The sequence below is a fragment of the Nonomuraea sp. NPDC049714 genome (genome assembly GCF_044465295.1).
In the GTDB taxonomy this organism is placed as follows: Bacteria; Actinomycetota; Actinomycetes; order Streptosporangiales; family Streptosporangiaceae; genus Nonomuraea.
In genome coordinates this window covers 1-55,280 of record NZ_JBITLM010000016.1, presented here as the reverse complement: position 1 = coordinate 55,280, position 55,280 = coordinate 1, and the positions used below count along the sequence as shown (strand labels likewise).

Annotated in this window: 54 protein-coding genes and 3 pseudogenes (1 of these 57 running past the window's edge); 34 read left to right on the top strand and 23 right to left on the bottom strand. The window is 70.2% G+C overall.

Annotated elements, in window-relative coordinates:
- From ACIBQX_RS43210 to ACIBQX_RS43200, 3 genes are all read left to right on the top strand, one after another.
- Nucleotides 1-366, top strand: the 3' portion of a protein-coding gene (locus tag ACIBQX_RS43210; protein WP_397015256.1) for a FadR/GntR family transcriptional regulator. Its footprint begins 405 nt before the window's first position; the window shows 366 of its 771 coding nt (coding positions 406-771); its start codon lies off the left edge, out of view; its stop codon occupies nt 364-366.
- A 160-nt stretch (nt 367-526) separates the two neighbouring features.
- Nucleotides 527-706 carry a hypothetical protein gene (locus ACIBQX_RS43205; RefSeq protein WP_397015254.1) on the top strand — a complete coding sequence of 60 codons (180 nt, stop codon included), beginning with the start codon at nt 527-529 and terminating at the stop codon, nt 704-706.
- A complete protein-coding gene (locus ACIBQX_RS43200) occupies nt 703-1,302 on the top strand; it encodes a DUF1772 domain-containing protein (protein WP_397015252.1) in 600 nt (199 codons plus the stop codon). Before ACIBQX_RS43205 ends, ACIBQX_RS43200 begins: the two co-directional genes overlap by 4 nt.
- A 152-nt stretch (nt 1,303-1,454) precedes the next feature.
- On the opposite strand, the gene ACIBQX_RS43195 is transcribed toward ACIBQX_RS43200, so the two are convergent.
- On the bottom strand, nt 1,455-3,524 hold the full coding sequence (locus tag ACIBQX_RS43195; RefSeq protein ID WP_397015250.1) for an alpha-N-acetylglucosaminidase TIM-barrel domain-containing protein: 2,070 nt from the start codon (nt 3,522-3,524) through the stop codon (nt 1,455-1,457).
- A 106-nt stretch (nt 3,525-3,630) separates the two neighbouring features.
- On the opposite strand from ACIBQX_RS43195, the gene ACIBQX_RS43190 reads away from it, so the two are divergent.
- Nucleotides 3,631-4,260 carry a TetR family transcriptional regulator gene (locus ACIBQX_RS43190; RefSeq protein ID WP_397015248.1) on the top strand — a complete coding sequence of 210 codons (630 nt, stop codon included), beginning with the start codon at nt 3,631-3,633 and terminating at the stop codon, nt 4,258-4,260.
- A 2-nt stretch (nt 4,261-4,262) separates the two neighbouring features.
- Entirely contained in the window at nt 4,263-5,513 is a 1,251-nt protein-coding gene (locus tag ACIBQX_RS43185) for an MFS transporter (protein WP_397015246.1), read from the top strand.
- 31 nt (nt 5,514-5,544) lie between these two features.
- Here ACIBQX_RS43185 and ACIBQX_RS43180 read toward each other — a convergent pair whose 3' ends face one another.
- The gene (locus ACIBQX_RS43180) at nt 5,545-6,543 is read right to left on the bottom strand and encodes a helix-turn-helix transcriptional regulator (protein ID WP_397015244.1); all 999 of its coding nucleotides are present in this window, start codon (nt 6,541-6,543) and stop codon (nt 5,545-5,547) included.
- Nucleotides 6,544-6,634: 91 nt separating this feature from the next.
- Between ACIBQX_RS43180 and ACIBQX_RS43175 the strand changes: the two genes are divergently transcribed.
- Entirely contained in the window at nt 6,635-7,033 is a 399-nt protein-coding gene (locus tag ACIBQX_RS43175) for a VOC family protein (RefSeq protein WP_397015242.1), read from the top strand.
- Nucleotides 7,034-7,423: 390 nt separating this feature from the next.
- Nucleotides 7,424-7,843, top strand: a complete 420-nt coding sequence (locus ACIBQX_RS43170) for a hypothetical protein (protein ID WP_397015240.1) — start codon at nt 7,424-7,426, stop codon at nt 7,841-7,843.
- A gap of 85 nt (nt 7,844-7,928) precedes the next feature.
- Here the strand turns inward: ACIBQX_RS43170 and ACIBQX_RS43165 are convergent, their stop codons facing one another.
- Entirely contained in the window at nt 7,929-8,708 is a 780-nt protein-coding gene (locus tag ACIBQX_RS43165; protein ID WP_397015238.1) for an NAD(P)H-dependent oxidoreductase, read from the bottom strand.
- A gap of 137 nt (nt 8,709-8,845) precedes the next feature.
- On the opposite strand from ACIBQX_RS43165, the gene ACIBQX_RS43160 reads away from it, so the two are divergent.
- From ACIBQX_RS43160 to ACIBQX_RS43130, 7 genes are all read left to right on the top strand, one after another.
- On the top strand, nt 8,846-9,694 hold the full coding sequence (locus tag ACIBQX_RS43160) for a helix-turn-helix transcriptional regulator (RefSeq protein ID WP_397015236.1): 849 nt from the start codon (nt 8,846-8,848) through the stop codon (nt 9,692-9,694).
- A gap of 421 nt (nt 9,695-10,115) precedes the next feature.
- A complete protein-coding gene (locus tag ACIBQX_RS43155; RefSeq protein ID WP_397015234.1) occupies nt 10,116-10,445 on the top strand; it encodes a PadR family transcriptional regulator in 330 nt (109 codons plus the stop codon).
- A 2-nt stretch (nt 10,446-10,447) separates the two neighbouring features.
- Nucleotides 10,448-10,885 carry a DUF1048 domain-containing protein gene (locus ACIBQX_RS43150; RefSeq protein WP_397015232.1) on the top strand — a complete coding sequence of 146 codons (438 nt, stop codon included), beginning with the start codon at nt 10,448-10,450 and terminating at the stop codon, nt 10,883-10,885.
- Between the two features lie 11 nt (nt 10,886-10,896).
- Entirely contained in the window at nt 10,897-11,697 is an 801-nt protein-coding gene (locus ACIBQX_RS43145) for an ABC transporter ATP-binding protein (protein ID WP_397015230.1), read from the top strand.
- Between the two features lie 9 nt (nt 11,698-11,706).
- The gene (locus tag ACIBQX_RS43140) at nt 11,707-12,468 is read left to right on the top strand and encodes an ABC transporter permease (protein WP_397015228.1); all 762 of its coding nucleotides are present in this window, start codon (nt 11,707-11,709) and stop codon (nt 12,466-12,468) included.
- Between the two features lie 97 nt (nt 12,469-12,565).
- Complete coding sequence (locus tag ACIBQX_RS43135) at nt 12,566-13,774, top strand: cytochrome P450 (RefSeq protein ID WP_397015226.1); 1,209 nt, start codon at nt 12,566-12,568, stop codon at nt 13,772-13,774.
- A 218-nt stretch (nt 13,775-13,992) separates the two neighbouring features.
- The gene (locus ACIBQX_RS43130; RefSeq protein WP_397015224.1) at nt 13,993-14,313 is read left to right on the top strand and encodes a GNAT family N-acetyltransferase; all 321 of its coding nucleotides are present in this window, start codon (nt 13,993-13,995) and stop codon (nt 14,311-14,313) included.
- 154 nt (nt 14,314-14,467) lie between these two features.
- On the opposite strand, the gene ACIBQX_RS43125 is transcribed toward ACIBQX_RS43130, so the two are convergent.
- The 3 genes from ACIBQX_RS43125 to ACIBQX_RS43115 all read right to left on the bottom strand — a co-directional run bounded on the left by ACIBQX_RS43125 (nt 14,468) and on the right by ACIBQX_RS43115 (nt 17,138).
- Complete coding sequence (locus ACIBQX_RS43125; protein WP_397015222.1) at nt 14,468-14,989, bottom strand: GNAT family N-acetyltransferase; 522 nt, start codon at nt 14,987-14,989, stop codon at nt 14,468-14,470.
- A gap of 105 nt (nt 14,990-15,094) precedes the next feature.
- Nucleotides 15,095-15,679: a VanZ family protein gene (locus ACIBQX_RS43120; protein ID WP_397015220.1), complete on the bottom strand. Its 585-nt coding sequence runs from the start codon at nt 15,677-15,679 to the stop codon at nt 15,095-15,097.
- Between the two features lie 151 nt (nt 15,680-15,830).
- Nucleotides 15,831-17,138: an aspartyl protease family protein gene (locus ACIBQX_RS43115; protein ID WP_397015218.1), complete on the bottom strand. Its 1,308-nt coding sequence runs from the start codon at nt 17,136-17,138 to the stop codon at nt 15,831-15,833.
- A 378-nt stretch (nt 17,139-17,516) separates the two neighbouring features.
- On the opposite strand from ACIBQX_RS43115, the gene ACIBQX_RS43110 reads away from it, so the two are divergent.
- The 4 genes from ACIBQX_RS43110 (at nt 17,517) to ACIBQX_RS43095 (ending at nt 20,052) form a co-directional block, all read left to right on the top strand.
- The gene (locus tag ACIBQX_RS43110) at nt 17,517-17,735 is read left to right on the top strand and encodes a MerR family transcriptional regulator (RefSeq protein WP_397015216.1); all 219 of its coding nucleotides are present in this window, start codon (nt 17,517-17,519) and stop codon (nt 17,733-17,735) included.
- A complete protein-coding gene (locus ACIBQX_RS43105; RefSeq protein WP_397015214.1) occupies nt 17,732-18,307 on the top strand; it encodes a hypothetical protein in 576 nt (191 codons plus the stop codon). Before ACIBQX_RS43110 ends, ACIBQX_RS43105 begins: the two co-directional genes overlap by 4 nt.
- A gap of 91 nt (nt 18,308-18,398) precedes the next feature.
- A complete protein-coding gene (locus ACIBQX_RS43100) occupies nt 18,399-19,283 on the top strand; it encodes a DUF2268 domain-containing protein (RefSeq protein WP_397015212.1) in 885 nt (294 codons plus the stop codon).
- A 10-nt stretch (nt 19,284-19,293) separates the two neighbouring features.
- The gene (locus ACIBQX_RS43095) at nt 19,294-20,052 is read left to right on the top strand and encodes a MerR family transcriptional regulator (protein ID WP_397015210.1); all 759 of its coding nucleotides are present in this window, start codon (nt 19,294-19,296) and stop codon (nt 20,050-20,052) included.
- A gap of 45 nt (nt 20,053-20,097) precedes the next feature.
- On the opposite strand, the gene ACIBQX_RS43090 is transcribed toward ACIBQX_RS43095, so the two are convergent.
- Both ACIBQX_RS43090 and ACIBQX_RS43085 read right to left on the bottom strand, forming a co-directional pair.
- Nucleotides 20,098-21,348, bottom strand: a complete 1,251-nt coding sequence (locus ACIBQX_RS43090) for a serine hydrolase domain-containing protein (RefSeq protein ID WP_397015208.1) — start codon at nt 21,346-21,348, stop codon at nt 20,098-20,100.
- Nucleotides 21,349-22,118: 770 nt separating this feature from the next.
- A complete protein-coding gene (locus ACIBQX_RS43085; protein WP_397015206.1) occupies nt 22,119-22,592 on the bottom strand; it encodes a MarR family winged helix-turn-helix transcriptional regulator in 474 nt (157 codons plus the stop codon).
- Between the two features lie 108 nt (nt 22,593-22,700).
- Here ACIBQX_RS43085 and ACIBQX_RS43080 point away from each other — a divergent pair, with 108 nt between their 5' ends.
- Nucleotides 22,701-23,807: an epoxide hydrolase family protein gene (locus ACIBQX_RS43080; RefSeq protein WP_397015204.1), complete on the top strand. Its 1,107-nt coding sequence runs from the start codon at nt 22,701-22,703 to the stop codon at nt 23,805-23,807.
- A 30-nt stretch (nt 23,808-23,837) separates the two neighbouring features.
- Here ACIBQX_RS43080 and ACIBQX_RS43075 read toward each other — a convergent pair whose 3' ends face one another.
- Nucleotides 23,838-24,302, bottom strand: a complete 465-nt coding sequence (locus ACIBQX_RS43075) for a hypothetical protein (RefSeq protein WP_397015202.1) — start codon at nt 24,300-24,302, stop codon at nt 23,838-23,840.
- Between the two features lie 190 nt (nt 24,303-24,492).
- The gene (locus tag ACIBQX_RS43070; protein WP_397015200.1) at nt 24,493-25,710 is read right to left on the bottom strand and encodes a M20 family metallopeptidase; all 1,218 of its coding nucleotides are present in this window, start codon (nt 25,708-25,710) and stop codon (nt 24,493-24,495) included.
- A 381-nt stretch (nt 25,711-26,091) separates the two neighbouring features.
- Between ACIBQX_RS43070 and ACIBQX_RS43065 the strand changes: the two are divergent.
- A pseudogene (locus ACIBQX_RS43065) lies at nt 26,092-26,247 on the top strand (IS5/IS1182 family transposase); the annotation flags it as partial.
- 24 nt (nt 26,248-26,271) lie between these two features.
- Here the strand turns inward: ACIBQX_RS43065 and ACIBQX_RS43060 are convergent.
- The 7 genes and pseudogenes from ACIBQX_RS43060 to ACIBQX_RS43030 form a co-directional block, all read right to left on the bottom strand.
- Complete coding sequence (locus tag ACIBQX_RS43060) at nt 26,272-26,844, bottom strand: hypothetical protein (RefSeq protein WP_397015537.1); 573 nt, start codon at nt 26,842-26,844, stop codon at nt 26,272-26,274.
- 122 nt (nt 26,845-26,966) lie between these two features.
- Nucleotides 26,967-27,410 (bottom strand): annotated as a pseudogene (locus ACIBQX_RS43055) (transposase); the annotation flags it as partial.
- Nucleotides 27,411-27,487: 77 nt separating this feature from the next.
- Nucleotides 27,488-29,704 carry a cellulose binding domain-containing protein gene (locus ACIBQX_RS43050; RefSeq protein ID WP_397015198.1) on the bottom strand — a complete coding sequence of 739 codons (2,217 nt, stop codon included), beginning with the start codon at nt 29,702-29,704 and terminating at the stop codon, nt 27,488-27,490.
- A 183-nt stretch (nt 29,705-29,887) separates the two neighbouring features.
- Entirely contained in the window at nt 29,888-30,931 is a 1,044-nt protein-coding gene (locus tag ACIBQX_RS43045; protein ID WP_397015196.1) for a LacI family DNA-binding transcriptional regulator, read from the bottom strand.
- Nucleotides 30,932-31,009: 78 nt separating this feature from the next.
- Nucleotides 31,010-31,507, bottom strand: coding sequence for a hypothetical protein (locus tag ACIBQX_RS43040; RefSeq protein ID WP_397015194.1), 498 nt, complete (start codon nt 31,505-31,507; stop codon nt 31,010-31,012).
- Nucleotides 31,504-33,027, bottom strand: coding sequence for an ATP-binding protein (locus ACIBQX_RS43035; protein WP_397015192.1), 1,524 nt, complete (start codon nt 33,025-33,027; stop codon nt 31,504-31,506). Before ACIBQX_RS43035 ends, ACIBQX_RS43040 begins: the two co-directional genes overlap by 4 nt.
- Before the next feature lie 7 nt (nt 33,028-33,034).
- The gene (locus ACIBQX_RS43030; protein ID WP_397015190.1) at nt 33,035-33,709 is read right to left on the bottom strand and encodes a response regulator; all 675 of its coding nucleotides are present in this window, start codon (nt 33,707-33,709) and stop codon (nt 33,035-33,037) included.
- A 203-nt stretch (nt 33,710-33,912) separates the two neighbouring features.
- Between ACIBQX_RS43030 and vanY-N the strand changes: the two genes are divergently transcribed.
- On the top strand, nt 33,913-34,485 hold the full coding sequence (gene vanY-N / locus ACIBQX_RS43025; protein ID WP_397015188.1) for a D,D-peptidase/D,D-carboxypeptidase VanY-N: 573 nt from the start codon (nt 33,913-33,915) through the stop codon (nt 34,483-34,485).
- A gap of 88 nt (nt 34,486-34,573) precedes the next feature.
- On the top strand, nt 34,574-36,610 hold the full coding sequence (locus ACIBQX_RS43020) for an AAA family ATPase (protein ID WP_397015186.1): 2,037 nt from the start codon (nt 34,574-34,576) through the stop codon (nt 36,608-36,610).
- A gap of 33 nt (nt 36,611-36,643) precedes the next feature.
- Here the strand turns inward: ACIBQX_RS43020 and ACIBQX_RS43015 are convergent, their stop codons facing one another.
- From ACIBQX_RS43015 to ACIBQX_RS43005, 3 genes are all read right to left on the bottom strand, one after another.
- Nucleotides 36,644-37,336: an aspartate/glutamate racemase family protein gene (locus ACIBQX_RS43015; protein WP_397015184.1), complete on the bottom strand. Its 693-nt coding sequence runs from the start codon at nt 37,334-37,336 to the stop codon at nt 36,644-36,646.
- Nucleotides 37,337-37,399: 63 nt separating this feature from the next.
- Nucleotides 37,400-38,779, bottom strand: coding sequence for a UDP-N-acetylmuramoyl-tripeptide--D-alanyl-D-alanine ligase (murF, locus tag ACIBQX_RS43010; RefSeq protein ID WP_397015182.1), 1,380 nt, complete (start codon nt 38,777-38,779; stop codon nt 37,400-37,402).
- A 5-nt stretch (nt 38,780-38,784) separates the two neighbouring features.
- Nucleotides 38,785-39,765, bottom strand: coding sequence for a D-alanine--D-alanine ligase family protein (locus ACIBQX_RS43005; RefSeq protein WP_397015180.1), 981 nt, complete (start codon nt 39,763-39,765; stop codon nt 38,785-38,787).
- A gap of 334 nt (nt 39,766-40,099) precedes the next feature.
- On the opposite strand from ACIBQX_RS43005, the gene ACIBQX_RS43000 reads away from it, so the two are divergent.
- The 3 genes from ACIBQX_RS43000 to ACIBQX_RS42990 all read left to right on the top strand — a co-directional run bounded on the left by ACIBQX_RS43000 (nt 40,100) and on the right by ACIBQX_RS42990 (nt 42,775).
- Nucleotides 40,100-40,873, top strand: a complete 774-nt coding sequence (locus tag ACIBQX_RS43000; RefSeq protein WP_397015178.1) for an oxidoreductase — start codon at nt 40,100-40,102, stop codon at nt 40,871-40,873.
- Nucleotides 40,874-40,948: 75 nt separating this feature from the next.
- A complete protein-coding gene (locus ACIBQX_RS42995; RefSeq protein WP_397015176.1) occupies nt 40,949-41,692 on the top strand; it encodes an SDR family oxidoreductase in 744 nt (247 codons plus the stop codon).
- A gap of 63 nt (nt 41,693-41,755) precedes the next feature.
- Nucleotides 41,756-42,775 carry a zinc-binding dehydrogenase gene (locus ACIBQX_RS42990; protein ID WP_397015174.1) on the top strand — a complete coding sequence of 340 codons (1,020 nt, stop codon included), beginning with the start codon at nt 41,756-41,758 and terminating at the stop codon, nt 42,773-42,775.
- 36 nt (nt 42,776-42,811) lie between these two features.
- Here the strand turns inward: ACIBQX_RS42990 and ACIBQX_RS42985 are convergent, their stop codons facing one another.
- On the bottom strand, nt 42,812-43,705 hold the full coding sequence (locus ACIBQX_RS42985) for a LysR family transcriptional regulator (protein ID WP_397015172.1): 894 nt from the start codon (nt 43,703-43,705) through the stop codon (nt 42,812-42,814).
- A 220-nt stretch (nt 43,706-43,925) separates the two neighbouring features.
- Here ACIBQX_RS42985 and ACIBQX_RS42980 point away from each other — a divergent pair, with 220 nt between their 5' ends.
- Genes ACIBQX_RS42980 through ACIBQX_RS42940 form a run of 9 tightly spaced genes read left to right on the top strand, consistent with a single transcriptional unit; the run spans nt 43,926 to nt 54,149 of the window.
- The gene (locus ACIBQX_RS42980) at nt 43,926-44,912 is read left to right on the top strand and encodes a substrate-binding domain-containing protein (protein WP_397015170.1); all 987 of its coding nucleotides are present in this window, start codon (nt 43,926-43,928) and stop codon (nt 44,910-44,912) included.
- A 27-nt stretch (nt 44,913-44,939) separates the two neighbouring features.
- Nucleotides 44,940-45,992, top strand: a complete 1,053-nt coding sequence (locus tag ACIBQX_RS42975; protein ID WP_397015168.1) for a galactitol-1-phosphate 5-dehydrogenase — start codon at nt 44,940-44,942, stop codon at nt 45,990-45,992.
- Between the two features lie 2 nt (nt 45,993-45,994).
- Complete coding sequence (locus ACIBQX_RS42970) at nt 45,995-47,509, top strand: ribulokinase (protein WP_397015166.1); 1,515 nt, start codon at nt 45,995-45,997, stop codon at nt 47,507-47,509.
- The gene (locus ACIBQX_RS42965; protein ID WP_397015164.1) at nt 47,506-48,441 is read left to right on the top strand and encodes a sugar-binding transcriptional regulator; all 936 of its coding nucleotides are present in this window, start codon (nt 47,506-47,508) and stop codon (nt 48,439-48,441) included. The genes ACIBQX_RS42970 and ACIBQX_RS42965 overlap by 4 nt, the downstream gene beginning before the upstream one ends.
- Entirely contained in the window at nt 48,438-49,934 is a 1,497-nt protein-coding gene (locus ACIBQX_RS42960; protein ID WP_397015162.1) for a sugar ABC transporter ATP-binding protein, read from the top strand. The genes ACIBQX_RS42965 and ACIBQX_RS42960 overlap by 4 nt, the downstream gene beginning before the upstream one ends.
- Nucleotides 49,931-50,938, top strand: coding sequence for an ABC transporter permease (locus tag ACIBQX_RS42955; RefSeq protein ID WP_397015160.1), 1,008 nt, complete (start codon nt 49,931-49,933; stop codon nt 50,936-50,938). Before ACIBQX_RS42960 ends, ACIBQX_RS42955 begins: the two co-directional genes overlap by 4 nt.
- Nucleotides 50,931-51,851, top strand: coding sequence for a deoxyribose-phosphate aldolase (gene deoC / locus ACIBQX_RS42950; protein WP_397015158.1), 921 nt, complete (start codon nt 50,931-50,933; stop codon nt 51,849-51,851). Before ACIBQX_RS42955 ends, deoC begins: the two co-directional genes overlap by 8 nt.
- Nucleotides 51,852-51,865: 14 nt before the next feature.
- The gene (locus ACIBQX_RS42945; RefSeq protein WP_397015523.1) at nt 51,866-53,287 is read left to right on the top strand and encodes an aldehyde dehydrogenase family protein; all 1,422 of its coding nucleotides are present in this window, start codon (nt 51,866-51,868) and stop codon (nt 53,285-53,287) included.
- Nucleotides 53,280-54,149 (top strand): aldehyde dehydrogenase family protein, encoded by an 870-nt coding sequence (locus ACIBQX_RS42940; protein WP_397015156.1) that lies wholly within the window; start codon nt 53,280-53,282, stop codon nt 54,147-54,149. The genes ACIBQX_RS42945 and ACIBQX_RS42940 overlap by 8 nt, the downstream gene beginning before the upstream one ends.
- A gap of 52 nt (nt 54,150-54,201) precedes the next feature.
- Here the strand turns inward: ACIBQX_RS42940 and ACIBQX_RS42935 are convergent, their stop codons facing one another.
- Both ACIBQX_RS42935 and ACIBQX_RS42930 read right to left on the bottom strand, forming a co-directional pair.
- Complete coding sequence (locus ACIBQX_RS42935; protein WP_397015153.1) at nt 54,202-54,987, bottom strand: MerR family transcriptional regulator; 786 nt, start codon at nt 54,985-54,987, stop codon at nt 54,202-54,204.
- 14 nt (nt 54,988-55,001) lie between these two features.
- Nucleotides 55,002-55,280, bottom strand: a pseudogene (locus ACIBQX_RS42930) (hypothetical protein); the annotation flags it as partial.

The window sequence follows — 55,280 nt, the reverse complement described above, 5'->3', positions numbered from 1 at the left end:
GCCGGGACGGACACCATGGATCAGCTACGCGCACTGGTGGATCAGATGGACGAGCTCGTGGACGACCCGGTCACGTACGCCGAGAGCGACCGCGCCTTCCACGACACCATCATGCGGGCGTCGGGCAACCGCATCGCTCGTGGCGTCGTACGGTCACTGGAAGGCCAGGTCGTCAACACCGCCCGGTATCTGGGCCGGACCGAGCGGGCCCTGTGCGTGGCGTCGAACCTCGGCCACCGCCGCATCTACGAACGCATCGCCGCGCGCGATCCCGACGGCGCCGCCGAGGCGATGTTCCAGCACATCACCGAGGCCTGGATCGTCCGCCGCAGCGGAACGGCCGATCCCGTACGGCTGCAGCGCTAACACGGAGACCGCGCTGCTGGACGAGAAGCACACGGGCGAGACGTACTCGCTCTCCGGTCCGCAAACCCTCACCCTGGCCGAGGTCGCGGCCGAGCTCTCCGCCGCGACCGGCCGGCAGATCCGGTATGTCGCTCTCGAACCCGAGGAGCATGTCGCCGAGATGGTCGGGTACGGCGCATCCCAAGCCGAGGCCGGGGCCCTCCGCGACCTGTTCGCGGTGACCCGCAACCATCGCTCCGAGTACGTCTCCGACGGCGTGCGGGAGGTGCTCGGCCGGAAACCGCGCGACTTCACCGGCTGGGCGCGAAGCACCGTGCGAACCGGGGTGTGGTCGGCATGACCCTCACCAGGATCCTCACCCTTGCGGCGCTCACCGGCTCCGCACTGATGGGCGGTGTGTTCTTCGCCTACGGAAATTCGGTGATGGGCTCGTTGGAGCGCATGCCGGCCGGTCAGGGCGCCGCCACGATGAACGTGGTCAACGTCGAGATCTACAACCCGCCCTTCATGCTGATCTTCATGGGCACCGGCCTGGTCTGCCTGGCGCTCGCGGTGCTCGGCCTGGTCCGGGACGGCCCGGGCAGGTGGTGGTCGCTGAACGGTTCCGTGCTCTACCTCGTGGGCGCGATGATCACCATCGCCGTCAACGTCCCGCAGAACGACCGGCTCGCGGCGGTCGATCCCACCACGCCCGAGGGCGCGGCCGAGTGGTCGATGTTCGTGGCCTCCTGGACTCCGGCGAACAATCTTCGAGCGATCGCCTGCACGCTGGGCGTTGTCGCCTTCGGCATCGCGCTGACCAGCACCGACAGGCCGGAATCGGCGAACCAGGTCCAGCAGAACGCAGGCCCGCGGCACGACGGACCGCCGCACCCCGGACCACCGCACGGCGGACCCCAGCACCAGGGACCCGCACCCAGAAGAGACCAGAGGTAGAGGTGACAGCAGCACCCGATCGGGCGGGCGAACTGGCGACGCAGCACCGCGACAGCCAAACCTGGAAGACCAGGTCAGACCCTCTGCAACAATTCTGGCACCGGACAGGCGCCCGCCGGCTGGCGGGACCGGCGCCATTCGCGACCAGGGCGCTACAGGTCGGCGTTGAAGATCTCCAGAGCGATCTCGATCGGATCGCCGCACGGTTCGGCCGGGTAGTCGGCGTGCTGGTCAGCCCACTGCTGACCGTAGGCGTTCCAGTCCATCGCGCCTTCCTCGAAGAAGGTCTTCCAGCGTGCCCGGTAGTAGCCGTTCATCAGGCCCGCCCAGTTGCGGTTGGCGTACTCGGCGAGAATGGCCGAGTCCGGCCCGCCCCATACGGTGACGAGCCGCTTGGCCGCGCGTTCCAGCTGACGGCTCTGCGCCTCGTCGGCGCCCCAGCGGCGGGCGTCGCGCAGCCAGCGGCCGAGGAGGTACTCCGGGCGGGTGGCGAGCAGCCGGTCCTGGATGTCGATCAGGCGGAGGAACCGCCGCTGGGCGTCTGCCCCGGCGAGGTGGGGCGCCAGGGCGCGGCCGCGGTCGTCGAGGATCTGGCGGGTGACGTCGACCAGGTCGTGCAGGTAGGTGTCGGAGTCGCGCAGGCGCGGCGCCGCTTCGAGCAGCAGCCGCCAGGCGGCCTCCACCTGGGCCGGGTCGTAGTGGAGCCGGTGCGGGCCGACGGCGGAGGCCTGGTCGGCGGTGAGCGAGGGGGTGGCGGCGAACACGCTGTCGGTGCAGGCGTAGACCTTGAAGTCGCTCAGCTTCTCGATGAACTCCTCCTCCCCCTCCTGCATGGACGCCGTCTCACCCCAGGTCGCGTAGGCCGACGAACGCAGCAGTCGCCACGCGTCCAGCGCGTCGGGGTCGGCGGAGCCGTACCGGGCGTGCACCCAGTCCTCCAGCCAGGCGTCGAGGTCGACGGGCTCGCGGGTCCACGCGAGGTCGGCGAACAGATCCCAGACCACCGGGTTGGTGTGCACGCCCTCGGCCATATTGGTCAGCGCGACGAGCTCTCCCGAGGCGAGCGGACCGGCCAGTTCGCCGGGCGCCGCGGCGATGTCGGGCAGCGAGCCGTACAAACCGTGGCGGCCGCCGTAGTTGGGCAGGATCCCGAATCCCCACGGCGCGCCCCAGAACCCGCCCTCGCGCCGCCAGGCGTCACCGGTCAAGTCGAGCACCAGCATCCGGTCCTGGTCGCAGGCCTCGAACAGATCCTTGCGGGGGTTGCCCGCCCATGCCTGCACTACCCACAGGTAGTCGGGGTCGGCCACGCGCATCGCCCGTTCGACGCCTGAGGCCGCGTCCGCGAGTGGGGTGTCTCCGATTCTGCCGCCCTCGTGGAGCAGGTCGACCGCCCAGGTGCCGCTCCGGCCGAAGCGCTCGTGCTGGTGGCGGTAGAAGGCCTCGGCGACATGCGCGTAATGCGGCGTGGAGGTGTCGAGCCAGTCGGGGCGGGGCGGGCCGGCCACGTCCATGAACCACAGGCCCTGCCGGATGACGGTGGCACCGGGGTTTCGGTCGGCGAACCTACCGGGGACGGTGCCGGAAAAGCCGGGCAGGATCGGCCTGATGCCGAGCTCGCGCATGCGCGCCAGCACGCGCAGGGCCAGCTCGGCGCGGCGTTCGACCAACTCGCGTGTGGTACCGCCGCCGAAGCTGTGCATGTTGTTCAGCCACTGCCACGGCTGGTGCGACGGTGGCACGATCCAGGCCAGCAGCTCACTTTCGGTGTAGCCGAATTCGCCGAACGCCTCCAGCCACACCGCCTCCTGCCCGAGCGTGAGGTGGGCGGCGTTGACCCCGGAGGCGGCGAGCAGGTCCAGCTCTCGCTGCCACTGGTCCCAGTCATAGAACGGCGTCGTGTACCCGGCGACGGTGATGTTGTAGGCGACCCGATACCGGTACGGCGAGGTCGCCGAGAGCGGTTCGCCGGGCGGCGGCGCGCTCGCCGGGAGGTGATCCCCCCAGCGGGATACCTCCCCGCGAGCCACATGCCGCAGGTAATGGGCGAACCCACTGGCCACGGCCACCGGCCCGGTACCCGCGAGCACCGTCCGGCCCTCCTGCGCGTAGATCTCGAAGCGGTCGTCCTCTCCGGGAAGGGCGCGGACGTCGAAGGCGTCGGCAAGCGGTCCGGCGAGCCTGCGCAGCGACTCCTGGGCCGCGGGAATCCATTCGGGCATGAACATCTCCATGATCTAAGTGGCTCAATGAGACAATTTATAGCGCCTAAAAAATTTCTCGCCAAGCCTACTGTCGCAGTGAGACACTTTGCTCTACGGTATGCGCATGAGCAGCGGTGAGGCACCAACGGGACTACGAGAGCGCAAGAAGGCCGGCACGCGCCGTGCCCTCATCGAGGCCGCCCTGACTCTGTTCGAGCGGCATGGCTTCGAGGGCACGACGGTCCAGCAGATCGCCGACGAGGTAGAGGTGGCGCGGCGGACCTTCAACCGCTATTTCACCTCAAAGGAGGACGTCGTCCTCGCCCACGAGGACCAGGTCATGGAGGACTTGCTGGCCGCGATCGATGGCCGCCCGCGGAGCGAGTCACCGGTCACCGCACTGCGCGCGGTGTTCCACGCCTTCCTCACCGATCCGGCCTGGTGCCAGAACGAGCTGCCCCGGATGCAGCGCGTTCAGCTCCTGCTGGACGACAATCCCGCGCTCATGGGCGAGAACATGAGGCGCTTCGCCCTGCGCGAGGAGCTGCTCGCCCGGCATCTGGCCGAGCGCGCCGGCGCAGGTCACGGTTTCCACGCCCGCCTGCTGGCCTCGACCGCGTTCGCAGCCCTGCGCATCGCGTTCGTGGAGTGGGCCAGGCGACCCGACGCCGACCCCGGCTCCTGCGCCCGCCTGGTCGACGAAGCCCTGCAGCGGCTGGACCTCGGGCTGGACCTTCCCCCTCTCATGGAGTAGGCATGACCATCACCTCGAGCCGGGGCGCCGGCTTTCACACCGGCCGCCGCCTCGGCGCGCTCTTGGGCGCGATGTTCCTGTTCAACCTCGCCGGCTACGCCGCCATCGGCGCGGCACTGCAGATCCTGCTTCCCGCCCAGGTGGCGGCGGCCGATTCGGCGGGCAAGCTCTCGGCGTTCGGACTGGTGACCGGGGTCAGCGCGATCGCGTCGGTATGCGTGCCGCCGATCGTGGGCGCCCTTTCCGATCGCACGCGCGGGCGGTGGGGACGGCGCTCTCCGTGGATCCTGTACGGCGGGCTCGCGACGCTCGCCGCGCTCGTCCTCCTCGGTTGGATGTCGACGGTCGCCGGGCTGCTGATCGGCTGGTTCCTCGTGCAGGGCACGGTCAACATCGGGCTGAACATCATGATCGCCGTGGTGGCCGACCAGGTCCCTGAGCATCGGCGCGGACTGGCCTCCACGGTCGGCGGCCTCGGGGTGCCGGTGGGCTCCCTGGCAGGCACGGCAGTCGGCGCCCTCCTCATCGACTCGGCGCTGCTCGCCTATACCCTGCTCGGGCTGGTGTTCCTCGCGACGTCCGCGCTGCTCGCGCTGGTCAGCCGCGAGCACCTTCCTGGCGGCGAGTCGCCGGAGCGCGCATCGCTGCGCACCCAGTTCATGTCCGCGCTGGCCGGCCTTCGCTCGCGGGACTACGCGTGGGCGTTCAGCTCGCGGGCGGTGATGTTCCTCGGCTACTTCGCCGTCTCCTCCTTCGGCCTCTACATCCTCACCGACTACATCCGGCTGCCCGCCGGGCTGACCGCGCCCAACGCGTTGACCCTGCAGGCCACGATCCAGACGGTCTGCCTCGTCCTCGGCACACTCGTCGCGGGCCCGCTGGCGGACCGGCTGAACCGGCACAAGCTGTTCGTGCTCATCTCATCGCTGATGGTCAGCGTGTCGGTCGCGCTGCCGCTGCTTTCACCGACCTGGACCGTCCAGCTGGCCGGCGCCGCCATCGGCGGGGTGGGCTTCGGCGCCTATCTTTCAGTCGACCAGGCGCTGGTCACCCTGGTCCTGCCCGCGGCCGAGCACAGTGGGCGCGACCTCGGGGTATTCCATATCGCGTTGAACGCGCCCCAGGTCGTGGCCCCGTTCGCGGGCTCGCTGATCGTCGCCAACCTCGGCGGCTATCCCGCCCTGTTCGTCGCCGGCGGCCTGCTCTCGCTCATCGGAGCCCTCATGATCCTGCAGGTGAAAAGCGTCCGGTAGAAGGGTCCGCCCTGGCTCGTCCGATTGCCGCCTACGCGGGCGAACTTCGCCGGGCCGAATGCGTGAGCCGGCCGGCGAGTGCCACGACGAGGTCACGGAGCTCGTCCGGTCGTTCGATGACGAACGGCAGGTCCAGCGAGGCGAGCACGGCGGGCAACCAGTCGAGCCGTTCCGCCCGCAGTTCGACGCGGGACCAGTGCATGGGGTCCGACTCTGCGCTGCTCACCGACGGTGACTCCGCCACGGTCGCGATGCCGGCGGGAAGCCGGGTGCGGATCTGCTCGGCCGTCCCCTGGACCCGCAGAGTCACCTCGTACCGGTACGGAGTGGTGGCGAGCCCCGTCAGGACCCGCTCCGCCGCGTCGAATCCGTCGGGCGGCTCGAACGAGCCGGGCAGGGTCCTCGCACTGGCGATGCGATCCAGCCGGAACGTCCGGTCTTCGCCGATCGCGGGATCGGCACCCGTCACGTACCACCTGCCCGAGTGGGCGACGAGCCCGTACGGGTGCAACGTGCGTTCGCTGTGCCGGCCGTCGGCGGCGGTGTACCGGATCGAGACCGGCCGGTGGTGGCTCACCGCGTCGGCGATCGAGAGCAGGACTGCGGTCTCCGGGGCGGTCGGCTCACCGGCTGGAGCTGTGAAGGCGATGGAGCCGAGCACGGCGTCGAGTCTGCGGCCGAGCCGCTCGGGCAGCACCCGCCGGATCTTCGCCGCTGCCGTCTCACTCGCCGTGCCCGCGGCCGTCATCAAGCCGGCTCGGCGCCCTGCGACCAGGCCGAGCAGCACGGCAAGCGCTTCGTCGTCGCTCAGCATGAGCGGAGGCATGCGGTAACCGGAGGCGAGCCGGTAGCCGCCGTAGCGGCCGCGCACCGACTCGACGGGCACGTCGAGGTCGATGAGGTGGTCGACGTACCGCCGCACCGTGCGCTCGTCCACGCCGAGCCGGTCGGCGAGCTCGGCCACGGTCCGAATGCCTCCCGACTGCAGGAGCTCCAGCAGGGTGAGCACGCGAGCAATGGGGCGCGACATACCCAGAAGTCTCCCGCAGATACCGGGCGGATTCTGCCCGGTATACGGCGTAGCGTGCGGTCACAAGCACCGACCGACCAGGAGAGAACCCATGGAATTCGTCTCGATCCGCATCATCACCAGCGACGTCGCCCGCCTCGTCGACTTCTACGAGCGCGCCACCGCAGTGCGGGCGAGCTGGGCCAACGAGGACTTCGCCGAGATCAGGACCGCCTCGGCCACCCTCGCGATCGCCGGCACCCGCACCGTCCCTCTGTTCGCGCCCGGCTCCGCTCACCCGGCCGACAACCGCAGCGTCATCATCGAGTTCCTGGTCGACGACGTGGACAGCGTGCACCAGAACCTGACCGGCTTCGTGGAGGACTTCGTCAACGAACCCACCACGATGCCCTGGGGCAACCGCGCGCTCCTGTTCCGCGACCCCGACGGCAACCTCGTCAACTTCTTCACCCCCGTCACCCCAGCCGCCATCGAGAAGTTCGCCCGCTGACAAGCCCTCGGCAGGGGGCCGTGAGCAGCTCGCCGAACGTGAGGTGCTCGCGAGTCCTCCTCGAGGACGGCCGGGTAAAACCCTGGAGAACGACTATGTGAAGCTCATCGAGAATCACCTCGACGGCCTCCACGATGACGATGACTTCGACGAGGACGAGCTGATCGATCAGGGCTATATCCCTTACGGATTCACCGACTTCGAGGCTTGAGCCACGTCCTCTGGGGCTCCGTACAGGATCGACTGCAGCAGCCTGTGGAAGACGGTCCGGTCGCTCACCCGTCGATCACCGGTGTGCGAGCCAGCCCAGGCTAGGTTAAAGATTATTGACATCATGTCGGGACTGTTTTACCTTCGGCATGTCTAGTTTTTCGTACATGGGAGCGGGACATGTCCTCCGAGGAGAAGCGCACCTGGATCTCCGCCCTGGTCGGCGTCGTCGTCCCGGTCGCCTACCTGGCGACCATCCTGTCCGAGGCGCCGGGTGCGGACGTGGCGAGGATCGCCTACGTAGGGCCGATGCTCACCTCGATCGGCGTCGGGATCGGCGCGGGCATCGTCCTGGCCATCGCGGCCGCCATGGCCTCGCCCAAGGACGCGGACAGAACAGACGAGCGCGATCGGGAGATCAACCGGCGGGGTGAGTACGTCGGGTTCTACGTCATGAGCATCGCCGCGATCGTGCCGCTGGTCCTGACGATGGCGAAGGTCGAGCACTTCTGGATCGCTCATGCGCTCTACCTGGCGTTCGTCCTGGCCGCACTGGCCTCGTCGGTGGTGAAAATCGTCGGGTACCGGCGGGGCTGGTAGCCACGGGCAAGCCGGCCAGGGTCACCCGTCTCACTTCACCAGGCGAACTACGTCAGGTCAGCATCCGCGTCCTCCATCGCCGGCGTCAGCCGCGTACGTGCAGCCCGAAACCCGTGCGGCCCGCGGGCTCCAGCCCTTCCTTCAGGTGCAGCGAGGGGATCTCGTAGTCACCGAAGTTCTGCCGCCGGAACGCGATCGGCTCAGTCGACTCCAGGGTGAGCAGGCGCTGCTCCCACGCCTTGGCGACGTCCGGGTAGTCCGCACCGGTCATCCGGTCGGTGCCGTACAGCACGAACGGCGGCAGCACCTCGATGCCCGGGTAATAGAGGATGCCGTGGTGAATCGGGAACAGCAGATCGTCGATGGGACCGTTGATCCCGCGAGCGGCGTAATGCGACTCCGGGCCGCCGGCGGTCACCGACAGCAGGGCCTTCCTGCCCGCGAGGGTGCCTTCGCCGAAGCGCTCGCCGTACTTGGTGTCGCTGTGCTCGCCGACGCCGTACGCGAAGTGGTAGGTGAACACCCGGTCCACCCAGCCTTTGAGGATCGCGGGCATCGCGTACCACCACAGCGGGAACTGCAAGATGATCGTGTCGGCCCACAGCAGCTTCTCCTGCTCGGCGAGAACGTCCGGGGTGAGCGTCCCGGCGTCGAAGGCCCGGCCCGAGTCCAGGGCGACCTTCAGCGGACTTGAGGCGTCGGGGCCGTAGTCGGCTGCGTCCACGACCGCCTTCCAGTTCATCGCGTACAGATCGCTCACCCGTACCTCGTGCCCGGCGGTCTCCAATGTGGACACCGCCAGGTCCTTCAGCGAGCTGTTGAGGGACTTCGGCTCCGGGTGGGCGTAGACGATCAGCGTCTTCATGGGACTCCTTCGCATCGGGTGCCCTCGATTCTGGGCGCCGCGGCGCCCGGCGTTCAGGGGCGCCTCTTCCATCGGACGGGACTTCCTGGTAACGGCAGGACCACCTTCACAGGCACCACCGAGGCCATACTGAGGGCATGGACGATCTCGCGGGCTTCCTGCGGACCCGGCGTTCCCGGGTCGACCCGGCGGCCGTCGGCATCCCTACCGACAGCCGCCGCCGGGTCGAAGGGCTGCGCCGCGAAGAGATCGCGCACCTGTCCGGCGTCAGCGTCGACTACTACGTACGCCTGGAGCAGGGCCGCGCGACCCAGCCCTCCGAGCAGGTCCTCGACGCGCTCGCCCGCGTCCTCGGCCTCGACGAGACCGAACGCGGGCACCTCTACCGGCTCGCCCGGCAGCGCCGCCGCCGCGCGAAGGCGCCGGGCGGGCGGGTCCGGCCTGAGCTGCTGCGTGTCCTCGACCTGGTCACCGACGCACCCGCGTTGATCGTGGATCACCGCCTGGACGTGCTCGCCGGGAACCACATCGCCGGGCTCCTCTACGGGCGGCCGATGCCTGGCCTGAACACCGCCCGGCACATCTTCCTTGAGGAGGCCGAGCGCGGCCTTTACGCGGACTGGGAGAAATGCACCCTCGACGTGGTCGGGCACCTGCGCCTGGCCGCCGGCAAATACCCCGACGACCCCCGCCTGGCCTCGCTCATCGGTGAGCTGGCGATGGGCAGCGAGCGCTTCCGCCGCCTCTGGGCCCGCGCGGACGTGCGCGCCCGCACCCATGGACGCAAGGCGTACCGGCATCCGCTGGTCGGACTGCTGGAACTGCACCAGGAGAACTTCGCACTGCCGGAGGAATCAGGCATGGAGCTGCTGGTGCTGTCCGCGGCCCCCGGCAGCCCCGCCGAGGACGGGCTGCGCCTGCTCGCGGGCCTGGGCGCGGACAGTGGCGACGCGCATCCCACCGTGAACGCTCAGGTCCACGAGTAATCCAACGGCCCCATCCACCGCCGGGAACGTCTCAATACTGATGGCTTTCCGGTGGGTAGCGGTTCTACCCGTCAGTCGGATTCTCCGAAGTGCCATGCCCTTTACAATGTAGATTTATAGTCGACGCTCCACTCGATCATCACATCATTGATCGCGTGCCCATTTCGTGCCGCATCAGTGCAGAATCCGCGCGGGCCAGCCCCTTGCACCGCTCCCCCGCCTGACCGGCGCGCAGCAGCATGACGGACCTACTCCCCCGCGTCCGCGCCTGTCGCCGTCGGAAGGCGATCGAGGACTGACGCGGACACCCACGTCCGGCCGCCCCACCCCCCTCAGCTATTCAGTGTTGCTATGTACCAGTAGTCGGTGTTACTTTGTACCAGTAGTAAGCAACGCTAGGTACCTGAAGAGGGGGTGTTCCATGGGCAAGCAGTTGACGGAGATGCTCAAGGGAACGCTGGAGGGCATCGTCCTGGCGATCCTGGCCGGCCGGCCCGCGTACGGCTACGAGATCACGGCGTGGCTGCGGGATCAGGGCTTTCCCGACATCGCCGAAGGCACCGTCTACGCGCTGCTGGTCAGGATCGAGCGGCGCGACCTCGTCGCCGTACAGAAGGTCCCGTCGGAGAAGGGCCCGCCGCGCAAGGTGTACTCCCTCAACGCTCACGGACGGGAGTACCTCGACGAGTTCTGGAGGACCTGGAGCTTCCTCGCAGAACGTCTCGAACAGCTCCGCGAAGGAGGCAGGTAGGCATGGACGCAGGGTCGAACGAGCCGAAGAGAGGCTTGCTGCAGTACCTCGAGGTGGTCACCGGGTCGTTGGAGGGCAAGAAGCGCTGGCGGCAGTACAAGGCGCGCGTCAAAGCGCTTCCCGAGGACTATCGCACAGCAGCCGAAGCGCTGGAGCGGTACCTGATGCACTTCGGGCCCGGGGACGGCGCCGACGCGGCGTCGATGTTCGACGACCTCGCCGACCTGTTCGAGCGGAGCGCCGCGGACGGCACCCCGATCCGCGAGATCTTCGGGCAGGACCCCGTGGCGTTCGTCGAGGCGTTCCTGCAGAACTACTCCGCCGGGAGCTACATCCGCCGCGAGCGCGAGCGCTTCACCAGCGCCATCGCCCGCGCCGCCGGCGAAGACACCGGCCAAGGCGCCGGCGAAGACACCGGGAAAGACGAGAGGACCCTTTGATGACAACTTTGATGACAACGCAGGACGTGATCCAGGTGCAAGGCCTGGAGAAGTCGTACAAGGACCTGCGGGTGCTGCGCGGCGTGGACTTCACCGTGGCGCGGGGCAGCATCTTCGCCCTGCTCGGCTCGAACGGGGCGGGCAAGACCACGGTGGTGAAGATCCTGTCCACGCTGCTCAAGGCCGACACCGGGACCGCCCGCGTCCACGGCTTCGACGTCGCCACGCAGGCCGCGGACGTACGCGAGTCCATCAGCCTCACCGGGCAGTTCGCCGCTGTCGATGAGATCCTCACCGGGCGGGAGAACCTGGTGCTGGTCGCCCGGCTACGGCACCTCAAGAATCCGGGCAAGATCGCCGATGACCTGCTGGAGCGGTTCTCGCTGACCGACGCGGGCGCGCGAAAGGCGTCGACGTACTCGGGCGGCATGCGACGCCGCCTGGACATCGCGATGAGCCTCATCGGCAGCCCACCGGTCATCTTCCTGGACGAGCCGACGACCGGGCTCGACCCCCAGGCCCGCATCGAGGTGTGGCAGGCCGTCAGAGAGCTCGCCGACCACGGCACGACAGTGCTGCTCACCACGCAGTACCTGGACGAGGCCGAACAGCTGGCCGACCGGATCGCGATCCTCCACCAGGGCCGGATCATCGTCAACGGCACCCTGGCCGAACTCAAGCGACTGCTGCCGCCCGCCAAGGTCGAATACATCGAGAAGCAGCCGACCCTCGAAGACGTCTTCCTCGCCCTCGTCAGCGCTGACGGCAAGGACGGCGACGCAGGCAAGCACCACATCTCAGTGAGCAAGTGAGGGGCCACGATGAGCAAGCATTTCCTCGGTGACACCACCGTCCTGCTGGGACGATCCCTGCGCCACATCGCGCGCAGCCCGGACACCATCATCACGACCGCGGTCATGCCGGTCGCCATGATGCTGATGTTCGTCTACGTGTTCGGCGGCGCGATCAACACCGGCTCGGACTCCTACGTGAACTACCAGCTGCCCGGCATCCTGCTCATCACGGTCGCCTCGGGCATCGCCTACACCGCGTTCCGGCTGTTCATGGACATGAAGGGCGGCATCTTCGAACGCTTCCAATCCATGCCGACCGCCCGCTCGTCGGTGCTGTGGGCGCACGTGCTGACCTCGCTGGTCGCCAATTCGATCTCGCTCGTCGTGGTCGTGCTCGTCGCTCTGCTGATGGGTTTCCGCTCGTCGGCGGCACCGCAGGCGTGGCTCGCGATCGCCGGCATCCTGATCCTGTTCACCCTGGCGCTGACCTGGATCGCCGTCATCCCCGGCCTGACCGCCAAGACGATGGAAGGCGCGAGCGCGTTCTCCTACCCGCTCATGTTCCTGCCCTTCCTCAGCTCGGCATTCGTGCCCACCGACACCATGCCCGGCCCCCTGCGCGCCTTCGCCGAACACCAGCCGGTGACCTCCATCGTCAACACCATCCGTGCCCTGTTCACCCAGCAACCGGTCGGCACCGACCTCTGGATCGCCCTCGGCTGGTGCGCCGGCATCCTCATCGTGGCCTACGCCTTCGCCATGAGCACCTACCGCCGCAAAATCTCCTGACCTGCCGCTGGACAAGCCCGTCCTGGCCCGGATCAACGCGGCGGACAGGCTCATCGCGGCTGCAGGAGAACACACCACAGCGAAACGAGGAACAGTCATGAATGAATCCCTCCACACCCTCGAGACGATGCCGACCGCGCGTCAGTCCGGCTGTCCCTTCGACCCGCCGGCGGAGCTGGTCGAGGCCCGTGAGCACGGCCCGATCAGCCGCTTCCCCTTCCCGGACGGGCACCAGGGCTGGCTGGTCACCGGCTACGACCTGGTCCGGTCGGTCCTGGCCGACCCGCGGTTCAGCTCCCGCAGGGAGTTCATGAGCCATCACCCGACCATCGACATGGGCGACTTCCAGGTCCCGCCGGCGCCGCCCGGTGAGTTCCTGCTGATGGACGAGCCGCAGCACAGCCGCTACCGCAAACCGCTGGTGGGCAAGTTCACCGTACGGCGGATGCGGCTGCTGACCGAGCGCGTCGAGCAGGTCACCGCCGAGCACCTGGACGCCATGGAGAAGGCCGGGCCGTCGGCCGACCTGGTGACCGCGTTCGCCAAGCCCATCCCCGCCATCGTCATCTGCGAGCTGCTGGGCGTGCCGTACGAGGACCGAGGCCGCTTCCAGGACAACATCGACAAGTTCCTCGGCGGAGAGGTCAGCGACGAGGACCTGCTCGTGGCCTACACCGCCACTCAGCAGTACCTCGCCGAGCTGGTGGCCGCCAAGCGCGCCCATCCCACCGACGACGTGCTCAGCGACCTGCTCGACAGCGACCTCACCGACGAGGAACTGCAGGGGATGGCCCTGATCCTGCTGTCGGCCGGGTTCGACACCACCGCGAACATGCTCGCGCTGGGCACCTTCGCCCTGCTGCAGAACCCGGAGCAGCTGGCCGCGCTGCGCGCCGACCCCACGCTCACCGACGGGGCCGTGGAGGAGCTGATACGGTACCTGACCGTCGCCAAACAGTTCATGAGGGTCGCGCTGGAGGACATCGAACTGGGCGGCCACACCATCAAGGCCGGCACGACGATCATCCTGTCGCTGAGCACCGCCAACCGCGACCCTGAGCGCTTCACCGACCCCCACACGCTCAACGTGCGCAGGCAGGACGGCGGCCACCTGGCCTTCAGCCACGGCATCCACCAGTGCCTGGGCCAGCAGCTGGCCCGCGTCGAAATGCGCGTCGCACTCCCCGCGCTGCTCAACCGCTTCCCCACCCTGCGCCTGGCCGTACCCGCCGAAGAGGTCGCCCTGCGCCCGGAGACCGCCGACATCTACGGGGTCAAGAGCCTCCCGGTCACCTGGGACGCGTGAGCTTCGGGAGTTCCGTGACGTCGCCGAGGGTTCAATCCCCCGCTCCAAACACGTACTATCGCGAACGAGGAACGGCGGTGAATGTCGCGACGCGATCTCCATGCTCACCGCCTCCACGACACCCTGCCGTTTTCACCTCGCCCTGGGCGCTACCCTCTGACCGGACGACAGCCGTCCCTACGGCCCAAGCACTGACCACCACATATCTGAGGACGAAGATGAGCGACTCCCGACCGCACACCATGCGCATCGTCGACAACGCCGATGCCAACAGGTATGAGGCATACGTCGACGATAAGCTGGCCGGCTTCGCGGAGTACATCCGCACCAAGAACCTCATCGCCTTCGTCCACACCGAGGTGGAGGAGGCCCATGAGGGTCAAGGCATCGGGGGAGCTCTCGTGCGTACGTCACTCGACGCTGCCCGTGCCGCCGGGGCTCCGGTCCTTGCCGTCTGCCCCTTCTACACCGCCTGGATCGCCCGGCACCCCGAGTACGGGGAGCTGGTGTACACCAATAGGAGCCGCGTGCGTGACTGATGACCGTACAGTTCCTCTCGCGGGAATCGCGGCGCGGACAGGTGCCGGTGACGGGTCGGCCGTACGCACGGACCCGCCCGGTCACCGGCGCTCCGATCACCCGCCACAGCAGGTCCGGCCAGTGCGTGGCCAGGCGGCCGACTTGGTCTGATCGTCACAGGCCAGAGCCGGGCACGGTTCGTTCGAGCTCCACCAGGACGATCGGAGGGCCCTCGCCGAAGTCGTGGTCGTGTCGCCTGCCGGTCTCGCCGAAGCCGTTCTTGGCGTAGAAACGGCGTGCCTGGGCTGAATCCCGAAGCGTCCACAGATGCACGCGGTCATAGCCGGCCTCCCGCAGCCGGTCCAAGGTGGCGGCCAGCAAGGCCGCCGCGAGGCCGCGGCCCCAGACCTCCGGGTGGGCGAAGAAGGTGTGGATCTCCGCGAGGCCGGGGCGGGGGGAGGCGGCCCCGAAGCGGGCGAAGGCTCCTGGGAGATCGTCCAGGAGCGCGAGCAGGATCGTGTCCTGGCCTTCGGCCAGGATGGCGTCCCACTTGGTGCGCCGCTCCTGGATACCGGCGGCAGCGACCTTCGGCGTGCACAACGGGCCGTGCGAAATGCCCCAGGAGATCGCGTGGATCTCGCCGAGGACGTCCCCGTCGCCGGGTCCCGCCTCGCGGATAGTGATCATGCCCTGCATGGAGGAGACTCTACGCGGTGGCGTCGCGGGGGTGAGCCTCGCGGTCGCGCAACTCGCCCCTTCCGGTGCTTTCCGTCGTGGCGGAGTGCTCCTGGTGAGGGCCGCCTAGGACCTCACCGGCCTCCCGACGACGTGAACGGCCCCTGACGACGCTCCGGCCGTAGTGCGCCACCAGCGGCGCGACGCCAGCGCGGCCAGCCCGGCGCCGGCGGTGTTGAGCAGTACGTCGTCCACGGAGGACACCCGATCCAGCCGCAGAGCGTACTGTGCGGACTCGAGCAGGACCGAGCAACCCGCCGCGAGCGCCAGGATCCGCAGGACCGACGTCAACGCCACGAACCGCAGGGGGGCGAGGAACCCCAGTGCCGCGAACACCAGCAGGTTGCCGACGATCTGGCCCGTCGCCCCGTCGGCGAGGATCGCGTACAGGTCCCGCAGCGGTACCAGGCTCACCCGACCGGGGACTTCGCCGGCCTGGCCGCCCGGCAACATGATCACCCATACCCACGGCACCGTCCCGTAGACAATGCCGACCTCGGCCAGCGACGTGCGCCACGCCGGCGCGGCGCCGGTGACACGCCGACGGCGTGCCCGAGCCCACACCGCCAGTGCGGCCAACGGCAGTACGGCCACCGTGATGACTGCCACGCCGGTGAACGTACCGACCCAGCCGTGCCACCCGTTGATCACGCTTCCTCCACTTCCACCCGAGCCGCGAAGTCTCCCCGCAGGTCAGAACTATTTCTTCGATGTCGCGAGGGGATATGGGGCGTCCGGTTCGCCCTTACCACGCGACCGATACGAGCCGGCGGCTCCCGTGCCGCCCGTGCGGTCCCGGCGATCAGGTGGCCTTGCCGCGGGCGAGGTAGAGGTTCATGCCGGTGAAGTCGAGGGTGATGTTGTTGGGCTTGTGGAAGCTGTGGAAGAAGGCGGCCGGCACGTCGAACCCGTTGGGGGCCAGCGGTGAGCTCGGGTTCGTGTAGCAGTAGACCTCCTCGGCGACGGCGTCGCCCAGGCGGATCTCCTTCGGGTAGCAGGGGTAGGTGACGACTGGGTGGCTGTGGGCGAAAGTCTCGACCGGGCGGTCGTGGTCGATGCGGATCCGCAACTGCTTGGCCGCTTCCCCGTTCACGACCGCGGCGACCTCGCTGTGTCCGCCGAAGAGCACGGCCACCACCCGTGCGCCCGAGTCGGCGACGCCGGCGATGCTGCCCCTGCTGTGGAGCGCGTGCTCACGGGCCAGCCACATCGGCAGGCGCTCGGCACCCGCCCGTTTCGCGGCGGCGCGTGCCTTGTCAGCCGCTTCGGGGGTGTTGCGCCGCAGGATCAGCTGCCGGCCCGCGTAGTCGAAGGTGGTCAGCAAGTGGTAGAAGACCCACATGCCGATCATGCCGTCGTGGTCGGTGTCGACGTCTCCGCCCGACTCCCACTCCGACCAGCCCACGGGGATGTTGCGCAGCTCGATGCCACCCAGGTCGAAGGACTCCAGCACCCCGAAGTACTGCCAAATGGTGCCGTCCAGGAACTCGATCTTCTGCTTGGTCACGGGGCTCAGCCCGGCCTCCTTGGCCACCGTCGCGGACAGGCTCAGCCACGGGGCGCCGGTGTAGAAGGTGAAGCGCTTCGGCGGTCCGCCGTTGACCGAGGCCTCCACCAACGGCATCGGGTCCATCTGCTGCCATGGCAGCCGCGCGGTGTCGCCGTGGATCTGATACGGCTCGCCGCGGACTGCCGCGAACCATTGGGCGTAGGTTTCCTCGCCGGCTGCTTGCCAGTGTGGTGCGGAGAGGGAGAGTTCGTCCTGCCGGATGTAGCAGTCACCCAGGAATCGGTTGGTGTCCTTGTCGTCGGGCGCCAGCTGGATGGCCATCTTGAGGTATTTCTCGGCGTCGGGGAACTGGTTGGCCAGCAGTCCGACATGGCCTCGCCGGCGGGCCGCGTGCAGGTTCGTGGGGTTCTTCTTCAGGATCTCCTCGTAGGCGCGGCCGGCCTGCTCGAACTTCCCGGCCTTGAACAGCGCGTCCGCGTCACCGCTGCGGGCTCGCGCCGTGGCCGCCCCGCCTGACAGCGGCGCGGTCACGGCCGCACCGGCCAGCACGGCGGCGCCCCGCAGCAGCGAACGCCGGTCCCAGTCTCCGTCATCAGCCATGTCCGTCTCCTTTTTCGTGATCACCTTCGCCGTGACTTCCTGTCCGGCGATCGGCCGCCGCAGCTCCGCCCGGCTTCGACCGATCGACCGGTACGGTCACCGTGCCGCAGGCCGCCTCCGGCTCGTCCGGACACACCTCCGGCTTGTCCCGACACCCCGCCGGGTTCGCCGCACGCTCGGTGACTCGCCCGCCGACCTCGTCCACTGTCGGCCAGCCGTATCCTCGCCTCGTCCGCGCCGTGTCATGGTCGTGTCACACCCGCGACCGGCGGTGGCAGCCGTCGAGATCTATCCGGCCGAACAGGCAGAGGATGATTCAGCTGAGATCTCCGACCAATCGCTTGACGTTCCACCAGGTGGAAGGTGCAGATTCAAGCCATGAACGACGTGACGGGTCTTTACACGATCGGGCAGCTGGCGCAGCGTACGGGGCTACAGGCGCGCACGATCCGCTTCTGGTCCGACAGCGGCGTTGTCCCGCCGGTCCAGAGGTCGGAGGGCGGATACAGGCTCTATGACGCGGAGGCGGTCGCGCGGCTGGACCTGGTCCGGACACTTCGCGATCTGGTGACAGCTCTACCGAGGAGATCGCCTTGATCAACGCGCTGGCCCGACTCTCGGCACCGGAACGGCGGCAGATCATCGACGACTTCGTCGACCGCGCGTTCGCCGACGTCATCGACGAGGACGCCACGCTCGTCGCAGGATGGATGCGTGACCTGCCGTCCGATCTCCCGGAAGACCCGACCTCAGAACAGATCAACGCGTGGGTGGAGCTGGCCGAGCTGGCGGGCGACGAGAGCTTCCAGCGAACGATCCGGCGGATGGTCCTCAGCGGCGAGGAGAACAACCGCTTGGAGTACGGCCTCGAGCTCCGGCCTCTGGTCCTGGAGCACGCAGGCGCCGCTCTGTCGCGCGGGATCGCGCCGGAGTCGGCGGGGGCGAGCCTGATCCTGAAGCGGATCATCCCCGACGACCTGTCCGGTGAGGAGACCGCCGCCCTGATCACCTGGCTGGACATGGTCGCCGAGCCCCGAGTGGAGCGGTACTGGCAGCTCCTGAGCCTCCTCAAGGGCCAGAAACCATCCCCACCGGCGGTCCCGTCCTTCGCCTGGCTGCTGGCCGCACTGCGCGCACACCACTCGCGGCGGCGAACGGCCGGCCCATGACGGGGCTGGGTGACGGCATGCCGGCCGTTCTCCCGACCAGGAGCGCCGCTGGTTTGACCTTGACGCTGCGTCAACTTCTAGCATCGGGGCCATGTCGATCACAGTTCTTGACACCTACTCCGCCATGCGGCGGATCCTGCTGGCCCCGGTCGCGGACCGCGTTGACCTGCTGCGTTCGATGCTGGAGGCCAACAGGGGCATGTACCGATACCAGCCCGGCGAGGTCGACCTGGTGGCCGTACACCGCGAAACGTCCGGGTTCCCCATCGACCGCGACGAGGAGCGTTGCCTCGACGCGCTCGAAACCCTGGCGGCGGCCGGGGCGTGGAAGCGGATGCAACGCGCGCTCGACGACGCTCTCGCCGTACTGCTGGAGGCGACGCCAGGGCTGGAGGCCCCGGACATCACCGTGCTGTTCGTCCTCGGCGATCCGGGTGACGAGCACTTCATGGGTCCTTGCAAAGGATTGACCGGGTTCGGTGGCATCTCGGGCCACATCGCCATCACGTTCTGGCCCTTCCCCGAGAACGTGGAGCGGCTGGAGGCCACCGCCGTGCACGAACTGCACCACAACCTGCGGTGGTGCCCGGGCGGGGTTGTGTGGGACCCGATGACCGTCACGGTCGGCGAGCACATCGTCGGCGAGGGCCTGGCCGACGCCTTCGCCCGGCAGCTCTACGGCGACGAGCTCGGCCCCGCCCGCATCGGCGTGCCACACCGGCACGACGACGAGGTCTTCAGCAAGGTGCTCACCGGCCTCGACGTGACAGGCATGGAGAACTTCACCGCCTGGGTGCACGGCGACCCCAGCGCCGAGCGCTTCGGCCTCACCCCGGTGGGACTGCCGATGGGCGCCGGATACGCCGCCGGCAACCGGCTGGTCGACGCCTACCTGGCGGCGACCGGGCAGACGGCGGCGCAGGCCCTGCACGCCGAAAGCTCGGAGATCATCGCGACCACGCTTCGCCGCGGGTAACACTGGAACGATGGAGTGGACGATCCAAGAGCTCGCGACGAGGGCCGGCATCACCAGCCGCACCCTGCGGCACTACGACCGCGTCGGGCTCCTGGCCCCGTCCCGGGTCGGCGCGAACGGCTACCGCTACTACGACGCCACCGCGGTCGCCCGGCTCCAGCGGATCCTGCTCATGCGCCGGCTCGGCATGGGCTTGCCGGCCATCGCCAAGGTCCTGGCGGACGAGGTGGACGCGTACAACGGGCTGCGCGTCCACATCGCCGCGCTGGAGGAGGAACGGGACCGCCTCGACCGGCAGATCCGCTCGGTGCGGCACACCCTCGAGGCCCTGCAGTCGGGGGCGGAACCGCGGATGGACGTCATGCTGGCGGGGTTCAACGACCTTTACAAGGACGAGGTGATCTCACGCTGGGGCGAGCGCGCGTTCCAGGTGAGCAACGACTGGTGGCACGGCAAGACCCTTGACCAGCAGTTGGCCTGGAAGCAGGACACCGAGGACCTCGTCGCCGCTTGGGTCGCCGCGGCGAGGGCCGGGATCTCTCCGGCCTCGGCGCGTGCCCAGGCGCTGGCGGCCCGGCACATCCGGTGGCTGACCCAGATCCCCGGCACGCCCACGGCGGACGGCGATCGGGAGCTGTCGATCGCGATGGTGCAGGGCCTCGGGGACATGTACGTCGACGATCCCCGCTTCACCGGCATGTACGACGACGCCGCGGGGGCGACGTTCGTCCGCGACGCACTGCACACGTACGCGCGGACTCAGATGTAGCTCGCAGCCCGCGCAGAGTGGTCCTGCCCGCCGCTCGACAGCCGGTCACGGTGTGGCCGTGCCCCCGTCCACGCCGATCGCCGGGAGCGGCCGCGCCGCCCTGGTCGCCGCTCCCGCGTCAGGCCCGCACGCAGCCTCCAGCAGGTGGTTCCCGATCGCGAAGTCGATGGCGTGCGGGACGGGACTGCCGTTCTCGTCGAGCTCCTGGTAGTTCCTCAGGTTGGTGCCGAAGGCGAACTGGTGGTCGCCTTCGGCGCTGGAGAACGCGAAGGTCTGCATGCCGGGGATGCTCCCGTCGTGCCCCCAGAACCTGCCGCACGGCAGTTCGATGGGGTAGATCCCGAGACCGTAGTCGAGCACGACGCCCGAGAACGACCGGATGGGCACGGTCTTCTGCATCTCGGCGAGCAGAGTCGCGTCGAGCAGTTCGCCGCGCAGCAGCAGCCGGAAGAAGCGGTTGAGGTCCTCCATCGTCGAGGCGACCGCACCCGACGTCCAGGCCCAGGACATGTTGTAGACGCTGTAGTCCTTGGGCGGGTCGAAGAGCCCGAACAACGCCTCGTACGCCTTGGAGTTCGGCCCAGGGAGGTACGGCGTACGCGGGAACGACGTGTGCCGCAGCCCGGCCTTCCGGAAGACGTGGTCGGTGATGTATCGCTCGGCGCTCGTGCCCGTCACCTTCTCCAGCAGCAGGCCGGCGATGACGAAGTTCGTGTTCGAGTACGCCCCGGGTGTCACCCCCGGCTGCCCGGTCGCGGGGGCGTCGATCCCCGCCCGCGCCAGTTCCTCCGGCGGGAAGGCGCGGAAGCGGTTGGCGTCCAGGCTCTCGATCGTCGGGAAGATCGCCTCGGTGTGGTTGGCGATGTGGCTGGTGTGGTCGAGCAGCATGCGTACGGTGATCTGCTGCCCGCGCTCACCCGGGATCAGATCAGGCAGGTAGCGGCCGATGGGGGCGTCGAGCTCGATCGTGCCCTTGCCGACCTGCTGTAACACGGCCACGGCGACGAACGACTTGGTGATGCTCCCGGCCCGGTGCACCATCTCGGGACGCATCGGGCGGCGGGTCTCGACGTCGGCGACGCCTGCGGCGCCCTTCCAGCTCCGCCGGCCGTCCACGACGTTCGCATAGATGCCGTACATGCCTGCCTCGTGCACGGCGTCCAGCGTCTGGCGCAGCCGCTGCCGGTCGAGGCCGCTGTCCTCGGCGGCGGCCACGGGTCCCGCCGCGAGCAGCGCGGCGGTCAGGGTCGCGGCTCCCAGCCGCGAGGCGAACGTGCTGAATCGACGAATGGTCATGCCGCCCAGCATGAGCCTTCCGCTCGGCGGAGGTCAGTGCGCAGTGTCACAGATCCCGTATGACAGAAGTCAGCGCCCGGGCCGGCCGAGGCGGCCTCAGCATCGCACGTACGCCGAGCTACCGCCCGAGGCCGACCGCACGACACCCTGTCAGTTGCTCGCCTCAGACGTCTGGGCGGCCATTTCGGGCGGCCATTTCGGGCGGTACGTCGTCGACGGGAGTGGGCGTGACGCCGGTCTCGGCGTGAGAACGGCGGGTCAGGGTGCGGACGCCGGTGCGGGCATGGGCCGCCCGTTCGGCCCGGGTAAGTGGTGCAGGCCGTCGGCGAAGCGGCGCGGTGACCGCAGCTGATGGTCACGACGCTGATCAGCACCGCGAAGCGGTCCACCGGCAAGCAGCGCCAGTCCACGCGGCCTCAGGCGGAGAGGGCATCGCGGCTGTTCTCGCGTGGCGGGCGGACCTCAACTCTTGACGGCCTCCGCGATCCGCAGGACGGCCTGGGCGGGCGAGAGGTGCGTGGTGTCGACGACCTCGGCGTCGTCGTGCAGCCACTCTCGCGCCAGTACTGCTCGACCAGGACGGTCATGGCATCACCAGGATGCCGCCGGTGCAGTCGAGGACGCGGCGGGCGGTCTCGACGACCAGCTGCCGCCACGCCGGCCAGTGCTGGAAGTTGTCCGTTCCCGGCAAGCCCAGCGGTTCCCGCCAGAGCCTTCCGAGTCGAGAGGCTGACCGTGTCGGTGGCGGGGGCCGGGACTTCGGGGGCCGGTCAGCGCCAGGGCTCTTCGGAGGTGCCGGTTCGCCGGTTGTGGTGATCCTGCAGCTTGGCCAGCATCTCGGTCAGCACCTGCCGTTCCTCGGGTGACAGCGGAGCCAGCAGTTCGTCCTGGCACTCCGCCAGCCGCTTCTCCAGCCGCCGCAGTTGCCGCTTGCCCGCTGAGGTCAGCGAGACGATGTTGCGTCGCCGGTCGGAGGGGTCCGGGGCGCGCTCGACCAATCCCCGCTCGGCGAGTTCGTTGATCGTGGCGACCATGTCGCTGAGGTGGATGCCACTACGGCGGCCCAGCGCGGCCTGGCTGGCCGGGCCGGAATCCTCCAGCGTCGCCAGCAGGCGGTAGTGGTAGCCGCGGGCACCGACGGCCGCGAACCCGTCCCCCAGCAGGCGGTGCGCATGGCCGGCGGCCTGGCCGAGCAACCAGCTCGGCAGCCCCTCCCACCGGGCGGGCGTCTCCTCGGTCTCCATACGACAAGTCTAACGAGTCGTTTGGCGCACTAATGATGTATCGTTAGCGTCATAAACGTTCGACTTCCAAACGTTTACAAGACCAATGATCCTGCCTGGAGTGAGACCATGATCAAGCCGTTCCGCATCGACATCCCCCAAGCCGACCTCGACGACCTGGCCGACCGGCTCGCCCGCACCCGCTGGCCCAACGAGGTCGCCGACGCCGGGTGGGACTACGGCTTCCCGCTGGCGCGGCTCAAGGAACTGGCCGAACACTGGCGCACCGGCTACGACTGGCGCGAGCACGAAGCCGAACTCAACGAGCTTCCGCACTTCACCACCGAGATCGACGGCCAGAACATCCACTTCGTCCATGTCCGGTCGTCGAAACCGGACGCGCTCGCGCTGATCCTCACCCACGGCTGGCCCGGTTCGTTCCTGGAGTTCCTCGACGTGATCGAGCCGCTGTCGCGCGACTTCCATCTGGTGATTCCGTCCATCCCGGGTTTCGGCTTCTCCGGGCCGACCCACGAGCGCGGCTGGGACATCGTCCGGATCGCGCGGGCCTGGGCCGAGCTGATGCGCCGTCTCGGGTACGAGCGTTACGGCGCGCAGGGTGGCGACTTCGGCTCGGGCATCTCAACGACACTCGGCGCGGTGGCACCCGAGCAGGTCGTCGGAGTGCACGTCAACTACCTGCCGACCCGGCCGGTCCCGGACGCCGACATCGAACTGTCCGAAACGGATGAAGCTCGGCTGGACAAGGTGCGGCAGCTGATGGCCAATCGTCCGCCGTACCAGGCTCTGCAGGCCACCACCCCGCAGACCATCGGCTACGCGCTGACCGACTCGCCGGTCGGCCAGCTGGCCTGGATCGCCGAGCGCTTCGCCCAGTGGACGGACCCACGCTCGCAGATCAGTGACGAGCGGATGCTCACCGACATCTCGCTGTACTGGCTGACCGCCACCGCGGCTTCCTCGGCGCGGCTGCACCGCGACGCTTCGCGGCGGAATGACCCGTGCCCGGTACCGGTGGGCGTGGCGGTGTTCGCGCACGACATCACGCAGTCGGTGCGACCGCTGGCCGAGCGGCTCTACGACATCAGACACTGGTCGGAGTTCGGGCGCGGCGGCCACTTCGCCGCGATGGAAGTGCCGGAACTGCTCGCCGAGGACGTCCGGGACTTCTTCCTCACCCGTATCAAGGACGACCACCGGGTCGCCACCCGCTAGAAGCCACAGCCTCCTTGCCCGGGCCCGCGGTCAGACGGTCTCACCGAGCTGTTCGGCCAGCCGCTCCAGGCCACCCTTGATGAGCCGCCCGTACTCGTCGTCGCCAAGTGCGCCGATCCCGGCCCGCGCCTGCTGGAAGTGTTCACGGGCGCGGCCGAGATCGTCCAGCTTGCGATAGCACTCACTCAGGTTCAGGTGCAGCGACGGATACAGGCCGGCCACCGAAAGCGGCACACCGGCTTGGGCCACCCGTTCATCAGTGATCAGTTCGACGGCGGCAAGCGCTCGCAGATCCCACATCAGCTCCTGGTGCACGTCGTCCTGCACATCGGCCATCGAGTGGGCAAGGACGCACACATGCAGCGGGTCGCCTTGCTCGCCGCCGATGTCGTCCCAGATCTGCGCGAACAACTCGCGCGCGGCGTCACGCTGACCTTGGTGGTGATGCAACTCCACCCCCTGGCCGATCCGGGCCATCGTCGGGTCGGCGGTCATCAGCGGCTCCTCCACCGTCGCAGGCGATCGCGGTCAGTCTACTCGGCTTACGCGGCTCGACGATCTTCAACCGGCTGACCGGCAGGTGCGCTTGACGACCCGGATGACGGCCGGGGCGGGTGCAGGCGTCGGCTGGGTCCTCGGCCTTGGGGACCATCCCTACAGCCGTGGAGCGCCAAGCGGAGCGTTGTCACCGGAGCATGAAGGGCAGTGCGGCGAACACGCGCGCGGCGTCGACGAGCTCGCTGACGCTGATCCGTTCGTCGGTCTGATGCATCAGCCCGACGTCACCCGGCCCGAATATGACCGTCGGGACGCCGGTCGGCGGCTGCAGCACCGAGGCGTCGGTGAAGAAGCTGACGCCGCCGATCTCCGGGCGGTGTCCCAGCACCGCCTCCGCCGCGCCTTGAACCGCGGTGACCAGCGCGTCATCGGGTGACGTGGCGACGGGAGCCCGGTCGTAGGTCAGCTCGACCGTGGCCTCGAAGGCCGGGTCGCGGCGGGCAGCGTCCGCCAGTACGGCCTCGAAGCGCGCGGCTATCTCGCGATGATCCTGCCCGGGAACCGTTCTGATGTCGAAGTCCACGGTGCAGGCGTCGGGCACCACGTTCACCGCGGTGCCGCCGCTGATCACGGTGGCCGCGGACGTGGAGCCGGTGAGCAGCGGATGCGGCGGCCCGGAGACGTCGACCGCGGCCAGTTCGGGCAGCACCCGCGCCATGTTCATGATCGCGTTGACGCCGAGGTCGGGACGCGAGGCGTGCGCGCCGGTGCCGTGGACGGCCACCCGCAGCCGGGCACAGCCCTTGTGCGCGACGACGACCCGCAGCCCGGTGGGCTCCCCCACGACCATCCAGGTGGCCTCCGCCATGCCACCGGCGGCCAGCAGGTGACGCGCCCCCGCGCAGTCGACCTCCTCACCGACCAGCGCGCACAGTACGACATCGCCGGGCGGCCGAACGCCGGACCGGTGTATCGCGATCAATCCGGACAGCATCGCCGCGAGGCCGCCCTTCATGTCCACCGAGCCGCGCCCCCACAGCAGCCCGTCGGCCACCTCCGCGCCGAACGGGTCCCGTGTCCAGGGCGCCGACCCGACCGCGACCGTGTCCAGATGTCCGCAGTACAGGAAGGTGCGTGTGTCGGCCCCGGATCCCGGCAGGCGGACGGTGACGTTGGTCCGCCCGGCCGCCACCTCATCCGTCGTCACCCGCAGGCCCGCGCCGCCGGCCGCCTCCGCCAGCACCCGCGCGACCTGCGCCTCGTTCCCGGGCGGATTGCACGACTCGACCTGGACCAGCCGCTGGGCGAGGAGCACCACCTCGTCACCGTCGACAGCCGTCGCAGGGCCGTCACCGGCAGGGGCGGTGCGACCGGACCGCGCGTCCGGAGAATCAGGGACGGCCACAGCGGCGATCATACCGGCCTGCCCGTCGCCACCGTAGCTGGCGATCCTCGTGTCCTCAGGGATTTCGCGGCCCGCCACGAGCCCACAACTGGCGCCGCAGTCACCGTAGTGATTGTTTTTGTCCGTCCAGAAGAGATTCGTTCTCACCTGGCGGGCACCCTCGGTGTGCAGGCATGCACACCGAGAGTGTTGGAGCTGTCGGTTTAGGTGATGGTCCCGTCGCCGACATTGCATCTGCAGTCGGCTGCGGACGCCGGTTGTGTGAGAACGACGTTCGCAGTCGCGGCGCTAAGAGGTTGCGCAGATAGGCGCGGTTGGATATCCGGCGGCAGCGCGGGGTGATCACGGAGTTGCGGCGCTCTGTGATCATCCGGGGGACCTGTGCCTGCAGCGCCATCATGGCTGACCGAGCCACTGTGGGATCAATCTGCTGCTCTGCTGCCCTATCGCTAGGAGTTCGACCCGTCCCACCCGCTGGGCTGCCACCGCCGACGGGTCAGCGACCGGACCGTCTTCCACAAGCTGCAGTCGATCCTGTACGGGAGTCCCAGAGGACGTGGCTCAAGCCTCGAAGTCGGTGAAACCGTAAGGGATATAGCCCTGATCGATCAGCTCGTCCTCGTCGAAGTCGTCCTCGTCGAAGTCATCGTCATCATGGAGGCCGTCGAGGGGATTCTCAATGAGCTTCACATAGTCGTTCTCCACCGCGATCTCGCCGACCAGCGACGGGACGTCGACGCCGTCCCAATCAACGGTGACCTTGATCGCATTGTCGAGTTCCCCGGAGAACATTCCGTCAGAGAGCGTCATCTCCACGTTGTCCCGGTCGTCCGTGTCGGCGTTGTATCCGGTCGGCTTGCCTGAGTCAAGGAAGGTGATGTCCGGATAGCCGTCGACCGAGACCGTGATGAACGGATGGATGTCGATCGAGTGCACCCGTTCGCCCTGCTCGTACACATGCAGCGCCAGCTCCGCTCCGTACCAGCACAGCAGGTACACGTTGATGCTCTCGGAGAGCTCATATGCCAGATCGGCCTTGATCTCGTCGAGGCTGCCCCTGACGTAGTGGGCGTCCTTACGGGCCCCTCCTGGGCACACCCCGAAGGCCAGGTCGTAGAAGCTCTTGGGCGGCATGGCGGCCACCCTATAGCGGATGCCAACCGCGAACATCCGGCCTCTGAGCCGCAGTTATACGACGGCGTGGCCCCCAGCCTCAGAACTTGAGGAGGCTTGGAGGTGCGCAGACAGGTGGTGGGTCATGGTCGGCGTCGGGGACGCGTGTTCCAGCGGTGGGTGATCCATGCTCGGCGGATCAGGCTACGGACGGTGATGATCGTAGCGGTGAGGTCGAAGAAGACGTCTATGACAGTGGCTCGACGTTCGTAGCAACAGGCGAGCCGATGGAAAGGCGTTCTGCCAGGCATGGGTGCGTTCGACGTGCCAGCGCTGGCCTGCCTGGATGGGTGCTTTTCGCCCTTGTGCGCGATGCGGCCGCGCAGACCGCGTTCGCCGAGCAGGGCGCGGGTGGTGGCCGAGTCGTAGCCGGCGTCCAAGTGCACGGTGATGTCGTCGGGTAGTGGGCCCAGATCGTCCAGCCGGTCCAGGGTCGGGCCGAGCAACGGAGAGTCGTGGCGGTTCGCTTCGGCCAGGACACGCCCCAAGGGAATGCCGAATCCGTCTGTCATGCCCGAGCGGTTCAGCCGGGAAGACCACGACGCCTGGCCGGTGCGACGCGGACGGCTCGGTGCGCTCGTCAGCGCAGGTATCGGTGCGCTCGTCAGGGCAGGTAGACGTTGGGCTTGGGTGGTGTGCTCATACCGTTGCCGATGAAGAAGCTCGGGTGCGGCGGCTGGTTGTAGGCGGTGTTCTGCCACGCGAGGGCCACGCGGTACTGCGGGTCGTGCAGCAGGGTGTGGATCTTGGTGGTGGTCGCGTGGGGGGTGGCGTAGATGCGCAGGGCGCGGTTGTCGGTGGTGGGCCAGATGACCTCCTCCCGCCAGTCGCCCAGGATGTCGCCCGACAGGGACGGGGTGGCCTTGGTGCCGTTGTTGCTGTGGACGCCGGAGGCGGTCAGCAGACGGGTCTCACCGCTGGTGCCGTACTTGTCGATCCGGGTCTGGTCCAGCAGTTCGCGCACCGGGTCGCCGTCCCACCAGGACAGGAAGTTGGCCGAGGACGGCTGGCGGCCGACGACCGTCCCGGAGGTGTCGCGCAGGCCGTTCTGCCCGGCGCCGGCGGCCCAGGACTCGGCGCCGGGGCTGCCGGCGTGGATGTCGGCGGACACACCGCGGGCCGGGCCCTCGCCGTCGGAGCCCGAACCGGCGCCGGTCTGCCACAGCACCTGGCCGGTGCGGGCATCGACCATGTACAGGCCGGGCCGGTTGGCCGACTCGGAGATCTTCACGTACTCCTGGCCCGCCCTGCTGGGGTTGAGGTCGCTCAGGTGGGCGGCGTCGCCGTGGCCCCAGCCGACGTTCCACAGACGGCCGCCGTTGTCGTCGATGGCGGCGGCGCCGTAAAGGATCTCGTCGCGGCCGTCGGCGTCCACGTCGCCCACGCTGAGCGAGTGGTTGCCCTGGCCGGCGTAGGAGCCGTTGCCGGAGGCGTTGGTGTCGAAGGTCCAGCGCTTGACGAGCCGGCCGTCGCGGAAGTCCCAGGCGGCGATCACGGCGCGGGTGTAGTAGCCACGGGCCATGATGAGGCTCGGTCGCCGGCCGTCCAGGTAGGCGGTGCCGGCCAGGAAGCGGTCCACGCGATTGCCGTAGCTGTCGCCCCAGGCGGATACGTTGCCGCGGGGCGGGTCGTAGTTCACCGTGGACATCGCGGCGCCGGTCTGGCCGTTGAACATGGTCAGGTACTCGGGGCCGGTCAGGATGTAGCCGCCGGAGTTGCGGTGGTCGGCGCTCGCGTTCCCGATCGCGGTGCCGCGGCCGTCGATGGTGCCGTCGGCGGTTTTCACGGCGACCTCGGCCGTGCCGTCGCCGTCGTAGTCGTAGACCTGGAATTGCGTGTAGTGGGCGCCGGCGCGGATGTTGCGGCCCAGGTTGACGCGCCACAGGCGAGTGCCGTCCAGCTTGATGCCGTCGAGGTAGACCACGTCGGTGGTGCCGGACTGGGAGTTGTCCTTGGCGTTGTCGGCCTCCCATTTCAGCACCAGGTCCAGGCGGCCGTCGCCGTCCAGGTCGCCGATGGCGGCGTCGTTGGCGTGGTGGCCGGAGGACGGCGGCGTGATCGGCACGTCGAGGTAGCCGCCGCCGAAGCGCAGCGAGGTCGCCGAGGCGGGGCCCTCGGTGCCGCCGATGACTGGGCTGACCGTGTAGACGGCATCCGACGCCGCCCCGGCGTCCAGGTAATTGGTGGAGGTGGTGACGGTCGCGATGCGCGTGCCGCCCCGGTAGACGTTGAAAGGCGTCTCTCGGGGCTCGGTGCCCAGGAGCCGCCAGGAGACCAGGTTGCCGCTGCCGGAGCGGACGCTGATCAGGCCGCGGTCGAGGTCTTCGGCCTGCTTGGCCCCCGTGGGGTCGGGCGTGGGAGTGACCGTCGGGGTCACCGTGGGGGTCGGCTCGCCGGAGCCGCCGGTGCAGGGGACGTCGTTGAGCGTGAAGGAGGCGGGGGCGGGGTTGGTGGCACCGTTCCAGGAGGCGTTGAAGCCGAACGCGGTGCTGCCGCCCTGCGGGATCGCAGCGTTGTAACCCGCGTCCTCGGCCCTGACCGCCGCGCCGGTCTGCGTGGTGGTGGCGTTCCACGTCTGGGTGATCCGCTGACCGGCGGCGAAGGACCAGTCCACGCGCCAGCCGTTGATCGCTTCGCCTACGTTCCTGATGGTCACGTGGCCGGTGAATCCGCCGGACCACTCGGTGGCGACGGCGTACTCGACCTCGCAGGCCACCGCCGCGACGGCGGGCTTCTGGAGGCCGACGGCACCGGCCACCACCAGGCACACGGTGCTGCCCAACGCCGTGCAGAGCAGCGTCGAACGGGATAAACGTTTCATTGAACGTCCAATCCGAGAGCGGTTCTCGAGGGGTGTCGTGCGCCCATACGGTAAGAAGCCGCTGATCAGAGTGTCAATCATGCGCCAAGGCGCATCCAGGCCGTGGTTGTTACCTTTCAGGTCAGCGGCTCGTCAGGCGCCGGTCACCGCTGAAACTTTCGGAGTCGTACGCCATCTGATCCCTCAACGGCAAGGCGGGGCCGTCGACTCGCGAACGACGAGCCGCGGCCGGTAGACCAGCTTCTGGTGCCGGTGACCCGGCCGGGCCTCGTCCAGCAGAAGCTCCGCCGCGACCCGGCCCAGCTCGCGCTTCGGCTGCCACACGGTGGTCAGCGGCGGGGAGAGCTGCGCGGCGAACGCCACGTCGTCGTACCCGACCACGGACACATCTCCCGGTACCGCGATCCCCCGCTCGCGCAGGCCTCCGATCACCCCGAGCGCGGCGGTGTCGTTGAGGCAGAGGATCGCGGTGGGCGGGTCGCTCGCCCCCAGCATCTCTTCCAAGGCCGCCGCGGCGGTCATCGTAATGTCGGGCGAGGGCACCCGGACGTCCAGTACCCCCGTGGCGGGGTCCAGGCCCGCGTTCAGGAACGCCCTGCGCACCCCGGCGTGGCGTTCGCCGGTCTGCTGCACCTCGATGGCGGCGCTGAGCAGTGCGATCCGCTGATGCCCCAGCGCGATCAGATGCGCCGCGACCTGCTCACCGCCCCATTGGTTGTCGATCGACACCGAGCACAGCCGGCCGTCGGATCGGTGATCCAGGAGCACCACCGGGACACCACGCCCGGCCAGGGCGACCAGCGGCTCCAGGTCGCTCTCGACCGGTGTGATGAGCACGCCCCGCACGCTCTGCTTCTCCAGCTCCTGCAGGTAATGCCGCTCCCGCCCCGGCTGCAGGTCGGTGCTGCAGGTCATGAGCATGCAACCGTCCTGGAGCAACCGGTCCTCCACCCCCCGGCACACCTCGGTGAAGAACGGGCTGGCGATGTCCAGCGTCACCGCGCCGACCAGCGGGCTGGGCAATCCCCGTAGCCGTCTGGCGGCGCTGTTGGGCAGGTATCCCACGCGCTCCATCGCCGCATGCACCCGCCGGCGCGTCCCCTCGGCGACCAGCTCGGGATTGTTGAGGACGTTGCTCACCGTCGTCGGCGAGACACCGGCTTCTTTCGCCACATCCCGCATACCGGAGCGGCGCGGCGTGGAACCGGTCGAAGCGTCCCCATTCACCGCAGCACCATATCGGCCCGACGCCCGGATCTGGCAGCCTTGGGCAACGGCGAGCCGCCTGAGGCGGAGGACAGGTCGCTACCGTTCCGCCGGGCAGTTCCGGGGGCCGACGTCCTGCCCAGCGCCGACGACGGTGACCTGGGCCTGGCGTCCCGGCGCCGTGGCGGCGGCCGTGCACACGATCTGCTGGACGGCCAGGGGTGACAGGTCGCCGGGCGGAGTGGACACGGTCACCACCAGGTGGCCGGCCGGCTCGGCGGTCATCGAGAACGGTCCGGCTTCGGGCGGGACGTCGGTGGTGAGTCCGTCCGCCTCCTCCTTCGGGGTGGGTCCGGCCGCCAGCAGCGCCAGCGTGTCCGCTGCGAAGCGTGGACGGCCCATGGGCCGGGGCCGCGTCACCGCCCTGAGCCGGCCGTTCCGCACCAGGTAGAGGGTGATCGTCGTGGCCGGTGCGACGGCCCCGCTCGGCGGGTCGCCGGCCGGGATGACGTCGCTGGGCCGCACGCCGCAGCCGGCCACGGTGACGAGCGATACGAGACCCGCGGCAAGCACGCGGCGGGCGAGCCCGGTCCTCACTGGGGGCCTCCCCTGTCGATCTGCCCGTCCGGATCGTGTGCCCGGGGTGGCAGGCGCAGCGTGAAGACGGCGCCGCCGTCCGGGGCGTTGGTGACCGTGAGGTCGCCTCGGTGCAGGCGCGCGTTCTCCAGCGCGATGGCGAGGCCGAGACCGCTGCCCTCGGACCTGGCCCTGGCCGCGCTGGCCTTGTAGAACCGGTCGAACACGTGCGGCAGCACCGCATCGTCCAGCCCCGGTCCGTGGTCGCGGACCTCGATCTCGATCCGGTGCGGGTCGGCGGAAAGCCGTACCGACACCGGTGGCGCGCCGTGCCGCAGGGCGTTGCCGACCAGGTTCGCGAGGATGACGTCCACTCGGCGCGGGTCCAGCCGTGCCGTCACCGTGGGTGGGAGCTCGGTGTGCACCGCCTCCGACCAGCCCCGGGTACGCAGGGTCGCGCGCACGAGCTCGGCCACGTCGACCTCGTTCAGCGCGAGGGCCGCGACGCCGGAGTCGAACCTGCTGATCTCGATGAGGTCGTTCACCAGCCCGGTGAGGTTGAGCGTCTCCTGGCTGACCAGCCTGGCGGCCCTGCCTGCGGGCTCCGGCAGCCCGGCAGCCTCCTCGTCGAGGACGTCGGCGACCGCGGCGAGCGCGGCCAGCGGGGTGCGCAGCTCGTGGGACACGTCGGCGACGAACCGGCGGGCGTCGGCCTCCATCGCGCGGAGCTGTTCGACGTGCCGTTCCAGCTCCGCGGCGGTGTTGTTGAACGTGCGTGCCACGTCGGCCAGCTCGTCGGAGCCGACGACCGCGATCCTGGTCCGCAACTCGCCCTCGCCCAGCAGGCGGGCCGCCCGGCCGAGCTCGCGCACCGGGCGCAGCACACCACGGGTGGCCAGCAACGCCAGGACGATCGCGAACACCAGGGCCACCCCGCCGGTGAACCAGGCGTACGCGGCGAGCTCGTCGATGCTGCGCTGTTCGGGATGCAGGCTGCGCGCGGTGTAGACCTCGATACCGGATATTCGCGTCGTCCGGTCCGGCTCGACGATCAGCAACGGCGTGCCGATGATCAGGACGGGCGCGCCCTGCCACACCACCCGTTGCCAGGCGGTACGGCCGCCGGCCACCACCTGCCGCATCCCCGGTGAGATGATCGAGAGATCCGAGACCGGCGCCCGCCCGCCCGGCTGCCAGCGTCCCCGCAGCGGCGGGCCGGGCGGCGCGTCGGGCGGCACGGCGAGCGTCGAGTGGATCTCACCGTAGACGGCGACCGCGACGCTGGCCCCGTCGGTCGCGTCGGTCGCGGCGGCGGCGATCTCGTCGAGCTCGGGCACGCCCGGCGTCGCGCTCGGCAACGGATAGTACGCCTCCAGCCGGCTGGTCACCGCCTGGACCGCGGCATCCTGGGTCCTCTGCAGGATGTCGTTGCGGGCCTGGACATAGATCCCGCCGGCCACCGCCGTCGCGGTGACCACGGACAACAGCGTGAACGCGAACAGCAGCCGGGCACGCAGCCCCAAGCTCGGCCGAGGTGCCACCGGCGGCTCACACCGGCCCGAACCGGTACCCGAACCCACGCACTGTCTGCACGTAGACGGGCGCCGCCGAGTCGTCCTCGATCTTCGCGCGCAACCGCTGCACGCACGCGTCGACGAGACGCGAGTCACCGAAATACCCGTGCTCCCACACCGACTCCAGCAACTGCTGACGGCTGTGCACCCGGCCCGGCGTGCCGGAGAGTTCGAGCAGCAGGCGCAGCTCGGTCGGGGCGAGGCTGACCGGCACGCCGCGGTTGGCGACCACCAGCCCGGCCCGATCGATGGTCAGGTCCCCGTGCCGCTCCAGCTCCGCCTGGTCCCGGCCGATCCGCCGGAGCACCGCGCGCATGCGCGCCTCCAGCACCCTGGGCTGCACCGGCTTGACCACGTAGTCGTCGGCGCCCGCCTCCAGCCCGGCCACCACGTCCATGTCGTCACTGCGCGCGGTCAGCATGATGATCGGTACCTCCCCCACGGCCCGGATGCGACGGCAGACCTCGAACCCGTCCATGCCGGGCAACATCAGATCGAGCACGACGACGTCGGGAAGGTCCGCACGCAGCCGGTCCAGCCCCTGCTCGCCGGACTCCACCGCGCGCACCCGGTGCCCATGCCGGGTCAGGGCCAGCTCAAGGCCCTCCCGCACGGCCGGATCATCCTCGATCAACAACACTCGCGACACGCCGCCGAGTATCACACAGCACGCTCCATGACTTGCCCGCCGGTCAACCCGTCCACTCTCGACCGGCCGTGTCTCCGCCTCGTCCGCGCAGTGTCATCGTTGTGTCACGGTCGCGCCGACGGTCGTGCCACGGTCGCCGCCGTCGACAAACGGTGACATGCGGCGGACGACGCACGCATATTCGGTGCCGATCGTGGTTCGTCATGAAGGAACCACGCGCCATCCCACCTCGGCTCCGAGACCGGCTGTACGCCGCGGTCACGCTGGTGCTCGCCGTGCTCCTGCTGCCCGTGGCGTTCGCCCGCCGTCCCGGCCGCGCCCGCGAACTGGCCTGCCGCTGGGCGTTGGGGCTGCGATTCCCCGCCGAGGACCTCACCGGGCTCACCGACGACGCCCTGGCGGCGTTCACCGCGGCGCGCACCGAGGCGCTCTGGCGTCACGGCCAGCTCATCGGCCTCACCTCGGGATACCGCGCTCCCCTTGTCCAACAACGGATGTTCGACGAGGAGGTGCGCCGCTCCGGCTCCCCCGCCGCGGCGCGCATGCTCGTGTTGCCGCCGGCCGAATCCGGCCACGTCAAGGGCATCGCCCTGGATGTACGCCCGCACGAAGGCGCGCGCTGGCTCGAGGAGCACGGCGCCCGCTACGACCTCTACCGCCTCTACGACAACGAGTGGTGGCACTTCGAGTACCGCCCGGAGAGCGGCGGCACGCCACCACGACGACGGCCCCACCCCGGCGTGGGCTACGCCGTCGAGCACGGGGACCAGCCGTAGCCCAGGCCTGGCTCACTCGATCGACGAACGTTCGGAGAGAGATATGTCATCGGAAAGTACAGATAAGTCGGGATTGCTGGGATGGCGGGTGCAAGCAGCACGCGAGATGGCGTTCGTGGGGCGGGAGGAGGAGCTCGCGGTCTTCCACGCGGCGTTGTACGGCGGCGGCTGCAGTGTTCTGTACGTGCACGGTCCCGGCGGCATCGGGAAGTCGGCCTTGTTGCGGCGGTTCGCGCACGAGGCCGCGGCGGCGGGGCGGCCGGTGTCCATGGTGAACGGGCACATGATGGACGGGCACACGGTGGACGGGCACGCGGTGGGGCAGTCAGCGGCGGGGTCCGAGCTGGTGCCTCGCGAGGCGGACGCGGTGCTGCTGGTCGACGACTTCGAACGGATTCAGGGCTCGGAGGGATGGCTGCGCGAGCGGTTCCTGCCGCGGTTGCCCCTGGGGGCGCTGGTGGTGATCGCGGGGCGGAACCCGCCGGACATGCGGTGGCGGGCGGATCCGGGATGGGCCGGGGCACTGGGCGTGCTGCGGCTGGGCGACCTGCGGGCCGGAGACGCGCAGGCCCTGGTGGCCTCCGCCGGGGTGCCGGCGGAGGTGCGCGAGCCGCTGCTGGCCTTCGCCGGTGGTCATCCGCTGGCGCTGCTGCTGGGGGCGGCCGAGGCGGTGAAGGACGGCGGGACCGGCAGGCGGTGGACGCCGGACAAGGACATGGTGGCCACGTTGCTGGATCAGCTGGTGGGCGAGCCGCCTTCGGCGGCGCATCGGCAGGCTCTGGAGATCAGCGCGCATGCGTACATGACGACGGAGGACCTGCTGCGGGCGGTCCTTGCGGAGGACGCCGGGACGTTGTTCCGGTGGTTGCGGCGGTTGCCGTTCGTGGAGTCGAGCAGTCGCGGGCTGTTGCCGCATGACGTGGTGCGGAAGCTGCTGGACGCCGACCTGCGATGGCGGGATCCCGAGGGGTACGCGGTGATGCACGACCGCGTACATGCGCATCTGGCGGAGAGAGTGCGCACGGCGAGCGACGTGGACGTGCTCGACGCGGTGGCGGCGCTGCTCTACCTGCATCGCGGCAACGGGGCGCCGGCCGGTTTCCACGGCCGCCAGGACGAGGACGAGTTCCAGGAAGAGAAGTTGCGGGAGGAGGACGCCGGCATGTCGCTCCGGGTGGCGGCGGCAGCGGAGGGTGCGGCGTCCGCGGGCTGCGCCGCCTTCTGGGCGGGACGTCAGCCGGAGGCGTTCCGGCTGTATCGACGGACCGGGACCGGCGAGCCCGTGGCCCTCTCGGCGTGGTTGCGGCTGGCGGAGCCCGATGAGGAGGAGCTGGCGGCCGATCCCATCGTGGCCGCGGCGTGGGCGCATGGGCGTGCCACCACGCCGTTGCGCGCCGGTGAACATCTGGCGGTCAGCCGGCTCTGGGTGCTGCCGCCGTATCGTGGAGATTCGCGGGTGATGGAAATGATCCAGTGGCGTCTGATCGCCGACTGTTTACGGGCCGAGCGGATGGCATGGTCATATATCGCGATACGGCGTCCGGACCAAGCGTGGCTGGAGACCCTACGGTATTACGGGATGCGTGACATCGCCGAGCAGCCGCGGCTGCGGGATGACGCGTACACCCTGTTCGCTCACGACTGGCGCGCGGTGCCGGCGCAGGCGTGGCTGGAGCGGGTGAACGAACCGCTCGCCGCAGGTTCTGGAAACGGCCCGAGCGCCGCGACGGCCGAACTGGCGGTGCTGTCCCAGGCGGAGTTCGCCGGGGCGGTGCGCAAGGCGTTGCGCCGGCTGTCGCGACTGGACGCGCTGGCCGCCTCCCCGCTGACGCGCACCCGGCTGATCGCCGAACGGGCCGGCCAGAACCCGGCCACAGCACTGGGCGACCTGCTCCGCCAGGCGATCGACGACCTGCGTGCGGATCCGCGCTCGGTCAAGTTCCACCGGGCGCTGTCCGTCACGTTCCTCCGCGGCACGCCCACCCAGGAGCTGGCCGCGGAACAACTCGGCCTCCCTTTCACCACCTACCGCCGCCATCTGCGGGCCGGCATCGAACGCCTCTGCGCCGACCTGTGGCATCGGGAGCTGTACGGCACCGACGCACCGGCGTGCCGATCGAGCTGAGCCGCCACCCGATCCGGCTGAGCCGCCCCTGCGTCAGTCGGCCAGCGCGAGGCCGGCCGCCGCCTCCGCGTGCAGCCGAGCGCTCGGCAGCACCGGGATGGCGGTGTCCTTCTCACTGATCAGGAGCTCGATCTCCGTGCAGCCGAGGATGACGCCTTCGGCGCCCTCGTCCGCGAGATCGGCGATGATCCGGGCGTACGCGTCCCTGGACGGTTCCCGGATCACTCCGCGCACCAGTTCGTCGAAGATCACGCGATGGACCAGTTCTCGCTGCTCACGCCGCGGGACGATCACGTCGAAGCCGTGGGCGGCCAGCCGATCCCGGTAGAAGGCCTGCTCCATGGTGAAACGAGTGCCCAGCAGACCGACCTTGCGCATTCCCCTGGCGCTGACCTCGGCGCCCACGGCGTCGGCGATGTGCAGCACGGGCACGCTCGCGGCCCGCGCCACGTCGTCGTTCACCCGGCTGAAGGTGTTGCTGCAGATGAGCAGGACCTCGGCGCCGAGATCCTCCAGTTTCCCGCCCGCATCGGCCAGCAACGCACTCACCTCGTCCCAGCGGTCGGCGAAGATGAGATCCTCGACGGTCGTGTAGTCGACCGACCAGATGAGGCTGTTGGCGGAATGACTGCCGCCGAGTCGCTCGCGTACCCGCTGGTTGATGATCTGGTAGTAGATCACCGTCGATTCCCAGCTCAACCCGCCGATGAGACCGATGGTGCGCATGGAACTCCGTTTCTTCCGGCAGGCCAGATGGACTGCCAAGCTCAAGCAGAAGGTCATGAAGCGTCAGCCGGATGCCCGGCCGGCCAGCGCACGGGCGCAGGCGCCGAGCCCGATCTCGCTGGAGGCCTTGACGAACACCACGTCTCCCGGTTCGACGAGCGCGCCGGCCAGCCTGATGGCCCCGGCCACGTCCTCGACGGTATGGACGGCCACGCCCTGGTCCGCCGCCTCCGTGGCCTCCGCCATCGCGAGCGGGTCCCCCGCTCCGACCGCGATCAGCACGTCGAAGCGGAGGTCGGCGACGAGCCGCCCCATCTCCGCGTGCCGGGCGCGGGAGGCCTCCGCCTGCTGCCCCATCGCGCCGAGCACGGCGACGGTACGACGAGTGCCGGCCAGCGCCTGCACCGCCCGCAGCCCGGCCCGCATGGATTCGGGGTTGGCGTTGTAGGCGTCGTTGACGACGGTGACGCCGTCAGGTCGTTCGACGATCTCCAGCCGGCCCGCGGAGCGCCGGCGTGCGGCGCTCAGCCCATCGGCGATCTCGGCGACGCCCAGGCCGAGTGCGGTGGCCACGGCGGCGGCGGCCAGGGCGTTGCTCACCTGGTGCTCGCCTATGAGGTCGAGCTCGACCGGGGCGCGGCCGGCGGGCGTCACCAGCGCGAACGCGGGTCGCGCGCGGTCGGTCATCCGCACGTCCTCGGCGCGCACCCGCGCCCGCGCCGACCGGCCGTACAACAGGATCTGGGCCCTGGTGCGGCCGGCCATGCCCATGACGTAGGGGTCGTCGGCGTTGAGCAGCGCGATCCCGTCCGCCGCGAGCGCCTCGACCAGCTCGCCCTTGGCCTCGGCCACGTCGGCAGGACCGGCTCCCATACGCTCCACATGTGCGGTGCCGACATTGAGCACCAGCCCGATCCGGGGCGGTGCGAGCCCGGTCAGGTACGTCAGGTCGCCCTTGCGGCCCGCGCCCATCTCCAGCACCAGGTACCGGGTGGTGGCGTCGGCCCGCAGCACGGTGAGCGGCAGCCCGAGCTCGTTGTTGAACGACCTGTCGGTGGCGACCGTCGCGGCGTGCCGTTCGAGCACCTGGGCCAGCAGGTCCTTGGTCGTGGTCTTGCCCACGGAACCGGTCAGGCCGATCACGGTCGGGCTGATGTGGTCGAGCAGGTGCCTGGCCAGCAGGCCGATCGCGAGCTGGACGTCCTCGACCACGAGGGCGGGCACGCCGACGGGCCTGGCCGCCAGCACGGCGACGGCGCCGTCCGCGATGGCACCGGCGGCGTAATCGTGACCGTCGACGCGGGCGCCGACGGTCGCGGCGAACAGGCCGCCGGGCACCACCTCGCGGGAGTCGACCGCCGAGGGCGCCGTCACCAGCGCGAGCGGGTCGGGCACGTCATGCAGGCTCGCGCCGATGACCTGCGCGATCTCGTTCAGCGTCATGGGGATCACGAGCCGCCCCGGGTGGTGCTCCTGGTGGTGGTCCTGGCGAAGGCGAGGTCGATGAGGCGGCGCAGCAGGTCCGGGTACGGGACGCCGCTCGCGGCCCAGGCTCCGGCGTAGACGGAACGGGAGGTGAAGCCGGGCATGGTGTTGATCTCCAGTACGTACAGGCGTCCCGTGTCCTCCTCATAGAGGAAGTCGACCCGGGACAGGCCGTAGCCACCGATCGCCCGGAAGGCGCGCAGGGCCAGCTCGCGCACGTCCTCGGCCACCCGTTCCGGCAGCGCGGCGGGGATGCTGGCGAGTTCGGCCCGGCTGAGGTACTTGGCCTCGTAGTCGAGCCAGTCGCCGGGCACGATGAGCTCGCCGGGCACCGACGCCTCCGCAGTGTCATGGCCGCCGAGCACGCCGCAGATGACCTCGCGCGCGGTCACACCCTGCTCGACGACGACCGCCCGATCGTAGGCCAGCGCCAGCTCCACGCCCGCGCGCAGCTCCTCCATGGAGGTGACACGTGAGATGCCGATGGAGGAGCCCATGCCGGCCGGTTTGACGTACATCGGCCAGTCGAGCGACTTCACCAGAGCCCAGGGGTCGGTGGTGGTGCGCCATTCGTGCTCGGTGAACCACACGTGCGGGGTGACCGGAATGTCCTCCGCCAGGAACGCGCGCCGCATCGCGACCTTGTTCATGGCCACGGCAGAGGCCAGGACGCCGCAGCCCACGTACGGGATGCCCAGCGTCTCCAGGTGACCCTGGACGACGCCGTCCTCGCCGAACGGCCCGTGCAGCACGGGGAAGACCACGTCCGCCAGATCGCGCCGCAGCTCCACCGGCCACCTGCCCTGCCGGTCGATGATGACGGCGACGGGCTCGTACAGATCCCTCGGCAGGGCGTCGAGCACAGCCGTCGCCGACTGCAGCGACACCTCATGCTCGGCGGACGGCCCACCCGCCAGCACAGCCACGCGTACGCGTTCGGTCACGATCGATCAGCCTTCCTCGGTGGCACGGAGACAGCACCGCCGGCCGCACGGTGTTCGCCCTCGCAGGACCAGCCCGCCGAGTCTCGGCTCTTCGCCTGACCAGTTCCCAGGCCATTCGCTGTCCAGTTCCTGGCAGGTGGCCGGCGGGCCGGCCGCCATAGGAATCCCCTATGGCGCCTACTGGCATTTCGTCTTTGTCTCTCGTTCTTTTCCGGACGTACCTTGATGGAGCTCGACGAGGTGCTCACCGCGATTTCTCCGGAAATTGGCGCGCCGCGTGCATCGATTCTTCATCCGCCGAGCGGGCGGACACACGATTGAAAGGACCAGTGGCATGACCACGATCGCAATCGGATCGGAAAAGCGGGAACTCACGGGAAAGCGGGCCCTGGTCACCGGTGGTTCTCGCGGAATCGGAGCGGCCGTCGTGCGCCAGCTCCTGGACGCGGGCGCCGAGGTGCTCACGACCGCCAGGTCGGCGACGAGCACGGTGCCTGAGGGGGCCACCTTCGTGCCGGCCGACGTGCGGACCCGGGCCGGCGCGGAGGCGCTCGCCGCGGCCGCTCAGGAGCTGTTCGGCGGGGTGGACATCCTGGTCCACAACGCGGGTGGGGCGCGACCGTACCCAGGCTCCTCGGCCATCCCCGACGAGGAGTGGCAGGGCGCTCTGGACCTGAACTATTTGGCGTCGGTGTGGCTGGACTCGCTGCTGACAGCGGGGATGCGGGAACGGGGTTCGGGGCGGATCGTGCACATCTCCTCGGCCGCGGTCCCCGCCTCGACAGGACCGTTCCTGCACTACACGGCGGCGAAGGCGGCGCTGGAGAACTACAGCCGGGGACTCGCTCAGGAGCTGGCCCCGTTCGGGATCCGGGTCAACACCGTGAGTCCCGGCAGAGTCGCCACCCCCGGCGGCGAAGCGACGCGGGAACTGTGGGCGCAGCTGGACGTGGCGCCGGCGGGCCAGGACAACGCCGCCGTGCCGCTGGGGCGCGACGGCCTGCCGGACGACATCGCCGACGCGGTGCTTTTCCTCGTGTCCGACCGGGCGAGCTGGCTGACCGGGAGCAATCTCTTCGTGGACGGCGGCGAATTCCCCCGGGGTTGACGCCGACGGAATTCCAGAACACCTGTTTCGACGAAAAAATAACTCATCGGCGCTTGAGGAGAACGAAGGATCGACATGGAAAAATACCGTGACAAGAATGCAGTGATCACGGGCGGCGGCAGCGGCATGGGGTTCGCGATGGCGAAACTGCTGGCGGACGGCGGCGCCCGCGTGGTGATCACCGGTCGTTCCCAGGCCACGCTCGACGCCGCGCGGGAGCGGCTCGACGCGAACGCGGTGGCCGTCCGAGGCGATGTGGCCTCACTGTCCGACCTGGACGCTCTGGCTGACCGGGTGAAGAGCGAACTCGGCACGATCGAGGCCCTGTTCGTCAACGCCGGCATCGCACCTCTCACCCCCTTCGAGTCGACGACCGAGGAGGAGTACGACGAGCTGTTCGCGATCAACGTCAAGGGCGCCTACTTCACCGTGCAGAAGCTCGCCCCGCTGTTGAGCCCGGGCGCCGGCGTCGTCCTCACCACGTCGATCGCGAACGTCATCGGCATGGTCGACGCCAGTGTCTACGCGGCCGGCAAGGCGGCGCTGCGCTCGATGGCCCGCAGCCTCTCCCGCGAGCTGCTTCCGCGCGGAATCCGCGTCAACGCGATCAGCCCCGGTCCCATCGACACGGGGATCCTGGAGAACACGATGAGCGCGGAGGCCGCCGAGCGGTTCAAGGCGGAGCGGGTCGCGGACAATCCCATGCGGCGTTTCGGCACCCTCGAGGAGGTCGCCAGGGCGGCCGCGTTCCTCGCCTTCGACGCCACGTACACCACCGGCGCCGAGCTCGCCGTGGACGGAGGCGCCACCCAGCTCTGAGCTCGTCCGACCGTTCCGCCATGGGCTCAGGCCCGGCTCCGACCGTACCAAGAGGCTCTCATCATGACCGTCCAGGGACCATCCGCCGTCGTCCTGCGCGAACATCGTACGAATCTGGGCCAGCCGCCCGGCTCGCTGCTCGACGTGGTCACGCTTCCTCCGCAGGAACCGGCCGCCGGCCAGGTTCGGGTGCGGAACCTGTTCCAGCAGGTGATCGCGGCCAACGGCGACCTGATGTTCGAGACCACCCAGATCCCGGCGCCCGTCTTCCGGGTCGGCGAGCCGCTCTACGGCGGCGCCATCGGCAGGGTCGTCGAGTCACGCGCCGACGACCTGCCGGTGGGAACCGTCGTGCAGCACATGGCGGGCTGGCGCGAGGAGAGCATCCTGGGGCCGGGCGAGGCGTTCCCCGTGCCCGACGACGTCTTCCCCGGTCCCGAGTACCTGCTCAACCAGGGCGTGCCCGCCTACCACGGCATCGTCGACGTCGCCGCCGTCGGCGACGGTGACGTCGTCCTCGTCAGCGGAGCCGCCGGCGGCGTCGGGTCGATGGCCGCGCAGATCGCCAAGGCGCGTGGCGCCGCGTACGTCATCGGCATCGCCGGCGGCCCTGAGAAGGCCCGCTACCTGGTGGACGAGCTCGGCCTCGACGCCGCCATCGACCACCGCAACGACGATCTCGACGACCGGCTCGCCGAGCTGGCCCCCGACGGCATCACCGCCTTCTTCGACACCATCGGCGGCCACCAGTTCGAAGCGGCGCTCCGGCACACGGCGTTCGGCGCCCGCTTCGCGCTGTGCGGCACCCTCGCCGGACAGGTCACCGGCGGCGACGGCGGGCACCCCCGCCTCGACATCATGACCGCGATCGTCCACGAGGTGCAGATCCGGCCCTTCACCACCGCGCACACCCCCGACCAGATCCAGGCTTGGAACACCCACTACGCCCAGTGGTACGCCGAAGGCCGGATCAGGTTCGCGCGCACGCTCCTCGAAGGCGGCCTCCAGCGCGCCGTCACCGCCCAGGACGAGCTGCTCGCCGGCGTGCACCGCGGCAATGTCGTCGTGCGGCTCACCAGGTAGGGGAGCCGCGACGGCGGTCCCGTATCGCTCGCCCTCTCACCCCGGCACAGGGGAGGCGGTGTCGTACCAGGTCTCTTGACGCAGAAGTTCGAGCAGGGCCGTCTCCGCCGGGCCCGCGCCGGGCGGGACCACGGCGATGACGGGCTGGGACACGACCGGGAACACCGGGCGAACAAGGTGCTCGTGACCGTGGGGCACCGCGGAGGCCGGGACCAGCGTCACTCCCAGCCCGTCGGCGGCCCAGCGCACGGCCGTCGCCGTCTGGGACACCCGGGCGACCGTGGCCGGGGTCAGCTCGTTGTCCCGCAGCACGTTCACCAGCACGAGGTCGAGCGCGTTGTCACGGTCGAACCTCACCCACGGCTCCCCCTCCAGTTCGCGCAGCTCGACCCGGTCCGCGTCGAGCAGCCGGTGCCCGTCTCCCAGCACCACGACGAACTCCTCGTCGCCGATGTGGTGGGCGGCGGCGGGGGATCGCTCGCACGCCGCCATCAGGGCGAGGTCCAGCACACCCCGGCGACACAGCCGGTCCATCTCGGCGGCGCTCGGCTCCTCGAAGACGGTGACCTCCAGCCCGGGGAAGCGGCGACGCAGCATGCCCAGCGCGCCCGGCAACTGCCGCGTGCCGAAGCCCATCTGCACCGCGATCACCAGCTCGCCCACCAGCTCGTCGGCACCGGCCCGCGCCGTCGCCCTGGCCCGCCGCGACGCGCTCACCGCGACCTCCGCCTCCCGCAGGAACGCGCGGCCGACCGTGGTGGGCACCAGTCCGGTCGGCGTGCGGGCGAACAGTTTCACGCCGAGTTCGCGCTCCAGGCTGAGGATCTGCTGGGACACCGACGGTTGAGCGACGCGCAGCAGCTCCGCCGCCGCCGTCACCGAGCCCTCCTGGGCCACGGCCAGGGCGTACTCGAACTGACGAAGGCTCATCGGCTCCCGACTCCTCCCTGCGGTGGACCGTGGCCCACCCGTCGTAAGGGTCGTAACAGTGTAAGTGAGCCTCGTGGCCAGGCCGAACAGGTCGTCGCCGTACAGACGGGACGCACGAAATCCGACGCTCTGCTCATATGAGCAGAATCTGGCTCAAGTGTTGTAGAGAGGTTAATAAGCGATTTACAGTGCGTTACCTACCTCACATACGGAGGCTCAGATGCGCGCATTCCGGTCGCTCATAATCCCGTCTCTCCTGGTCGCCGCCCTGTCCGCCTGTTCGGTGTCCACCACGCCGGGCGGCTCTGCCGCCACCACCGGCCAGCAGTCGGACGGCCCTGTCGCCATCGGTTTCAGCCAGGCGACCCAGCAGTCCCCCTTCTACGTCGAGCTGCGCGAAGGTGCCGAGGCCGCCGCCAAGGAAGCCGGCGCCACGCTCTACTTCGCCGACGCGGGCGGCGACGTCACCAAGCAGAACAACGACATCCAGGACCTCATCACCCGCCAGGTCGACGTCCTGCTCATCAACCCGGTCGACCCGCAGGGCGTCCAGCCGGGCATCGCCGCGGCCACGGCGGCCGGCGTCTCGGTCGTGACCGTGGACCGGCCGGTGCCCGAGGGTGCGATCGCCCACGTCGGCCGCGACAACAAGGCGATGGGCGCGCTCGTCGGCAAGCGGCTCAGCGAGCAGCTCGGCGACAAGGGCGGCACGGTCATCGAGATCCGCGGCGACGCCGGCGGCGCCGTGGCGCGCGACCGCAGCGCGGGTTTCCACGAGGCCGTGGCCGACAACCCCAAGATCAAGATCATTGAGGGCCCGTACGCGGACTACGTGCGCTCCAAGGCGGTCACCGCCATGCAGGACCTGCTCCAGGTCCACCCCGACGCGGCCGCCGTCTACGCGCACAACGACGACATGGCGCTCGGCGCCTTGCAGGTGCTCAAGGAGAACGGCAAGGACAAGGTCCTGGTCGCCGGGGTCGACGGGCTCATGGAGGCGGTCAAGCAGATCCCGTCCGGCCAGTACGTGGCCACCGCCCTCAACGACCCCCTCTCCCTCGGCGCCAAGGCCGTGGAGACGACGCTCCAGGTCAAGAAGGGCGAGAAGGTCGAGTCCGCCATCGACGCGGGCACCGCGCTGATCGACAAGGACAACGCCGCCCAGTACGCCACCGGAACCGGCGAGTTCGCCGAAGCCGGCAAGTAGAGCACCCCACAGGAGAAAGGCGACAGGATGTCGGAAACCATGCAGGCCGCGGTGCTCCACGCCCCCGGTGACATCAGGGTCGAGCAGGTGCCCGTGCCCGTGCCAGGCCCGGGAGAGGCGCTGGTCCGAGTCGCGGCCTGCGGGGTGTGTGGCTCTGACATCCCGCGCATGCTGCGCGCGGGGGCGTACCACTTCCCCATCATCTGCGGCCACGAGTTCTCCGGCCACGTGGTCCGCCTCGGCGACCGTCTGGCCGCCACCGGCCGCGTCCGCGAGGGCGACCTCGTGACCGTGCCCCCGCTCATCCCCTGCCACGCCTGCGCTCCCTGCAGCAAAGGCCACTTCAGCCTGTGCAAGGACTACGGCTACTTCGGCAGCCGCAGGGACGGGGCCTACGCCCAGTACGTCACCGTGCCGGACGAGAACCTGATGGTGCTGCCGGCCGACCTCGACCCGCGTGCCGCGGCCATGCTCGACCCGGCCGCGATCGCGCTGCACGCCCTGTGGCGCACCCGGATGCGCGGCGGCAAGCGGGTGGCGGTCGTCGGCGCGGGCCCGATCGGGCTGTTCGCGGTGCAGTGGGCCAAGCTCGCCGGAGCGGCCGAGGTGCTCGTCATCGAGGTGAACGAGCAGAAGGCCGCCATGGCCGCCGAGGCCGGCGCCACCCATACCGCGACCAGCGCGGAGGCTGCCGCCGAGGCGGTCGGCGACGGCTACGACGTGGTCATCGAGTCAGCGGGCGTGCCCGCCACGGTGGACCAGGCCGTGGGCCTGGCGGCCAGGCACGGCGAGGCGGTGTTCATCGGCATCCCGCACGACCCCGTGGTGCTGCCCAAGGCCACGTTCAGCTCGTTCCTGCGCCGCGAGGTCAGCCTGCACGGGGCGTGGAACTCCTTCTCCGCGCCGTTCCCCGGTGAGGAGTGGCGGGTCGCGGCCAAGGGGCTGAGCTCGGGCGACCTCGCCTGGAAGTTCATGATCACGCACGAGCTGGGGCTGGACGCGCTGCCCGAGACCATGGCCGGCCTCGGTGAGCGGTCGATCTTCAGCTCCAAGGTTCTCTTCCTGCCGAACGAGGAGTGACGATGACGGCTTTCCTCGCGCTCGACCTGGGAACCGAAGGCGCGCGGGCCGCGGTCTACAGCGTCGAAGGTTCGCCGATGGGGGCGGGCGACGCCGCGTACCCGACGCATTTCCCCCGGCCGGGATGGGCCGAGCAGGACCCGGACGACTGGTGGCGGGCGAGCGTCCGCGCGGCCCGCCAGGCGCTCGCCGAGGCGGGCGATCCGCCCATCGCCGGGGTCGCGGTGGCGACCACGGCCTCCACGGTGGCCGTCCTCGACCGGCAGGGCCGCCCGCTGCGGCCGGCCCTGCTGTGGATGGACGGCCGGGCGGGCGAGGAGTCGGCGCTGACCGCGGAGACCGCCCACCCGGTCCTGCGCTACTCCGGCGGCTGCGACGCGGTGGAGTGGCTGGTGCCCAAGGCCATGTGGCTGGCCCGCCACGAGCCCGAGACCTACCGCGCCGCCGCACGCATCGTCGAGGCGGTGGACTACATGGTGTGGCGGCTCACCGGGCGGTGGGCGGGCTCCCGGATGAACGCGGTGTGCAAGAGCAACTACGACCCGCGCGGTACGGGCTCACCGCACGACCTGTACGACTCGCTCGGCATCGGCGACCTGGGCGGCAAGCTGCCGGACGACATCGTGCCGGTCGGCGACCCGGTGGGGCCGCTCGGCGCACGGGCCCGCGAGGAGTTCGGCGTCACCGGCCCCGCCGTCGTCGTGTCGGGCGGGATCGACGCGCACCTGTCGCTGCTGGCCATCGGCGGCGCCCCAGCAGGGCGGGTGTCGATCGTCTGCGGCACGTCCAACGCGTTCGTCACCGAGATCGACGAAGCGGTCTTCCCGTCCACCGTCTGGGGGCCGTACCCGGACGCGCTGCAGACGGGCCGCTGGCTCGTGGAGGGCGGCCAGGTGAGCGCGGGCTCCGTGCTGGCCTGGGCGGGCGAGAAACTCATCGGACGGCCCCGGGCGGAGCTCGGCGGGCTCATCAAGGCCGCGGCGGAGCTGCCGCCGGTCGACCACGGGCTGATCGTCCTGGACTACTTCATGGGCAACCGCACGCCGCTGCGGGACCCGCGCCTGCGGGGCGCCGTGCTCGGGCTGACCCTGGCCAGCTCCGCCGAGCAGGTCTACCGGGCGGCCGTGGAGGGCGTCGCGTACGGCACCCGCCAGGTCCTCGACTCCTTCGTCGACGGCGGGATCGCCGTGGAGGAGGTCTACCTGTCGGGCGGCATCCGGCACAACGAGCTGTGGCTCCAGACCACCGCCGACGTGCTCGGCCGGCCGGTCCACCTGGTCACCGGTGACAACCTGACGCTGCGCGCCTGTTCGGTGCTGGCCGCGGCCGGCACCGGGTGGTACGCCTCGCTGGCGGAGGCGGCGGTGCGCTACGCGCCGATGGTCCGCACCGTGGAGCCGGTCGCCGAGCACGTCGCGGCCTACCACCGCGGCTACGCCGACTACCGCGCGGCCACCGCCGCCACCACGGAGATCTCCCACCGGCTGAGCGACCCACGGCGGAGGTCCGGCTCATGACCGACGACGACCAGCTCTACCAGGTGGCCGTCCGCTACTACGAGAGCGGCGAGACGCAGGAACAGATCGCCCACGCCCTGCACCTGACCCGATGGAAGGTGGGGCGGATGCTGGCCGAGGCACGCGAGGCCGGCATCGTCAGGATCGAGGTGCTGCATCCGCGGTCCCGGGTGGGCGCCCTGGAGCGGGCGCTCAGCAAGCGCTTCGGGCTGCGGGAGACCATCGTGGTGGCGGGCAGCGGCGGCGACGAGCAGCTGCGCAAGCAGGTGGCCGCGGCCGGCGCCGATCACCTGGCGGCGATGCGGCCCGTGCCCCGGCTGATCGGCGTCTCCTGGGGCCGGACGCTCGACCGGCTGGCCGGCGGGCTCGCCCCCGGCTGGGCGACGGGCGTCCACGTCGTGCAGATCAACGGCGCGCTCAGCCGCTCGCGGCAGCCGACCAGCGCGGGCAGCACGGCGAGTCTGATCGCCCACCACGGCGGCGGCACCGCGACGCTGCTGGCCGCCCCGGCGATCCTGGAGCAGCAGAGCACCCGGGCGGCGCTGGAGAACGACCGCGCCGTCTCCGACGTGCTCACGCTGGCCGCCGGGGCGGACCTGTTCCTGTTCAGCCCCGGCGGCATGGGCAGCGACTCGGTGCTGGTGGACTCCGGTCAGATCGACGCGGACGACCTCGACAGGCTCGCGGACGCCGGCGCGGTGGGCGACGTGCTGGGCCGCTTCGTCGACGCGCGCGGCCAGATCGTCGACCCCGGCCTGGACGGCCGCACGCTCGGCCTGTCCCTGGACCTCCTGCGCTCGGCCACCACCTCGGTCGCGCTGGTCAGCGGCAGGGCGAAGCGGGCGGTGTGCCGGGCCGTCGTGACCAGCGGCCTGTGCGACGTGCTGATCACCGACGACCAGAACGCCACCCACCTGCTGGAGGAGACATGACCGGGACCGAGGAACGGCTGCGCATGACCGGGATCGTCAAGCGCTTCCCCGGCACCGTCGCCCTGGACGGCGTCGAGCTGAGCGTCCGCCCCGGCGAAGTGCACTGCCTGCTGGGCGAGAACGGCGCCGGCAAGAGCACCCTCATGAAGATCCTGGCCGGGTCCTACCAGCCGGAAGAGGGCACGATCCTGCTGGACGGGCAGCCTTTCAGGCCCGCCACACCGCACGCCGGGCTGGCGGCCGGCATCGCGGTGATCTACCAGGAGCTGGACCTGCTGCCGGACCTCACCGTCGCGCAGAACCTGCTGCTGGGCCGGGCGCCGAGGCTCGGCCCGTTCGTCCGGCGCGGGCAGCGGGCGCGGCTGGCCCGCGAGGCGCTGGACCGGGTCGGCGCCTCCTTCCCCGTCACCACCCGGGTCAGGGAGCTGCCGATCGCGGCTCAGCAACTCACCGCCATCGCCAAGGCGCTGACCGCCGACGCGCGCGTCATCGTCATGGACGAGCCGTCGGCCACCCTCGGCGAGAGCGAACTGCTGGGGGTGTTCGAGGTCATCCGCTCCCTCACCGCCGAAGGACGGTCGGTGATCTTCATCTCCCACCGCATGGACGAGGTCATGGAGATCGGCGACCGCGCCACGGTGCTGCGCGACGGCCGCACGGCGGGTGTCTACGACCTGGCCTCGACCGGTCCCGGCGAGATCGTGGCCGCGATGATCGGCGAGGCGAGCGAGCTCGTCGGCGCAGTGAACCGGCCCGCGCCCGGCGGGGAGCCCCTGCTGCGGGTCGAGCGGGTGCACGTGCCAGGGCTCCTCGACGTCCGCGACCTCGAGGTACGGCCGGGCGAGGTCGTCGGGCTCGCCGGCCTCGGCGGCGCGGGCCGGACCACGCTGCTGCGCGCCCTGTTCGGCGACCTCAAGGCCCAGGTCACGGCCCGGCTGGACGGCCGGCCGCTCAAGGTCGCGAGCCCGGCCGCGGCCGTACGCGCGGGGCTGGCCCTGGTGCCGGAGAGCAGGAAGGAGCAGGGCCTGATGCTGGGGCTGTCCGTCAGCCGCAACGCCGCGATCGGCGCGCTCGGCCGCCCTCCGTGGCTGCTGCCCGGCCGGCTCGGCCGGCGCCTGGCCCGGCCCGCGCTCGCCGACCTGGGCGTCAAGGCGGCGGGCCCCGCCCAGCTCGTCGGCCAGCTCTCCGGCGGCAACCAGCAGAAGATCGTGCTGGCCAAGTGGATCACCCGGGGCGGGATCAGGGTCCTGCTGCTGGACGAGCCCACGCGCGGTCTGGACGTCGGCGCCAAGGCCGACCTCTACCGGCAGGTGCGTCACCTCGCCGACCAGGGCGTGGCCGTGCTGCTGGCCAGCAGCGAGCTCAACGAGCTGACCGCGAACGCCGACCGCATCCAGGTCCTGTACGAAGGCCGCAACGTCGCCCGCTTCGACCCCCGAACCAGCCCGGAAAGCGTCATCGCGCACACCGTCATCACAGGAGCCACGGCATGACCACATCCCTCGGATCCACGCTGGCCTCGGCCGCCGGAAAGGAGCGCGGCGGCCGATCGCGCCGCGGCGCCGACCTGATCGTCAAGTCCAACCTGCTGCTGGTCTTCCTCGGCCTGTGCGTCGTGGCGTCGCTGCTGGCGCCGCAGTTCCTGACCGGCCGCAACATCGCCAACCTGCTGCAGCAGTCGTCGCTGACCGGCATCGTGGCCATCGGCATGACCATGGTGGTGCTGACGGCGGGCATCGACCTGTCGGTCGGCAGCGTCGCGGCCTTCGGCGGGATGACCGTCGCCCTGCTCATGGCCCCGGGCATGCCGGTCCTGCCGGCGATCCTGCTCAGCCTGGCGATCGGCGCGGCGTTCGGCGCCGTCATGGGCGGGCTGTCGGCGTACCTGTCGCTGCCGTCGTTCATGACCACCCTGGCCGGGCTCACGGCCATCCGCGGGCTCACGTACCTGCTGACGGACGGCAAGCCGGCGCAGGCCGGCGGATCCGAGGCGTTCCAGCTCCTCGGCGGCGGGTTCGTCGGCTACGTGCCGATCGTCGGGATCATCTTCGTGGTGGTCACCCTCCTCGCCGCCGGGGTGCTGCGCGGCACCACGTTCGGCGAGTACGTGTACGCGGTCGGCAGCAACAAGGAGGCCGCCCGGCTGTCCGGCCTGCCCGTGCGAGGCGTGATCACCACGGTGTTCGCGGTGTCGGGCGGGCTGGCGGCGCTGGCCGGGGTGCTGCTCACCTCCCGTCTGACCGTGGGCCAGCCCACCGCCTTCAGCGGGCTGGAGCTGGACGCGATCGCGGCCGTGGTGCTGGGCGGCACCAACCTGTTCGGCGGCCGGGGCGGCGTGTTCGGCACCTTCGTGGCGGTGCTGCTGCTGTCGGTGCTGCGCAACCTGTGCAACCTGCTCGGCCTGGGGTCCTTCTTCCAGATGGTGGTGACCGGCCTCATCCTGCTGGTCGCCCTCGTACTCAACATGCTCATCGAGAGGCGTGGCGCTCGTGCCTGACACCATTCCCGGCTCGCTGCGGGCCTACCTGCACGGACTGCCCGGCGTCGACGAGGTCGGCGTCGGCCGGCGGGCCGCCGACCTGGCCACCAGGTCGATCAAGACCACGGCCAAGCGGTACGCGATCGACCTGGCCATCAGGATGGTCGACCTGACCACCCTCGAAGGGGCGGACACACCGGGCAAGGTGCGCGCGCTGGCGGCCAAGGCCGTCCGGCCCGACCCGGCCGACCCCACCGCTCCCCCGGTCGCCGCGCTCTGCGTGTACCCCGACATGGTCGCCGTGGCCGCCGAGGCGCTGAAGGGCAGCGGCGTCGGGCTCGCCTCGGTCGCCACGGGCTTCCCGTCCGGGCGCACGTCGCTGGAGGTGAAGCTGGCCGACACGAGCGCGGCGGTGGCCGCCGGAGCCACCGAGATCGACATGGTGATCGACCGGGGCGCGTTCCTGGCGGGCGACTACCGCAAGGTCTTCGACGAGATCACGGCCGTCAAGGAGCGGTGCGGCCCGGCCCATCTGAAGGTCATCCTGGAGACCGGCGAGCTGGTCACCCACGACAACGTACGACGGGCGTCCTGGCTGGCGTTGCACGCCGGCGCCGACTTCATCAAGACCTCCACCGGCAAGGTCGCGCCCGCCGCGACGCTGCCGGTGACGCTGATCATGCTGGAGGCCGTCAGGGACTACCGGACGGCGACCGGACGGCAGGCCGGGGTGAAGCCCGCCGGCGGCATCCGCACCACCAAGGACGCCATCCGCTACCTGGTGCTGGTCAAGGAGATCGCCGGGGACGACTGGCTGGACCCCGCGTGGTTCCGGCTCGGCGCCTCGACGCTGCTGAACGACCTGCTCATGCAGCGGACCAAGCTCGCCACCGGCCACTACGGCGGGCCCGACTACTACACGATCGACTAGGGAGAGGTGTGGAGATCTTCGAGTACGCGCCCGCGCCGGAGTCACGGGCCATCGTGTCCATCCGGCCGTCGTACGACCTGTTCATCGACGGCGAGTTCGTCGAATCCAAGAGCGACGAGCGCATCGTCACGGTCAACCCGGCCGACGAGCAGCCGCTGGCCGAGGTGGCCGTCGCCGACGACGCCGACGTGGAGCGCGCCTTCGCGGCGGCGCGTCGGGCCTTCGAGCAGGTGTGGTCGCCCCTGCCGGGGGCCGAGCGCGGCAAGTACCTGTTCAGGATCGCGCGCATCATCCAGGAACGCGCCCGCGAGCTGGCCGTCCTGGAGTCGCTGGACAACGGCAAGCCGATCAAGGAGACCAGGGACGTCGACCTGCCGCTGGCCGCCGCCCACTTCTTCTACTACGCCGGCTGGGCCGACAAGCTGGCGCACGCCGGGCTGGGCACCCGGCCGCTGGGCGTGGCCGCGCAGGTCATCCCGTGGAACTTCCCGCTGCTGATGCTCGCCTGGAAGGTCGCGCCCGCGCTGGCCACCGGCAACACGGTCGTGCTCAAGCCCGCCGAGACCACCCCGCTGACCGCCCTGGCGTTCGCGGAGATCTGCCAGGAGGCCGGGTTGCCGCCCGGCGTGGTGAACATCGTCACCGGGGCGGGCGCCACCGGCCGCGCCGTGGTCGCGCACCCGGGTGCCGACAAGGTGGCCTTCACCGGCTCTACCGAGGTCGGCAGGGAGATCGCCCGCGCGGTCGCCGGCACGGGCAAGCGGCTCACCCTGGAGCTCGGCGGCAAGGGCGCCAACATCGTCTACGACGACGCGGCGATCGACCAGGCCGTCGAGGGGATCGTCACCGGGATCTTCTTCAACCAGGGCCACGTGTGCTGCGCGGGCTCCCGGCTGCTGGTCCAGGAGTCGATCGCGGACGAGCTGCTGGCCCGGCTGCGGGCCCGCATGGAACGGCTGCGCCTCGGCGACCCGCTGGACAAGAACACCGACATCGGCGCCGTCAACTCCGCGGCGCAGCTCGCCAGGATCCGCGAGCTCGCCGCGGCCGGCCAGGCGGAAGGCGCCACGGGCTGGTCGCCGGCGTGCCCGCTCCCCGAGCGCGGGTACTGGTTCCCGCCCACCGTGTTCACCGGCGTCACGCAGGCGCACCGGATCGCCCGCGAGGAGATCTTCGGCCCCGTGCTGTCGGTGCTGACCTTCCGCACCCCGGAGGAGGCCGTGGCCAAGGCCAACAACACACCGTACGGGCTGTCCGCCGGCGTGTGGACGGAGAAGGGCTCCCTGATGCTCTGGACCGCCAGCCTGTTGCGTGCCGGCGTGGTGTGGTCCAACACCTTCAACGTGTTCGATCCCGCCAGCCCCTTCGGGGGCTACAAGGAGTCCGGTTACGGCCGTGAGGGCGGCCGGCACGGGCTGGAGGCATACCTTGGCTGACAACTTTCCGCGCCTCGCCGTGCGCAGGACGTACAAGCTCTATGTCGGCGGCGCGTTCCCGCGCTCGGAGTCAGGCAGGTCCTATCCCGTGACGTCCTCGGCCGGAGACCATCTCGCCAACGCCGCCCTGGCCTCGCGCAAGGACGTGCGCGACGCCGTGGTGGCCGCCCGCAAGGCGTTCCCCGGCTGGTCGGGACGCACGGCGTACAACCGCGGGCAGATCCTCTACCGGATCGCGGAGATGATGGAGGGCCGCCGGGCCCAGTTCGCCGAGGAGGTCGCCGCGGCGGAAGGGGTGGGCAAGGCCAGGGCGCAGGCGCTCGTGTCGGCGGCCGTCGATCGCTGGGTCTACTACGCCGGGTGGGCCGACAAGTTCGGCCAGCTGCTGGGCGGTGCGAACCCCGTGTCGGGCCCGTACTTCAACCTCTCCGAGCCCGAGCCGACGGGCGTCGTGGGCGTTCTCGCCCCCACCGGCTCCTCGCTGCTCGGGCTGGTCTCGGTGCTCGCCCCCGTGCTCACCTCCGGCAACACGGCGGTGCTGGTGGCGAGCGAGGGCGCCCCGCTGCCCGCGATCACGCTGGCCGAGGCGCTGGCCACCTCGGACCTCCCGGCGGGCGCCGCGAACATCCTGACCGGCCGCCTGGCCGAGCTCGCCCCACCGCTGGCCGGTCACGCCGACGTGAACGCCCTGGACCTGGCCGGTGCGGGGAGTCTCGCGGGCGAGCTGGAAGCACTGGCGGCGACCACGCTCAAGAGGGTCCTGCGACCTGGCGGGGACGACTGGGACGACACCGATCCCGGCCTGTCCCGCGTCAAGCCCTTCCTGGAGATCAAGACGGTCTGGCACCCGATCGGCCGGTGACCCGGGGTTCGCGCCGGTTGCCGCCGGGCTGGAGGGCCGGGGCACGGCGCGGTCAGCGGGAGCCCGGTCCGGGGATATGGACGCCGGCGGCGCGGAGCTTGCTCTCGAAGAGCTCGGCCAGCCGCGCCGCGGCCGGTGTCGGCGCCTGGCCGTGGTGGGCGATCAGCGTGTACCGGGTCGCGGCCTCGGTGCGGGCTTGCAGGCCGGTCACGGTCTTCAGCAGTACGGGGTCGGCGAGGTAGTGGTCGGCCGCGGCGGTGGCGACCTCCGCGATGCGGGGGTCGTCCGGTTCCCAGGCCGCGGCTTCGATCACGCGCTTGCCCAAGGCGGCGAGCCGGGTGTCTTCGAGGGCGTGCTCGAAATGGGCGAGGTAGTCGTCGAAGCCTTCTGGGACCAGGGCCTTGGCCAGCACCCAGCCCTCCCTGGTGGCCGCCACCTCGTCCGCGGGGAAGCCGAGGCCGAGCATCCGCTTCAGCAGCGCCACGGCGCGGTCGGGCAGCAGAGCCCGGTCACCGTCGGCGAGCCGATGCAGCATGTCACGCCGCCCGATCAGCTCCTCGATCCGTTCGTCGAGCTGCCGCTCGACGTCGGCGAGCGCGGCGGCGAACAGCGCGGCATCGGCGTCGAGCAGCGGCCCGATCTCGGCCAGCGGCACCCCGGCGGCGGCCAGCGTCCGGGCCTGCACCAGCCGCAACAGATCGGCCGATCCGTACCGCCGGTAGCCGGAGCTGTCGCGTTCCGGCTCCTCGACCAGGCCGAGCTTGTGGTAGTGCCGCACCGTCTTCACCGTGACGCCGACGAACGCCGCCGCCTGCCCGATCGTGACTCCGTGTCTCATCCGCTCAGCTTGCCCTAGGCTCGGCTCGGGCTCGGACGCCCGCTGCCGAACACCTCGTTGACGAGCCTTCGCTGGGCGGTCTGGAAGGCCGCGGCGATGGCCAGGCCGGCGTCGTCCACGCAGTTCAGCGCGGCGGTCAGGGTCTTGCTGCCGTCGGGGGTGCTGTACATCAGCGCCGCGTGGCCCACGGCGGCGCCATTGTGGGTGATGACGGTGTGGCCGTCGTCGGTGGTCATCACGAACACTCCCAGACCGTAGTCCATGTTGGGGATGCCCGTCGGGTGCGGGGCGCA

Excerpts from the sequence above, each read along its gene's own strand:
- ACIBQX_RS43205 (WP_397015254.1), top strand. The coding sequence starts at position 527 with ATGGTCGGGTACGGCGCATCCCAAGCCGAGGCCGGGGCCCTCCGCGAC.
- ACIBQX_RS43200 (WP_397015252.1), top strand. The coding sequence starts at position 703 with ATGACCCTCACCAGGATCCTCACCCTTGCGGCGCTCACCGGCTCCGCA.
- ACIBQX_RS43195 (WP_397015250.1), bottom strand. The coding sequence starts at position 3,524 with ATGCCCGAATGGATTCCCGCGGCCCAGGAGTCGCTGCGCAGGCTCGCC.
- ACIBQX_RS43190 (WP_397015248.1), top strand. The coding sequence starts at position 3,631 with ATGAGCAGCGGTGAGGCACCAACGGGACTACGAGAGCGCAAGAAGGCC.
- ACIBQX_RS43185 (WP_397015246.1), top strand. The coding sequence starts at position 4,263 with ATGACCATCACCTCGAGCCGGGGCGCCGGCTTTCACACCGGCCGCCGC.
- ACIBQX_RS43180 (WP_397015244.1), bottom strand. The coding sequence starts at position 6,543 with ATGTCGCGCCCCATTGCTCGCGTGCTCACCCTGCTGGAGCTCCTGCAG.
- ACIBQX_RS43175 (WP_397015242.1), top strand. The coding sequence starts at position 6,635 with ATGGAATTCGTCTCGATCCGCATCATCACCAGCGACGTCGCCCGCCTC.
- ACIBQX_RS43170 (WP_397015240.1), top strand. The coding sequence starts at position 7,424 with ATGTCCTCCGAGGAGAAGCGCACCTGGATCTCCGCCCTGGTCGGCGTC.
- ACIBQX_RS43165 (WP_397015238.1), bottom strand. The coding sequence starts at position 8,708 with ATGAAGACGCTGATCGTCTACGCCCACCCGGAGCCGAAGTCCCTCAAC.
- ACIBQX_RS43160 (WP_397015236.1), top strand. The coding sequence starts at position 8,846 with ATGGACGATCTCGCGGGCTTCCTGCGGACCCGGCGTTCCCGGGTCGAC.
- ACIBQX_RS43155 (WP_397015234.1), top strand. The coding sequence starts at position 10,116 with ATGGGCAAGCAGTTGACGGAGATGCTCAAGGGAACGCTGGAGGGCATC.
- ACIBQX_RS43150 (WP_397015232.1), top strand. The coding sequence starts at position 10,448 with ATGGACGCAGGGTCGAACGAGCCGAAGAGAGGCTTGCTGCAGTACCTC.
- ACIBQX_RS43145 (WP_397015230.1), top strand. The coding sequence starts at position 10,897 with ATGACAACGCAGGACGTGATCCAGGTGCAAGGCCTGGAGAAGTCGTAC.
- ACIBQX_RS43140 (WP_397015228.1), top strand. The coding sequence starts at position 11,707 with ATGAGCAAGCATTTCCTCGGTGACACCACCGTCCTGCTGGGACGATCC.
- ACIBQX_RS43135 (WP_397015226.1), top strand. The coding sequence starts at position 12,566 with ATGAATGAATCCCTCCACACCCTCGAGACGATGCCGACCGCGCGTCAG.
- ACIBQX_RS43130 (WP_397015224.1), top strand. The coding sequence starts at position 13,993 with ATGAGCGACTCCCGACCGCACACCATGCGCATCGTCGACAACGCCGAT.
- ACIBQX_RS43125 (WP_397015222.1), bottom strand. The coding sequence starts at position 14,989 with ATGCAGGGCATGATCACTATCCGCGAGGCGGGACCCGGCGACGGGGAC.
- ACIBQX_RS43115 (WP_397015218.1), bottom strand. The coding sequence starts at position 17,138 with ATGGCTGATGACGGAGACTGGGACCGGCGTTCGCTGCTGCGGGGCGCC.
- ACIBQX_RS43110 (WP_397015216.1), top strand. The coding sequence starts at position 17,517 with ATGAACGACGTGACGGGTCTTTACACGATCGGGCAGCTGGCGCAGCGT.
- ACIBQX_RS43100 (WP_397015212.1), top strand. The coding sequence starts at position 18,399 with ATGTCGATCACAGTTCTTGACACCTACTCCGCCATGCGGCGGATCCTG.
- ACIBQX_RS43095 (WP_397015210.1), top strand. The coding sequence starts at position 19,294 with ATGGAGTGGACGATCCAAGAGCTCGCGACGAGGGCCGGCATCACCAGC.
- ACIBQX_RS43090 (WP_397015208.1), bottom strand. The coding sequence starts at position 21,348 with ATGACCATTCGTCGATTCAGCACGTTCGCCTCGCGGCTGGGAGCCGCG.
- ACIBQX_RS43085 (WP_397015206.1), bottom strand. The coding sequence starts at position 22,592 with ATGGAGACCGAGGAGACGCCCGCCCGGTGGGAGGGGCTGCCGAGCTGG.
- ACIBQX_RS43080 (WP_397015204.1), top strand. The coding sequence starts at position 22,701 with ATGATCAAGCCGTTCCGCATCGACATCCCCCAAGCCGACCTCGACGAC.
- ACIBQX_RS43075 (WP_397015202.1), bottom strand. The coding sequence starts at position 24,302 with ATGACCGCCGACCCGACGATGGCCCGGATCGGCCAGGGGGTGGAGTTG.
- ACIBQX_RS43060 (WP_397015537.1), bottom strand. The coding sequence starts at position 26,844 with ATGCCGCCCAAGAGCTTCTACGACCTGGCCTTCGGGGTGTGCCCAGGA.
- ACIBQX_RS43050 (WP_397015198.1), bottom strand. The coding sequence starts at position 29,704 with ATGAAACGTTTATCCCGTTCGACGCTGCTCTGCACGGCGTTGGGCAGC.
- vanY-N (WP_397015188.1), top strand. The coding sequence starts at position 33,913 with ATGAAGGAACCACGCGCCATCCCACCTCGGCTCCGAGACCGGCTGTAC.
- ACIBQX_RS43015 (WP_397015184.1), bottom strand. The coding sequence starts at position 37,336 with ATGCGCACCATCGGTCTCATCGGCGGGTTGAGCTGGGAATCGACGGTG.
- murF (WP_397015182.1), bottom strand. The coding sequence starts at position 38,779 with ATGACGCTGAACGAGATCGCGCAGGTCATCGGCGCGAGCCTGCATGAC.
- ACIBQX_RS43000 (WP_397015178.1), top strand. The coding sequence starts at position 40,100 with ATGACCACGATCGCAATCGGATCGGAAAAGCGGGAACTCACGGGAAAG.
- ACIBQX_RS42995 (WP_397015176.1), top strand. The coding sequence starts at position 40,949 with ATGGAAAAATACCGTGACAAGAATGCAGTGATCACGGGCGGCGGCAGC.
- ACIBQX_RS42990 (WP_397015174.1), top strand. The coding sequence starts at position 41,756 with ATGACCGTCCAGGGACCATCCGCCGTCGTCCTGCGCGAACATCGTACG.
- ACIBQX_RS42985 (WP_397015172.1), bottom strand. The coding sequence starts at position 43,705 with ATGAGCCTTCGTCAGTTCGAGTACGCCCTGGCCGTGGCCCAGGAGGGC.
- ACIBQX_RS42980 (WP_397015170.1), top strand. The coding sequence starts at position 43,926 with ATGCGCGCATTCCGGTCGCTCATAATCCCGTCTCTCCTGGTCGCCGCC.
- ACIBQX_RS42975 (WP_397015168.1), top strand. The coding sequence starts at position 44,940 with ATGTCGGAAACCATGCAGGCCGCGGTGCTCCACGCCCCCGGTGACATC.
- ACIBQX_RS42970 (WP_397015166.1), top strand. The coding sequence starts at position 45,995 with ATGACGGCTTTCCTCGCGCTCGACCTGGGAACCGAAGGCGCGCGGGCC.
- ACIBQX_RS42965 (WP_397015164.1), top strand. The coding sequence starts at position 47,506 with ATGACCGACGACGACCAGCTCTACCAGGTGGCCGTCCGCTACTACGAG.
- ACIBQX_RS42960 (WP_397015162.1), top strand. The coding sequence starts at position 48,438 with ATGACCGGGACCGAGGAACGGCTGCGCATGACCGGGATCGTCAAGCGC.
- ACIBQX_RS42955 (WP_397015160.1), top strand. The coding sequence starts at position 49,931 with ATGACCACATCCCTCGGATCCACGCTGGCCTCGGCCGCCGGAAAGGAG.
- ACIBQX_RS42935 (WP_397015153.1), bottom strand. The coding sequence starts at position 54,987 with ATGAGACACGGAGTCACGATCGGGCAGGCGGCGGCGTTCGTCGGCGTC.